We start from the raw sequence: 56,489 nt of genomic DNA on the forward strand, positions 1-56,489 counted from the left end.
GGTCGTTCGAGACCAGGACGTTGATAGGTCAGGTGTGTAAGCGCAGTAATGCGTTCAGCTAACTGATACTAATTGCCCGTAAGGCTTGATCCTATAACAAGTCTGCCTTATGGATGAGCGCCGTGCGATGCACGTGCAGCCATCCAAGAGACTGGTTGGATTCTCGTGTGTGATACACACAACCTAAATTACTGCTTCTTCCAAGATTGGTTGCGCTGCGAAGCAACGCAACAACCCCCTTTGCCTGATGACCATAGCGAGTCGGTCCCACCCCTTCCCATCCCGAACAGGACCGTGAAACGACTCTACGCCGATGATAGTGCGGATTCCCGTGTGAAAGTAGGTAATCGTCAGGCTCCCCTCAAGCCAGAAACCCCCGCCCAACAGGCGGGGGTTTTTGCATTGGCGCGGCGGAAAGGCACTTGGCCGCGCGAAGTGCCATCCGGCATGAGCTTGGGGCGTGGAAAACGTCATCAGGCCGCTAGTCGAACTGATCGAACCCCGATATGTCTCCGCCGCAATCTCACTCATCAGACCGCAATCCGCAAGATTGGAAAAAATCTGCCCGGGATGGCGCTCGATTCCTTTTCGCCAATCTTTTCAGCTTCCAGCGTCAGATAGAACGGCACAGCATTGGGATCCGCTTCGATCACGAAGCTTTTGATTCCTCTCGCAGCGGCTTCGGCTCGAACTGATTCCCACAGCGCACGGGCGACGCCCTGACCCATGTGATCGGGATGAACGAACAACCATCCGGGCGTCGGTTGATCCGAATCCAATGATGCTCGAATCCAGAACCCGATGACCGACGCGTCCGATTCCGCGACGTAACCGATCGCCCCTTCGATCGTCTCCGGCGAAATCGTGAGATCGTTTTGCCACAAGTCGAGCCATTCCTTCGGATAGCCCCAATGCGCCTTCGAAAGGCGCGCCAGTCGCGTGAGTTCGCCCGCGTCCGCGGCACGCGCAGAACGCACGGTAAATAGCTTGTGCATTTCGGCTCTCGTCATGGCCGGCACCACCTTGATCGGCGTTTTCATCAGTGCATCATCCGGACCAGCGCCTCACCGCTCAATCGATAGCCGGCCCGCTCGCAGCAGTATTGCCTGACGCGATTCATCCCGCACGCGCTCGGCGCAGCTACATGACCTGCGATGCATGTCCGGCGATGACGCGCCAGTTGGCGCCCGATCGACGCCAGAGGCGCGTATAGGCAAACGTGCCGGCGAATGCCGCGCCATCGAAATGGCCGGCGAGGGTCGCTCGCGTCGTGGTCAGGATCATCTCGTCGATCGCGTGTGCGCGCATTTCGTGGACGTCGAGTGTGTCGAGGCGCAGAAGCTTCGCGCGATGCGCGGCGAGGTCGTTCTCTTTCGAGATGATCTGGCCCGTCGGGACTGTGAATACCAGATCGTCGTCCAGCAGCGCGTCGAGCACGTCGACATCGTTGGCCAGCATCGCGGCGCGGAGCGCGGTTTCGCAGGGTTCGATGACGGTACGGATTGCATCCATGTCAGGCCTCGCAGCATTTCGGAAGGGAAGCGGTACGGCGGCGACAAACACATCCTACCGCGCGTTCGACAACGACTGACGCCGGACCAGCATCACCACGCAGATGCCGATCGACGCGATGAGGTTGACGGCCGGATAGAACGCGACCGCGACACTCCACGTGCTCAGTGCCAGCAACGCCAGCGCGTACTTGAGTACGCACAGCGCGAAATAGGCGAGGCTCTCGCTCCACGGATCGCGGATCGTCTTGCTCACGGTCGGGCCGAGGCCTGCAAGCTCGATCAGCGTAACCAGGCAGATCGACACAGTCGGATCGTCGGTCAGCATCCATAGCGGAATGGCCGACAGCGCCGCGCACAGGAACAACCAGTCGAGGCCCGTCCAGCCGCGCTCGCCGCGAAACAGGCTGGCGATCAGCGTCAGAAAGCACGTGACGGCAATCGCTGCCGTGCACCATGCGGACGGCCCCGCGCCCGCGACGAACTGGCCGGCCGCCGCGATCGCCGTAACGACCGACCACACGAGCCACGTGAACAGATGCGGGCGAACGGTGCGCCGGTAGATCGCGAGCGCGTAAGGGATCGCTGCCAGCAACGACACGGCCGTTCCGATCACGCCGAAGATCGAAGCGGCGCTCTCATCGACATTCACCATCGACGCAACCTCGTTCGGACTGGCCGACCAGTATGTGGTCAGACGGAACGGGGTGCAACGTCATGCCCGCGCTGCGGTGCGGTGCGGTGAGCATCCTGCAGATTCGCACCGGAACGTGGGAGAAACCCGATTCAAACAAACGGCACCCGGACTGCGATGCTGCCGGCAAACCCACGGCGCATCGGCGCCTGCTTGACGTCAGCAATCGAACGTCCGCAGGCGCTCGGCGTGTGCTTCGAGCCCGTCGAGCCCGAGATAGTGGCTGAGCTTGCCGGCGCGAACCTTGTGGATGTCCGCCTTCAGCTTGTCCAGTAGTTTGTCGCTCGCGGTGCGGTAGGCCGCTGGTGTATCGACGCCCTGGGCCGACAGCGCTGCGCCGATCAGCCGTGCGCTGTCGGTGCCGCCGCCCGCGACGCAACGCGCCATTGCGTCGGCATCCGGCTGCACGCCGGCGTCAAGCAGCATGCGCATCAGCTTGACCGGTACGGCGCCGGACACGGATGCCAGCGCATCGGGCACGACCCGTGCGCCCGATGCGAGCAACGCGATGGCGGCGGAAAACTTCTGGCGTCGCAGCGCGTAATCGGTCGGGATCGAACTGCCGGCGAGCGCCACGCCGAGATCGGCAACGAGCGGCGCCAGTCGCGCGATGAGTGCCGCATCGTCGTGATCGATCGCATGGCGTAATGCGTGACGTGCGAGCACCGGCTGCGCGCCGAGTGTGCCGTCGGCGAGCGGCGTGCGCCAGTCGATCACCGCTTGTCGATAGAACGCGATCAGCTTGTCGGCCAGCGATGCCGACAGGCCATGATCGTCGCGGCGCTCATCGACGTATTCGAGCAGCGTGACACCGGTGCCTGGTTCGCCGCCGGGCTCCAGCGGATCGACATGAAGCTGCAGCGCGCCGAATGCCGCGTACAGATCGGGGGCGATCGTCGCGAGACCGTCCTCGTGCATCGCGCCGCGCCACGCGGGCGGCAACCCCTGTTTCCATGCAAGCACATGGCCATGGTCGTGGGCGCCGGGCTCCGTCACGACGTAGATGCGGTCGCAATATTCGAAACCGCCGAACGGCAGCGCATCGATTTTGCCGTCCCACGTGCGCGCGTTCTCTTCCGCGGCGGCTTCGGCCAGTTCGAGTTCGTGGTCGATCCAGCCCTGCAGGTCGCGATAACCGTCGCTGCCGTTGTAGAACAGCTCGCTCCAGCTGATGGCTTCGACATTGCCGTTCATCTCCAGCGTCAGGTCGTAGTCGAGGCTGCCGCCGGCCGTGACGCGCTACAGCTCGAGCAACGGGAGCGGAATGTCGCCGTGACAGCAGGCCTGCACGGCCGCGATCTGGTCGGTCGCCATCGGCGGTTGTGCGTCGAAGATTATGCGGCCGGCAAACAGCACGATACCGTGCGCGAGCAGATCGGCCAGTTCGGTGTCGGAAAAGCGGGTGGCTTGCATCGGAGCGTGAGCGGTGATGGTTGATCGGTGTTCGCCGCGGTCCGCGGACAACGGACGGCAGCCACATGTTTGCATCGTATCAGCGGCGCGTGGCGAGACGCTCCGCGCCTGCACACCATTCACGACTCGGCCTTCGCCGCATGCACGTCGCGCCGAAAGGCACCGGGGCTCGTGCCCGTCCATTTCCGGAACGCGCGATGAAACGCGCTCGGCTCGGTGAAGCCGAGCTCGGCCGCGATCTCCGCGACGCTCAGCGTGCGCTCGCGCAGCAGCGACTGCGCGAGCGCGCCGCGCAACTCGTCCTTGATCGCAGCGAAGCTTTGCCCTTCGCTGCGCAAACGCCGCCGCAGCGTCGCGGGCGTCGTGTCGAGGCGCACGGCCAGCGCGTCGAAGTCGGGCCACTCGGCGGCCGGCAGCGCCTTCAGGTGCGCGCGCGTCTTCGCGACCCAGCCCGTGTCGTGCCGGTAGCGCACGAGCAGGTTGCCGGGCGCGCCGCGCAGGAAGGTCTTCAGCGCCTGCTCCGAACGAATCGTCGGCAGCGCGAGGTATGCGGCGTTGAACGCGAGCCGGCTGTCGGGGCGGTCGAAATGCACCGGGACGCCGAAGAACTGGTGATAGTCGCTGCGCTGACCGGGGCTCGGGCACGCGAAATCGATGCGCTGCAGCGGGATGCGCCGGCCGATCAGCCAGCACGCCACACCCAGCAGGATCAGCCAGAACGTCCGGTACGCGAACGCCGGGTACGGCGCGCCCGATTGCGTCAGCACGATCTGCGCCTGCCCGTCCGCCACGACAAGCTCGCCGTGCGGCTCGTCGAGCACCACCCGCAGGAACTTCAGCGCGCGCCGCAGCGCCTTGTCGAGCGTGCCGGCATGGAGCACCGCGTGGCACAGCAGCGTGAAGCTGCCGCGCCGCATCGGGCGCGCGGCGAGCCCGAAGAATTCGTCGTCGAGCGCGCCGGCGATCGCGAGCCACAGCCGGCCGTACTGTTGCGGCGTGACGGGCTCGTGCACGGCGGCCGGCAGCCCGGCGGTGCGCAGCACGGGCGCGGTCTGCAGGCCGTGCCGGCGCAGGCACGCGAGCGCATCGTCGACGAAATCCGGCGAAATCATCTGCGGCCCCATTTCCAGCATCCTCCCGACATGGCAAAAGCGATCACGATTCTAGATTCCGTTTGTCATTGATTGCAATGTATCGGCTGTCTACTATCGATGTATCCCCGTCGCGCCCCTGGCTCGCCGGCGGCCATAACACACAGGAGACACGCATGCCTGAAGGAGCTACCGCCCGGCCGGTGCCGGCCTACGCCGACGCCGTGGCCCGGTTCAGTATCGAGGCCGCCGCCGCGCAATTGAGCGGCGATCTGGAGCGCGGCCTGAACGCGTGTGTCGAATGCTGCGACCGGCACGCGAAGGCGGACGCGATCGCGCTCGACTGGATCGATGCCGGCGGCGAGCACCGCCGCTTCACGTTCGCGCAGATGCAGGCGTTGTCGGCCCGGGTCGCGAACCTGCTCGTCGCGCAGGGCGTGAAGCCCGGCGACGTGGTGGCCGGCCTGCTGCCGCGCACGCCGGAACTCGTCGCGACGATCCTCGGCACGTGGCGCGCGGGCGCCGTGTATCAGCCGCTGTTCACCGCGTTCGGCCCGAAGGCGATCGAGCACCGGCTGCGCATGAGCGGCGCGCGGCTCGTCGTGACCAACGTCGCGAATCGCGCGAAGCTCGACGAAGTCGCCGATTGCCCGTCGGTGGCGACGGTGTGCGAAGCGGGCGACACCTTGCCGGACGGCGACATCGATTTCCGTGCGGCGCTCGATGCGCAGGCCGATACGTTCGAGCCCGTGCTGCGCAAGGGGTCGGACCTGTTCATGATGATGTCGACGTCGGGTACGACGGGTTTGCCGAAGGGCGTGCCGGTGCCGCTGTACGCGTTGCTCGCGTTCGGTGCGTACATGCGCGAAGCGGTCGACCTGCGCACCGGCGACCGGTTCTGGAACATCGCCGATCCGGGTTGGGCGTACGGGCTCTATTACGCGATCACCGGCCCGCTGCTGCTCGGTCATGCCACGACACTGTACGAGGGCGGCTTCACGGTCGACAGCACGTACGACGTGATCGAACGGCTCGGCATCACGAGCCTCGCGGGTTCGCCGACCGCGTACCGGATGTTGATGGCTGCCGGCAAGGAAGCGGCCGCGCGGCTGAAAGGACAGCTGCGCGTGGTCAGCAGTGCCGGCGAACCGCTGAATCCCGAAGTCGTGCGCTGGTTCCACGCGGCCCTCGGCGCGCCGATCCATGACCACTACGGCCAGACCGAACTCGGGATGGTCGTGAACAATCATCACGGGCTCGCGCACGTCGTCCATGCCGGTTCGGCCGGCCTCGCGATGCCCGGCTACCGTGTCGCGGTGCTCGACGAAGCGGGCCGCGAACTCGGCCCCGGCGAACCCGGCAACCTCGCGATCGACATCGCACGCTCGCCGTTGCTGTGGTTCTCCGGCTACTGGCAGCAGGACACGCCGGCGATCGCGGGCGGCTATTACCGGACCGGCGACAACGTCGAACTGGAGCCGGACGGCACCGTGAGTTTCATCGGCCGCGCGGACGACGTGATCACGTCGTCCGGTTACCGGATCGGCCCGTTCGACGTGGAAAGCGCACTGATCGAGCATCCGGCCGTCAGCGAGGCCGCGGTGATTGGCGTGCCCGACCCGGAGCGTACGGAGATCGTGAAGGCGTTCGTCGTCCTGTCGAAAGGATTCGACGCCACGCCGGAACTGGCCGAGGAATTGAGTCTGCACGTGAAGCGGCGGTTGTCCGCTCACGCTTATCCGCGCGCGATCGATTTCGTCGACGCGCTGCCGAAAACCCCGAGTGGCAAGATCCAGCGCTTCGTGTTGCGCAAGATGGAAGCCGAGAAGGCCGCTCAACCCTGAATACGGACTACGAATGAATATCAAGGATCGCGTTTTTCTGATTACGGGCGCAGGTTCCGGCCTCGGCGCCGCGGTGGCGCGCATGGTCGTCGCGCAAGGCGGCAAGGCCGTGCTGCTGGATGTGAACGAAGAGGCGGGCGCGAGTCTCGCGAACGAACTCGGCGCGGCCGCGCGGTTCGTGAAGACCGACGTGACGAGCGAAGCCGACGGTCAGGCGGCCGTCGCGGCCGCGCGCGACGCGTTCGGGCGCGTCGATGCGCTCGTCAACTGCGCGGGCGTCGCACCGGGCGAGAAGGTCGTCGGCCGCGACGGCCCGCATTCGCTCGACCGCTTCGCGCGCGCGGTGTCGATCAACCTGGTCGGCACGTTCAACATGATCCGGCTGGCCGCCGACGCGATGTCGAAGCAGGACGCCGATGCGGAAGGCGAGCGCGGCGTGATCGTCAATACCGCGTCGGTCGCGGCGTTCGACGGGCAGATCGGACAGGCCGCGTATGCGGCGTCCAAGAGCGGTGTGGTGGGCATGACGCTGCCGATCGCACGCGAGCTCGCGCGCTTCGGCATTCGCGTCGTGACGGTCGCGCCCGGCATCTTCGCGACGCCGATGATGGCCGGCATGCCGCAGGACGTGCAGGACGCGCTCGGCAAGAGCGTGCCGTTCCCGCCGCGGCTTGGCCGCCCGGAAGAATTTGCGGCGCTGGTGCGCCACATCGCCGAGAACACGATGTTGAACGGCGAAGTCATCCGTCTCGATGGCGCGTTGCGCATGGCACCGCGCTGACACTGGAGGAAGCGAATCATGACGACTCAGGATCCGATCGTAATCGTGGGCGCGGCGCGCACGCCGATGGGTGGTTTTCAGGGCGACCTGGCGGCAGCCAGCGCGAACGACCTCGGCGCGGTGGCGATTCGCGCCGCGCTCGAGCGCGCGAACGTGCCGGCCGAACGCATCGACGAAATCGTGTTCGGCTGCGTGCTGCCGGCCGGCCAGGGCCAGGCGCCCGCGCGACAGGCCGCGTTGAAGGCCGGACTGCCGCTCGCGGCGGGCGCGACCACGGTCAACAAGATGTGCGGTTCGGGGATGAAGGCGGCGATGTTCGCGCACGACCTGCTGCTGGCGGGTTCGGCGGGCGTCGCCGTGGCGGGCGGGATGGAGAGCATGACGAATGCGCCGTACCTGCTGCCGAAGGCGCGCGCGGGCATGCGCATGGGTCATGGGCAGGTGCTCGACCACATGTTCCTCGACGGGCTCGAGGACGCATATGAAAAAGGCCGCCTGATGGGCACGTTCGCCGAGGATTGCGCGCAGGCGTACCAGTTCACGCGCGAAGCGCAGGACGCGTTCGCGATCGCGTCGCTGACGCGGGCACAGCGGGCGATCGCGGAAGGGCATTTCGTGTCGGAGATCGCGCCGGTGACCGTGAAGGCCGGCAAGACGGAAAGCGTCGTGTCGATCGACGAGCAGCCGGGCAAGGCGAAGCTCGACAAGATCCCGACGCTGAAGCCGGCGTTTCGCGACGGCGGCACGGTGACGGCCGCGAACGCATCGTCGATCTCGGACGGCGCGGCCGCGCTCGTGATGATGCGCCGCTCGGAAGCCGAGCGCCTCGGCCTCACGCCGAAGGCCGTGATCGTCGGGCATTCGACTTACGCGGACAAGCCCGGCCTGTTCGCGACCGCGCCGATCGGCGCGCTGCGCAAGCTGTCGGAGAAAACCGGCTGGAACCTGCGCGACGTCGACCTGTTCGAGATCAACGAAGCGTTCGCGGTGGTGCCGATGGCCGCGATGCGCGACCTCGACCTGCCGCACGAGAAGGTCAACGTACACGGCGGCGCGTGCGCGCTCGGGCATCCGATCGGCGCATCGGGTGCGCGCGTGATGGTGACGCTGCTGGCCGCGCTCGAAACGTACGGCCTGAAGCGCGGTATCGCATCGCTGTGCATTGGCGGCGGCGAAGCGACGGCCGTCGCGATCGAGCGTCTCGCGTAACGCATCGCACCGCTTCGTTCGCACGCAAGCAAGCGCCGACACGGGCGGCGCGTATCGCACGGTTCACTCCCGTGTGGTGCGCGCCGCCCGTTTTTATTCGACGGTTCGTCGTGCCGCGTTACGACTTCGCATTCGGCGACACCGCGCCGCACGCGCGAATCACGAGCTGCACGACCTGCTCGGTCTTTTCGTCGAATGCCTTCTTCGTGAATGCGCGCTTGCCGCTCAACGCGCGAATCTGCGCATCGAAATCGGCATAGTGCTGCGTGGTCGCCCAGATCAGGTACATCAGCGCATGCGGGTCGATCGGCGCGAGCAGACCGTGCGCGATCCAGCCTTCGATCACCTCGATGCGCGTGTCGAACCACGGCTTCACGCGTTGCGACAGGATGTCCTGCATGTGCTCCGCGCCGTGGATGATCTCGTTGGCCCAGACCTTCGAGCCGAGCGGGCGCCGCTGCGACAGCGCCATCTTCGCGCGCACGTAGCAGCCGATCGCTTCCACCGGATCGTCGCCGGCCTCGAACGAGCCGGCCGCGCGATGCCAGTCCTCGAACAGGTCGTCGAGCACGCGGCGATACAGCGCGAGCTTGGTCGGGAAGTAGTAGTGCACATTCGCCTTCGGCAGGCCGGCGCGCTCCGCGATCATCGCGGTGCTGGCGCCGGCGAGCCCGCGTTCCGCGAATACGGCCTCCGCGCACGCGAGCAGATGCGCTTCGTTGGACTCGCGAATGTGCGCCTTGCGTCGCCGCAAAGGCGCCGGCGTTTCGTCCCGGTCGGGGGCTGCGATTGCCGCCTCGTCATGTCTCATCGTCATCCTCGCGCGGCAGGCATGCCGCGTTGGGCTTCATTCTAGCCGCTGATTCGCGTCGCGCGCACGCATGGGGATGCCGCTACTCCACGGCGATGCTGCGTTGCGATGGCACGTTTCTCGCTCCGATGCGTCGCGCAAGAAAGACGTTGCGCTGGTCATTTTGATCGTCTAAAACCTGTCCAATCGGACAGGATTTAACGCGTTTCGCGAACCAGCGAGGCATGCACCGCATCCGGGCGGCGTGCCCCGAAACAGGCCTCACGTGCACCGGCACGGACCGGGCCGACGACACCACCGACCCCACAGGAGCGATACGAATGAGCGCGGTATCGGAAACAGTGAAGCGGACAGCTTTCGACACGTCGATCAAGGTCGACGGCAAGCGGTTGTGGGATAGCCTGATGGAAGTCGCGAAAATCGGCGCGACGCCGAAAGGCGGCGTGTGCCGCCTCGCGTTGACCGATCTCGACAAGGCCGGCCGCGACCTGATCGTCGGCTGGGCGAAGGCGGCCGGCTGCACGGTGACGGTCGATACGATGGGCAACGTGTTCATGCGCCGTGCGGGCCGCGTGGCCGACGCGGCGCCGGTCGTCACGGGCTCGCACGCGGATTCGCAGCCGACCGGCGGGCGCTTCGACGGCATCTACGGCGTGCTCGGCGGCCTCGAGGTGATTCGCAGTCTCAACGATCACGGCATCGAGACCGAGCATCCGGTCGAGGTCGTGATCTGGACCAACGAGGAGGGCTCGCGCTTCGCACCCGCGATGGTCGCATCGGGCGTGTTCGCGGGCGTGTTTCCGCTCGAATACGGGCTGTCGCGCAAGGACGTCGACGGCAAGACGATCGGCGAGGAACTGGCCCGCATCGGCTACGCGGGCGACGTGCCGTGCGGCGGGCGCAAGCTGCATGCGGCATTCGAACTGCATATCGAGCAGGGGCCGATTCTCGAGGCGGAATGCAAGACGATCGGCGTCGTGACCGACGCGCAGGGGCAGCGCTGGTACGAGATCACGTTCACCGGCCAGGAAGCGCACGCGGGGCCGACGCCGATGCCGCGCCGCCGCGACGCGCTGCTCGGCGCGTCGCGCGTGGTCGATCTCGTCAACCGGATCGGCCTCGATCATGCACCGTTCGGCTGCGCGACGGTCGGCATGATGCAGGTGCACCCGAACTCGCGCAACGTGATTCCGGGCCGCGTGTTCTTCACCGTCGATTTCCGCCATCCGGACGACGCGGTGCTCGCGAAGATGGATGCGGCGTTGCGCGATGGCGTTGCGCGCATCGCGGCCGACATCGGGCTCGACACCGAACTCGAGCAGATTTTTTACTACAAGCCGGTCGCGTTCGATCCCGCATGCGTGGCGGCCGTGCGTGAAGCGGCCGATCGCTTCGGCTATTCGCATCGCGACATCGTGTCGGGCGCGGGCCACGATGCGTGCTATCTGGCGCAGGTCGCGCCGACGTCGATGGTATTCGTGCCCTGCGTCGACGGCATCAGCCACAACGAGATCGAGGACGCGACGCCCGCATGGATCGAGGCCGGCGCGAACGTGCTGCTGCACGCGATGCTGTCGCGCGCATGCGAGCCGGCTTCATGACGGATCGACCGTAGCAGCCGCGACGCTGCCTGTCGTCTGAAATTTGCATGCCTAAGCATGACCGCCCCGACTGTGCATGATCAGCCGGCGGGGACGGCTTTGTCTCCACCCCGTCGAAGGAACGCGTATGACCACCCAGCCAACCGGCGATATCGCCGCGCATCGCCTGTCGTCCACGCAACTCTCGTGCGAGTTCGCCGATATCGCGCCGCTGCTCGATCCGACTGCCGCGGCGGCGGCCGCGAGCCGCTGCCATTACTGCTACGACGCGCCGTGCGTGCACGCGTGCCCGACGCAGATCGACATCCCGAGCTTCATCCGCAAGATCGGCAACGGCAACCTGAAAGGCGCGGCGATAGACATCCTGTCCGCGAATCCACTCGGCGGGATGTGCGCACGCGTGTGCCCGACGGAGATCCTGTGCGAAGGCGCGTGCGTGCGCAACCATCAGGATGCGCAGCCGGTCGCGATCGGCGCGCTGCAGCGGCATGCGACCGACTGGGCGATGCAGACCAGCGCGGTGCAGTTTCGGCGCGCGCCCGAGACGGGCCGCCACGTGGCGGTGGTCGGCGCGGGGCCGGCCGGGCTCGCGTGCGCGCACCGGCTCGCACTCGCCGGGCACCGCGTCACGCTGTTGGACGCGCGCCCGAAGGCCGGCGGCCTCAACGAATACGGGATCGCCGCCTACAAGACCGTCGACGATTTCGCGCAACGCGAGGTCGAGTGGCTGCTGTCGGTGGGCGGCATCACGCTGGAAACGGGTGTGGCGCTCGGACGCGACGTGACGCTGGACGCACTGCGCGAGCAGCACGATGCGGTATTCCTCGCGATGGGGCTCGGCGGCGTGCGTGCGCTCGCGATCGACGGCGAGCAACTGAGCGGTGTGATGAATGCGGTCGATTTCATCGAGCAGGTCCGGCAGGCCGACGTGCTCGCGAACGTGCCGGTCGGGCGACGCGTGGTCGTGATCGGCGGCGGCAATACGGCGATCGATGCGGCCGTGCAGAGCCGCAAGCTCGGCGCCGAGCGCGTGACGATGGTGTACCGGCGCGGCGTGGACGCGATGAGCGCGACGTGGGCCGAGCGCGAGTTTGCGCAGAAGAGCGGCGTCGCGCTCGTCACGCACGCGAAGCCGGTACGTATGGCGGGCACGAACGGGCAGGTGACGGGTGTCGAATTCGAGGCCACATCGGGCGAGCGTTTCACCGTCGACGCGGACATGGTGCTGAAGGCGATCGGCCAGACGCTCGTGCCGGACGGTATCGCGGCCACGTTGCTGACCGCGGACGGCACGCGTATCGCGGTGGATGCGGACGGGCGTACGGCACTGCCGGACGTATGGGCCGGCGGCGACTGCGCGGCGACCGACGGCGTCGACCTCACGGTACAGGCCGTGCAGGACGGCAAGCGCGCGGCCGCGTCGATCGACGCTGCGCTCGCCGCGCGCGCCGCGAAGGCGGCCTGAGCGCGCGGCGCACCGCCGGCACACCGAACACGACCCCCTTCTCACGGAGCCGAACATGGCCGATCTTCGCTGCACCATCGCAGGCATCACTTCGCCGAACCCTTTCTGGCTGGCGTCCGCGCCGCCCACCGACAAGGCCTACAACGTCAATCGCGCCTTCGAGGCGGGCTGGGGCGGCGTCGTCTGGAAGACGCTCGGGCTCGATCCGCACGTCGTCAACGTCAGTTCGCGCTACGGTGCGGTGCAGTGGAACGGCCAGCGCATCGCGGGGCTGAACAACATCGAGTTGATCACCGACCGTCCGCTCGACGTGAACCTGAGAGAAATCGCGCAGGTGAAGCGCGACTGGCCGGATCGCGCGCTGATCGTGTCGCTGATGGTGCCGTGCAACGAGCGCGACTGGAAATGGATCCTGCCGCTCGTCGAGGACACCGGGGCCGATGCGGTCGAGCTCAACTTCGGCTGCCCGCACGGGATGAGCGAGCGCGGGATGGGCGCGGCGGTCGGGCAGGTGCCCGAATACGTCGAGATGGTCACGCGCTGGGTGAAGGAAGGCACGAAGCTGCCCTGCCTCGTGAAACTCACGCCGAACATCAGCGACATCCGCATGGGGTCGCGCGCCGCGTACAAGGGCGGCGCGGACGGCGTGTCGCTGATCAACACGATCAACTCGATCGTCGCGGTCGATCTCGACCACATGGCGCCGATGCCGACCGTCGACGGCAAGGGCACGCACGGCGGCTATTGCGGCCCGGCGGTCAAGCCGATCGCGCTGAACATGGTCGCGGAGATCGCACGCGATCCGGAAACGCCGAACCTGCCGATCTCGGGCATCGGCGGCATCTCGTCGTGGCGCGACGCGGCCGAGTTCATGGTGCTCGGCGCCGGCAGCGTGCAGGTGTGCACCGCCGCGATGCATTACGGCTTCCGGATCGTGTCGGATCTCGCCGACGGGCTGTCGAACTGGATGGACGAGAAAGGCTACGCGACGCTCGACGACATTCGCGGCCGCGCGGTGCCGAACGTGACGGACTGGAAGTACCTGAACCTGAAGTACGACATCAAGGCGCGCATCGACCAGGACCGCTGCATCCAGTGCGGGCTGTGCCATATCGCGTGCGAGGACACGTCGCATCAGGCGATCACGGCGACGAAGGACGGCGTGCGGCATTTCGAAGTGGTCGATTCGGAGTGCGTCGGGTGCAATCTTTGCATGCATGTGTGTCCGGTCGAGCAATGCATCACGATGGAGCGCGTCGATTCGGGCGACTACGCGAACTGGACCACGCATCCGAACAATCCGGCGAGCGCGGATGCCGGTGCGAGCGGCGGCCCGGCGGCCGCGCCCGAGAAGCACGCGAAGGCGGCCTGACCGGTGTCCGGCGGCGCGGGAGGCTGCGCGCCGCCGTCTTTCGTTTCCTCGGGCCGGCATCGCACGATGCCGGCGCCGACGTTTTCGTGGAGTGCGATCGATGAAATCCGCAGCGAATCCCGCCGATCCCGACAGCGCCGCGGCGCACGGCGGCAGCCTGTACAATGACGACCTCGCGCCGACGACGCCGGCGCAGCGCACGTGGAAGTGGTACCACTTCGCGGCGCTGTGGGTCGGGATGGTGATGAACATCGCGTCGTACATGCTCGCGGCGGGGCTGATCCAGGAAGGCATGTCGCCGTGGCAGGCGGTGACGACGGTGCTGCTCGGCAACCTGATCGTGCTCGTGCCGATGCTGCTGATCGGCCATGCGGGCGCGAAGCACGGGATTCCGTACGCGGTGCTCGTGCGCGCGTCGTTCGGCACGCAGGGCGCGAAGCTGCCGGCGCTGTTGCGCGCGATCGTCGCCTGCGGCTGGTACGGCATCCAGACCTGGCTCGGCGGCAGCGCGATCTACACGCTGCTGAACATCCTGACCGGCAACGCGCTGCACGGCGCGGCGCTGCCGCTCGTCGGCATCTCGTTCGGGCAGCTCGCGTGCTTCCTCGTGTTCTGGGCGCTGCAGCTGTACTTCATCCTGCACGGCACCGATTCGATCCGCTGGCTCGAAAGCTGGTCCGCGCCGATCAAGGTCGTGATGTGCGTGGCGCTCGTCTGGTGGGCGACGTCCAAGGCGGGCGGGTTCGGTTCGATGCTGTCGGCGCCGTCCCAGTTCGCGGCGGGCGGCAAGAAAGCCGGGCTGTTCTGGCCGACCTTCTGGCCGGGCCTGACGGCAATGGTCGGCTTCTGGGCGACGCTCGCGCTGAACATCCCCGATTTCACGCGCTTCGCGCATTCGCAGCGCGACCAGATGATCGGGCAGTCGATCGGGCTGCCGCTGCCGATGGCGTTGCTGTCGGTGGTGTCGGTCGTCGTGACGTCGGCGACCGTCGTGATCTACGGCAACGCGATCTGGGATCCGATCGACCTGACGAGCCGGATGACCGGCATCGGCGTCGGCATCGCGCTCGTGATCCTCACGCTCGACACGATGTGCTGCAACCTCGCCGCGAATCTCGTCGGGCCGGCCTACGATTTCTCGAGCCTGTGGCCGAAGGGCATTTCGTACAAGGCGGGCGGGATGATCACCGCGACGATCGCGATCGTGATGATGCCGTGGAAGATCCTCGCGACGACGGACGGCTACATCTTCACCTGGCTCGTCGGCTATTCGGCGCTGCTCGGGCCGGTCGCGGGCATCCTGATGGTCGACTATTTCCTGATTCGCGGCACGCAGCTCGATACGCGCGCGTTGTTCGACGAGGGCGGCGACTTCAGCTACGCGCGCGGCTGGAACCCGGCCGCGCTGGTCGCGCTCGCGGTCGGCGTGCTGCCGAACCTGCCGGGCTTCCTGCATACGGCGTTTCCGGCGTCGTTCCCGAACGTGCCGGCGTTCTTCAACACGCTTTACACGTACGCGTGGTTCGTCGGCCTCGTGCTGGCGTCCGGCGTGTACGGCACCTGGATGAAGTGGCGCGCCGGACAGCGCGCGCAGATCGCGAGCGCATGACGCGCGAGCCGGCTGCGACTCGCGCGCGGCATGCGGCACCCGACAGTCAACGAGGAGGCAACGAAATGGCAATCCTGATTCGTGGCGGCACCGTGGTCGATGCGGACCGTTCCTATCGCGCGGACGTGCTCTGCGCGGACCCGCAGGACGGCGGCACGATCCTGCAGATCGCGGAGCGGATCGACGCGCCGGCCGGCGCAACCGTCGTCGACGCGCACGACCAGTACGTGATGCCGGGCGGCATCGATCCGCATACGCACATGGAGCTGCCGTTCATGGGCACGACCGCGAGCGACGATTTCTACTCGGGCACCGCCGCCGGGCTGTCGGGCGGCACGACGAGCATCATCGACTTCGTGATCCCGAGCCCGAAGCAGCCGCTGATGGATGCGTTCCGCGAATGGCGCGGCTGGGCCGAGAAATCGGCTTCCGACTACGGTTTTCATGTCGCCGTGACGTGGTGGGACGACAGCGTGCACCGCGACATGGGCACGCTCGTGCGCGAGCATGGCGTGTCGAGCTTCAAGCATTTCATGGCGTACAAGAACGCGATCATGGCCGACGACGAGATTCTCGTGAACAGCTTCACGCGTTCGCTCGAACTCGGTGCGCTGCCGACCGTGCATGCGGAGAACGGCGAACTCGTGTTCCAGCTGCAAAAGGCGCTGCTCGCGCGCGGCATGACGGGGCCGGAGGCGCATCCGCTGTCGCGGCCGCCGGAGGTGGAGGGCGAAGCCGCGAACCGCGCGATCCGCATCGCGCAGGTACTCGGCGTGCCCGTGTATATCGTGCACGTGTCGGCAAAGGACGCGGTGGATGTGATCACGCGCGCCCGTAGCGAAGGGCTGCGCGTATTCGGCGAAGTATTGCCGGGCCACCTCGTGATCGACGAGGCCGTCTATCGCGATCCGGACTGGACGCGCGCGGCGGCCCACGTGATGAGCCCGCCGTTTCGCTCGGCCGAGCATCGCGAGGCACTGTGGCGCGGGCTGCAGTCGGGGCAGCTGCATACGACGGCGACCGATCACTGCGTATTCTGCGCATCGCAGAAGGCGATGGGCCGCAACGATTTCACGAAGATCCCGAACGGCTGCGGCGGCGTCGAGGATCGCATGTCGGTGCTGTGGCATCACGGCGTGAATCATGGCCGCATCACGCCGAACGAGTTCGTGCGGATCACGTCGACGAACGCCGCGCAGATCTTCAACCTGTATCCGCGCAAGGGCGCCGTGCAGGTCGGCGCCGACGCCGACCTCGTCGTGTGGGATCCGGCCGCGACGAAGACGATCTCGGTGAAGACGCATCACCAGCAGGTCGACTTCAACGTGTTCGAGGGGATGACCGTGCAGGGCGTCGCGACGCACACGCTCACGCGCGGCGCACTCGCGTGGGCCGACGGCGAATTGCGCGCGGTGCGCGGCGCGGGCCGCTATCTGAAGCGCCCGCCGGCGGCAGGCTACTACGAGGCGGCGCGGATCGCGAACCGTCTGCGCGAGCCGCATCCGGTCGAGCGCGTGGGTTGAACGACGCGTGCCGTGCGGGGCGTGTCCGTTCGAACGGCACGCCCGTGCGCATTTTCGAAGGGTAGGTAGAACAACTGATCAAGTCGTCGAAGCGCGAAGATGGAAACGATCGACGCCATTGACCGCGGCGATTTTGTCGACGTTGCCGACGTGCGTATCGAGCGAGTAACATCCACCAACCCGATCACGCGGGTCGCGGGCACGGGCCGCCCGCCGGACAGTTCAAATAGTGAGAAGGGAGCACAAGGTGGATATTCTGCGCAGTCTCCTCGGTATGCTGTTTCTGTTGCTGGTCGCGTATCTGCTGTCGAACAACCGCCGCGCGGTCAGCGCGCGGACCATGATCGCCGCGCTGCTCACGCAGTTCGCGATCGGCGCGCTGGTGCTGTTCGTGCCGTCGGGCCGCGCGGCGCTGGCCGCGGCCGCGAACGGCGTCAATCGCGTGCTCGACATGGGCAATCACGGCATCGCGTTCGTGTTCGGCGGGCTGGTCGACGCGCGGATGTTCCAGTTGTTCGGCGACGGCGGGTTCGTGTTCGGCCTGCGCGTGCTGCCGATGATCATCTTCGTCACCGCGCTGATCTCGGTGCTGTACTACATCGGCGTGATGAAGTGGATCGTCGCGATCCTCGGCGCGGGGCTGGCGAAGGTGCTCGGCGTGAGCCGCATCGAGGCGTGCTCGGCCGTCGCGACGATCTTCCTCGGGCAGAGCGAGATGCCCGCGCTCGTGAAGCCGTTCGTGCGCAACATGACGAGCGCCGAGATCTTCACGGTGATGGCGAGCGGCATGGCGTCGGTCGCGGGCTCGGTGCTGGTCGGCTACGCCGGCCTCGGCGTGAAGATGGAGTACCTGCTCGCCGCGTCGTTCATGGCGGTGCCGGGCGGTCTGCTGTTCGGCAAGCTGCTGTTTCCGACCGTCGAGCCGAGCCGCGTGGTGGTCGACGGCCTCGATTTCGACGACAAGCGGGCCGCCAACGTGATCGAGGCGGCCGCATCCGGTGCATCGGTCGGCCTGCGGATCGCGATCAACGTCGGCGCGATGCTGATCGCGTTCGTGGGACTCATCGCGCTGATGAACCTGATCGTCGGCGGCGCGGCCGCGTTCGCGGGCTTTCCGCAGGTCACGCTGGTCGGCATCATCGGCCACCTGTTCGCGCCGCTCGCGTGGATCATCGGCGTGCCGTGGCACGATGCGACGCTGGCCGGCAACTTCATCGGCGAGAAATTGATCTTCAACGAATTCGTCGCGTACGGCGACCTGTCGCCGTACCTGAAGGGCGGTGCGCACGCGGCGGCGGCCGGCCTCCAGGTGCTCGACCCGAAGACGCTCGCGATCGTGTCGTTCGCGCTGTGCGGCTTCGCGAACTTCTCGTCGATCGCGATTCTCGCGGGCGGCTTCAGCGCGGTCGCGCCCGAGCGCCGCTCGGACGTCGCGCGGCTCGGCTTGCGCGCGCTGACGGCCGCGACCCTGTCGAACCTGATGAGCGCGGCGATTGCCGGCCTGTTTTTCTCGCTGCATTGAACCGTGCAGTCGACTCCGATCGAAGCGAGGCAACGATGTTTCTACCGCAGGAATTCATTCGCAGGAAGCGCGACGGGCAGCCGCTCGATCGCGACGGCATGGCCGCGTTCGTGCGCGGCGTAACCGACGGCAGCGTGACAGAGGGCCAGGTGGCCGCGTTCGCGATGGCCGTGTATTTCAACGACCTGAGCACGGACGAACGCGTCGCGCTGACGCTCGCGCAGCGCGATTCGGGCGACGTGCTCGACTGGCGTGCGCTCGATCTCGGCGGGCCGGTGATCGACAAGCATTCGACGGGCGGGGTCGGCGACGTCGTGTCGCTGATGCTCGGGCCGATGGTGGCCGCGTGCGGCGGCTACGTGCCGATGATCTCGGGGCGCGGGCTCGGCCATACCGGCGGCACGCTCGACAAGCTCAGCGCGATTCCCGGTTACGACGTGATGCCCGATACGGACGCGTTTCGCCGCACGGTGCGCGAGGTCGGCGTCGCGATCATCGGGCAGACCGCGCGGCTCGCGCCGGCCGACAAGCGCATCTATGCGATCCGCGACGTGACGGCGACCGTCGAATCGGTCGCGATGATCACCGCGTCGATCCTGTCGAAGAAACTCGCGGCGGGGCTCGACGGGCTCGTGATGGACGTCAAGGTCGGCTCCGGCGCGTTCATGCCGACCGCGGAGAAATCGGCGGAACTTGCCCGCAGCATCGTCGACGTCGGCAACGGCGCCGGCATGAAGACGACCGCGATCCTCACCGACATGAACCAGTCGCTCGCGCCGTGCGCGGGCAACGCGCTCGAGGTGGCGTGCGCGATCGACTACCTGACGGGCAAGTCGCGTCCCGCGCGGTTGCACGACGTGACGATGGCGCTGTCGGCCGAACTGCTCGTCACCGGCGGGCTGGCGCGCGATGCCGACCACGCGCGCGAGAAGCTGCGGCAGGCGCTCGATTCCGGCGCGGCGGCCGAGCGTTTCGCGCGCATGGTCGTCGCGCTCGGCGGTCCTGCCGACCTGATCGATGCCCCCGCGCGGCATCTGGCGCGGGCGGCGGTGATCGTGCCGGTTGCGGCGCCCGCGAGCGGCGTGGTGCAGCGCGTCGATTGCCGTGCGCTCGGGCTGGCGGTGGTCGCGCTCGGCGGCGGCCGCACGCGCGCGGAGGACGCGATCGACGTCAGCGTCGGCCTGTCGGGGCTCGCGGAGATCGGGCAGCGTATCGAGGGCGGCGAGCCGCTCGGCTTCGTGCATGCCCGCGACGAAGCGGCCGCGGCTCACGCGGCGGACGCCGTTCGGCGCGGCTACGTGCTCGGCGAGACGGGCGAAGCGCCGCCGACCCTTTACCAGCAGGTCGGCTGACCTGCTCCTGGAGGCCTCACCACGATGGAACGAGACGAACTGATCGAACAGGCGAAGGCGGCGCGCGACCGCGCGTATGCGCCGTATTCGCGCTTCAAGGTCGGCGCGGCGCTGCAGGCGCGCGACGGGACGGTTTTCCACGGCTGCAACGTCGAGAACGCGTCGTACGGACTGTGCAATTGCGCGGAACGCACGGCGCTGTTCGCGGCGATCGCCGCCGGTTATCGGCCGGGAGATTTCGCGCGGCTCGCGGTCGTCGGCGACACGGACGGCCCGATCGCGCCGTGCGGCGCATGTCGTCAGGTGATCATCGAGATCGGCAAGCCCGACATCGAAGTGATTCTCGCCAACCTGAAAGGGGCCGTCGAGATCACGACGGCCCGCGCATTGCTGCCGGGCGCGTTCACCCTGTAACGGCGCGCGCCGCGGCGCGCCGCATGCGTTGCCTCATGCGCCGTCGCGCGCGTCGCGGATCGGGATCACGGTGCGTGCGCCGCACTGGCGCAGCAGGTCGCGCAGCTCGTTGATGACCGGAAACACCTCGTGGTTCCAGTCGGCGCCCTGGCGATCGTGTGCTTCCTGCTCGCGCTCGACGATCCAGCGATCCTCGCGGAAGATGCGCTCGGTGAACCACACGAGCAGCGGCCATGCGAGATCGAGTGCGAACGGGATGCCCGGCTTGTGGATCGACAGCAGCCCGAACGTGCGGTTGGTGCGCTGCTCGGCGTCGAGCGGCACGTAGACGATCCACAGATCCATCACGAGCGTGCCTTCGCTCGAGCGAATCTGCAGCGTCTGGTATGGATAGCCGGTGCGCACCGTCATCACGCTCTTGTCGGACTGATCGGCCGGCTTCTTGCTCGCGCCGAACACGAGCGCCTCGCCGACGGGCTGCTTGCCTTCCATCCGCGCGAACGTGTAATCGACCTCGACCCAGTCGTCGCCGCGGCGGCGGCCCAAGGAGCGCGCGCGCATCTGTCCCATCTGCTTGCGATGCAGGAACTGATGGTTCATGTCCATCAGGTTCTCGTGCATGAACGAGTAGTGGCACTTGACCTCGCGGCCGAAGCGGCGCGTCTTGTACGCGCGGTCGTCCGCGGATTCGAGCGCGGGGAACGGCCGTTCCTCGGCGAGCGTGGCGTCGCCCGGAAACACGAAGATCAGCCCGTGCGCTTCGCGACAGGGATACGCGCGCACGCCGTTGGGCAAGCGCTCGCGGCCCAGGTAGGGCACGTCGACGCAGCGGCCGCTGTCGCACGCGTAGGTCCAGCCGTGATAGCAGCAGCGCAGCGTCTCGCCGCTCACGACGCCCGCATGCAGCGGCACCTGGCGGTGCGCGCAACGATCTTCGAGCGCATACACGGCGCCCGATTCGGTGCGCACGAGCACGATCGGGTCGCCGGCGAAGCGCACGCCGAGCGTCTTGCCGCGCTTGAGCTCACGCGACCACGCGAGCGGGTACCAGTGATCCGGATGAATGGGCACGCGGCGCAGGTCGCGCACGGCCGCGCCGGTGGACGGTTCTTCGAGGGTATTGCCGTCAGGCAAAGGCACTGCGCGCATGCGTGACGCCTCCTGGCTGGACTGGAATGTCGAACGCCGCAAGAAGCGGCGGGAATCCAGAGAGTCTACGCGAAGTTGCCGGCCGCGGCGGCCGCGATGCGGGTTTGCCCCGGCGTCGCGCCGGCCGATTCGTTGATGTGGCGCAAACGGGCCGCCGCCGGTGCGTGGCGGCCGCGGCGCGGCTGTGCGGCGGGCGGCATCCCGTCACGCAGCCCCGGCGGCGGTCACGAGCGGCTCACAGGCGGGCTCACAAGCGGCTCACGAGCGCGCTTCGCGCCACAGCACCGCGTCGGCACGGTACAGCGCCGGGAAGTGTTGTTTCAACCCGGCGACCTTCGGCATGTCGTTGAACGCGATATACGGCGCATCCGGATGCAGTTCGAGGTAGTTCTGATGATAGGCCTCGGCCGGATAGAACCCCTTGTAGGCCTCGACGCGCGTGACCACGGGCGCCGGAAACACGTGCGCGCTGCCGAGTTGCGCGACGTACGCGGTCGCGACCGCGCGCTGCTGCGCGGTGGTCGGGAAGATCGCGGACCGGTACTGCGAGCCTTCGTCGGGGCCTTGCCGGTTCAGTTCGGTCGGATCGTGCGCGACCGAGAAGAACACCTGCAGCAGCCGGCCGTACGTGATCTGGGTCGGATCGTAGACGATGCGCACCGATTCCGCGTGCCCCGTCAGCCCCGATCCGACCAGCGCGTAGTGCGCGGTTTCGGACGCCCCGCCCGCATAACCTGCGGTGACCTGCTTCACGCCCTTCACGTGCTCGAACACGCCCTGTACACCCCAGAAGCAGCCGCCGGCGAGCACGGCCGTCTCGTCGTGCGACGCGCCGGGCGTTTCGTCGAGCGTTGGCGCGGGCACGGTGCGCATCGGCTCGGCGGAATTGACGATGCGCTGGTAGCCGAACACGGCGGCCGCCGCGACGGCGATGGCGCCGATGCGGCGCAGCATGGCCGCGCGCCGTCGTGCGGCGGCATCGCGGATAGGGATCGGGTTCATCAGTTGCTCCTTCGACATGCGTTGAGAAAAGCGGCGCCCGGATGGCGGCGGCGCGCGCGATCAACCGAAAGTGAATGCGTACGCATCGACACCCGGATCGAGGAATTCGATCGCGAACGTGCGATCGGCGATCGCGCCGGGCTGCCGGACGAGCTGGTACAGGCGCTGGCCGGTGACGGTGCCGTAGCCCTGCGCGTCGACGTCGGCGCCATGCGCGGCGCCGGGCGCCGCGCCGTCGAGCGTCACGCGAAAGCGCACGGGGCCGCCGTTCGTGCCGGGGCCGAGCACGAGATGCAGGTCGCGCGCATGGAAGCGGTACACGATCCGGCCATCCGGTGCGGCGAGCGACGCGCGTTCGGCGCCGACGTTCCACGTGCCCGCGAGGCCCCAGCCGTTGAGATCCGGCTGGGCCGGCACGTCGTAGCGGTGTGCTGCATCGCGCACGACGCCGCCCGGCGACGCGAAGCTTTCCGCGCGCGCATAGCCGACATAGGTTTCGGGCGAACGGACGTCCGCGCTGTCGGCGGCCGCGAGCGCACCCTTCGCGGGCGCACCGGCGAGCCCGAGCGGCACGTTCAGCGCGTCCGGATGGCCGGCTTCGGCGAGCAGCGACTGGATCGCGCGTTCCGATTGTGCGTATTCGCCTTCGCCGAAGTGGTGATGACGGATCCGCCCTTGCGCGTCGATGAAGTAGTGCGCGGGCCAGTATTCGTTGTTGAACGCGCGCCAGATCGAATAGCCGTTGTCGATCGCGACCGGGTAGTCGATGCCGAGGTCGTGCACGGCCTTCTTCACGTTGCCGATGTCGCGCTCGAACGCGAACTCCGGCGCGTGCACGCCGATCACGACGAGTCCGTACGGCGCGTACTTGCGTGCCCAGGCATTCGTGTACGGCAGCGTGCGCAGGCAGTTGATGCACGAATACGTCCAGAAATCGACCAGCACGACCTTGCCGCGCAGCCCGGCCGCCGTCAGCGGCGGCGAGTTCAGCCACTGCACCGCGCCGTCGAGCGACGGCAGCGTGCCTTCGACCGGCAGCGCGGCCGCGGGGGCGCCGGCCGCACGCATCATCGCGCCGCCTGCCTGCGCGCCGTCGGCCGCGGCGACGGTCATCGCGCCGCCCGTCGCGTTGTCGGTGGCACCGGTCGCGGCCGTTGCCGCCGGCGCGCGGTTCGAGCGCCCGCCGAGGCGGTCGACCAGCTTCGTTTCGAGCCCGCCCGTGGTGACGGTCGACAGTTGCGCGAGGGCGCCCGTGTCGAGGCCGAGCGCGATCGCGCCGACGCCGGCCAGGAGCGCCGCGCCGATCCCGCGCTTGATCCATTCGCCGGCGCCGAGCGAGCGCTTCATCGCGGCGAATACCTTGCCGCCGATCACGAGCGCGACGCCGAGCGACGTTGCCGCTCCGGCCGCATACGCGACGAGCAGCAGCGTCGTGCCGACGCTCGCGCCGCGCAGCGCGGCGCCGGTCAGCACGAGGCCGAGGATCGGGCCCGCGCACGGCGCCCACAGCAGGCCCGTCGCGACGCCGAGCAGCAGCGACGACGCCGGGCCGGCCGGGCGGCCGTCGCGTTGCGCGAACCCGGTGAGCCGGTTGCCGGCGGCGACGAGCGGGCGCGTCAGATGTTCCGCGAAGCGCGGCATCAGCAGCGTCAGGCCGAACACCGCGAGCAGCACGATCGCGAGCCAGCGGCCGGCCTGGTTGGCCTGCGCGACCCAGCCGCCGCCGACGGCGGCGAGCGTCGCGACGACGGCGAACGTGAGCGCCATGCCGGCGAGCAGCGGCAGGCCGCTGCGCACGAACGGCTGGTCGGCGCGCGCGAACACGAACGGCAGCACGGGCAGGATGCACGGGCTCAGGATCGTGAGCACGCCGCCGAGATAGGCAAGGACGATGAGCAGCATGGTGCGTTCTCCAGTCGGACGGGAGTGGGGCCGGGTCAGGCGGCGGACGGGTGGAAGGCGAGCGCGAGGCCGTTCATGCAGTAGCGCAGGCCGGTGGGCGCCGGGCCGTCGTCGAACACGTGGCCGAGATGGCCGCCGCAGCGGCGGCAGTGCACTTCGGTGCGGACCATCCCGAACGACGCGTCGGTGTCGGTGCCGACCGCGTGGTCGAGCGGCTTCCAGAAGCTCGGCCAGCCCGTATGACTGTCGAACTTGGTGGCCGACGAGAACAGCGCGAGGTTGCAGCCGGCGCACGCGAACGTGCCGTGCCGGTGCTCGTCGTTCAGCGGGCTGCTGAACGGCCGTTCGGTGCCGGCTTCGCGCAGGACCGTGTATTGGGCGGGCGTGAGCCGGCGATGCCATTCGGCGTCGCTGAGCGTGATCTCGAAAGGAGCGGCTTTGGGTGCGCCAGCCGGCGGCGCGGCGAACGCACGGCCGACCAGCGCGCGGCGGCCGGCGGACGACAGCGCCGCGAGCGCGGCGAGGCCGGTGGCGCCGGCGAACAGCAGGTGTCTGCGGGTGGGCATGATGGGCTCCTGGAAGCAGGTCCTGAAAACATGCGCCCATCGTAGGCGGCGGCCGGTGTCGAAGTCCTCACGGAAAGTTAAATGAATCGTGATTATTTACTCGGCGTTCCGGCCAGGGCCGCTGAAATCCGTCCGATCCAGGTCTGGCAAGGGTTTGCGGGGAGTTGATGGTCCGCCCACTTCCTCTGAAATCCTGCACGAGCCACAACTTTTTAGTGTCTTTTTAGTGTTCGTGGTCTGGAGTAGGCTCTGCTTAGGATGCGCGCGCCGATCGGATCACGATATCGGTGGAGGGCGATCATGGGTGCATTGACGGTCAGGCATAATTTTAATCGGCTTACGGTTGTCCGGCAGGTTACTCCGCCACCTTGAACAGGCGGTTCTTGTTGATCACGCCGGCTTTCGTCTGTTTGCCGTCGTCGTCAGCGGCGGGCCGCAGATGCCGATCGTCGAGCGTCGGCCCCGTATAGCGGCTGCGCGGCCGGATCACCTTGCCGACGCGCAGCTGCTCGATGCAGTGTGCGAGCAGTCCGACGCTGCGCGCGATCGAGAACAGCCCGAACGCCGCATCGCGCGGCAACTGAAGCTGCACCGACAGCATCGCCAGCGCGACATCGATGGTCGGCCGCTGGCCGGTGAGCGTCGTGACCTTGTCGACGAAGTGCGCGAGTTCCGCCGGCGGATCGAGCCGCGCAAGCAGCGCGGCCGCGCGCGGATCGCCGTCGGGGTAAAGATGATGGCCGAAACCGGGAATCGGGATCGCGGACTTCAGGTGATGATCGACGACGCGCTCGGCACCCAATCGTTGCACGTCGTCGAACACCGCACGCACGCGTCCCGACGCGTCGCCGTGCAGCGGCCCCGACAACGTCGCGAGCCCCGTCAGCAGGCAGCCTGCCAGCGACGCGCCGGTCGATGCGGTGATGCGCGCTGCGAATGCCGAACTCGTGATCTCGTGATCGGCGACCAGCACCATCGCGCGGCGCAACAGGTCTGCGCCATGGCTGTCGAGGCCCCATCCGGCCGCGAGCCGCTGATGGGTGTGAAGCGGGCTTGCGCCGGCATCGTCGTGCGCGCCGAACGCGCGCGACACGATCGCGACGAGCTGCCCGGCCTCGATGTGCAGCGCGCTGTCGAGCCGGCCGAGCGTCGAATGGCCAAACGCGGCCAGCGTCGCGAGCATCGTGAACGCACATTGCCGGTCGCGCTCGCCTGGCGGCAGCACGATCACCGGCGCGTCGAACCACACCGGCGCGGCGGCCTGCCAGAGCAGCGCAGCCGTTTCCTCGAGCGTCGCGGTATCCGCGAGTTCAATGCTGTCGCGGCCGCGATACCATGCGCGGCCCTTCGAGAACGTGGTGATGCCGCTGTAGATGCACGGCTCGGCACCGAAGATCGTGCTGGCCGCGAGCGCCGCTCGCTTGCGGCCGACCTGTTTCTTGCGGCAAAGCGCGACCACGTCCTCGGCGCGATACAGGCTCTTGCGCGGATCGTCGGGATCCTGCATCACGGCAATGCTGCCGCGGCTCGCGTACGCATAGACGGTCTGCGCCCGCACGCCGAGCCGCCGCGCCGCTTCCGTCAGGGTGATCCAGTTCTGCATGGGGAGTCGTGATGAGGATGCGGCCGGTGCGCGGCCGCTTGCGCCGACTATAGACCGGGTTCAGTTCAATGTCATCTCGGCCGGGCGCCGCTCGAGCACCTCGACGAGGATGTCGCCGGGCGCGCGCACGAAACAGCCACGTACACCGGCGCGGATCCGCGTGACGGGCTGGACGATCTCGGCGCCGTTGTCGACGAGATGCGCGTAAGCCGCATCCAGATCCTCGACGAGCACGCCGAAGTGGTCGATCCCTTGCATGCGCGCGCCGTCCGGCACGATCCCCGGACGCGCGTCCGGCAGCGCCGTGATGAAGAGGTCGATCGCCCCGATCCGCAGGTCGATGCGGCCGGGGCGCCGCACGATTTCGGCGTTCAGACAGCGCGCAAACCACGCGGCGGTGGCCTCGGCATCAGCCGAGCAGAGTTGAAGGTGATCCCATTTGAATTCGATCATGATCGTGCTCGGTACGTGTAGGAGTGGCCGGGATGGCGGGTAAAGGGGCGGACGGGGTCAGAGCCCGATACGCGACAGCTTGCCGAGCAGCACCGAGTACGACAGCGTGCCGACGAGGCAAATCGCACCCATCAGGTTCAGCGCCCAGAAAAAGTTTCCGGTGTGCTGCGTCACGTAGCCGATCATCAGCGGCGTGGTGACGGCCGCGATGTTTGCGGCAAGGCTCGTGATGCTGCTGGTGAGTCCGACATAGCGTTTCGGCGCGATCTCGGACACGGCCGCCCACGACATCGAGCCGATTCCCTGTGCGAAGAACGCGACGGTCAGTATCGCGATCACCAGCGCGTTCGACTGCACGAAGTTGACGAGCACGATCGATGCGCCGAGGAAGGTGCCGATCACGAGCGGCGCCTTGCGCGACGACGACATCGATACGCCGCGCCGGATGCAGAGATCGGACAGATAGCCCGCGATCAGGATCCCGAGCGTAGCGCCGATGAACGGCATCGCCTGGAAGAAACCGACCTTGATCATCGACATGTGCCGTTCCTCGACCAGGTAGGTCATGAACCAGGTCGTGAAGAACACCAGCAGCGTGTTGTTGCAGAATTTGCCGAGACAGATCGCGAGGATCTGCCGATAGCCCAGCAGGCGCAGCGCCATGCGCCAGTCGAAACGGTCGCGCGCCGTCACTACCGGCTGCCCTTCGGTGATGTACTGCAGCTCGGCGGCGCTGACGCGTGGATGGCGCGACGGATCGCGATAGAGCCGGTACCAGACGACGCTGAACAGAATGCCGAACGCGCCGGTTGCGAAGAACACGGTACGCCAGCCGAACGCGGATGAGATCCACAGCAGCAGCCCGGTGAAGAGCGGCGTGCCGATGTACTGACCCATCACGTACACGCTCGTCGCGAAGCCGCGCTCCTGGACCGGGAACCACATCGTCACCGCGCGCGCGTTCGACGGAAACGCGGGCGCTTCGAGCGCGCCCATCGCCAGCCGCGAACCGAGCAGCATGTGATAGCCGTGCGCGAGCCCTTGCGTGAGCGTCGCCAGCGACCAGCCGACGAGCGACAGCGCATACGCGACGCGCGAGCCCAGCATATCGGCGAGCACGCCTGCCGGCAGCAGCGCGATCGAGTACGCGAGGCCGAACACAGCGAACAGCTCCCCCATCTGCACGCGGGTGAGCGCGAGGTCCTTCGACAGCGCGGGCGCGACGATGCCGAGCGCCGAGCGGTCGACGTAGTTGAGGATGGTGGCCACCAGCAGCATCGACAGCACGCCGTAGCGCACTCGCGATCGTGTTGCGATGCCTGCGTGCGCGTCGAACTCGCGCATGACCGAAACCTGCTCTTCTGCGGTTTTCAATGTCGTCTCCTGTCTCCTGATTGCACGGCCGGCGTGCGGTGGTGCTGCACGCCGGCGCTCGCCCGGTCAGCCGCGCCCGACGAACGGCATCGCGCTCGCCATGATCGTCATGTTCAGAATGTTCGCTTCGAGCGGCAGGCTCGCCATCTGCACGATCGCGTTCGCGACGTGCGTGACGTCGACGCGCGGCTCGGGCGCGATGCGGCCGTCGGCCTGCAGCACGCCGTTGTTCATCCGCTCGGTCAGCGACGTGGCGGCGTTGCCAATGTCGATCTGACCGCACGCGATGTTGAATCGCCGCCCGTCGAGCGCGAGCGAACGCGTGATGCCGAGGACCGCGTGCTTCGTGGCCGTGTACGCGATCGTGTTCGGGCGCGGCGTGTGCGCGGAAATCGAACCGTTGTTGATGATGCGGCCGCCTTGCGGCGTCTGGCGCTTCATCTGGCGCCACGCGGCGCGGGCGCACAGGAACACGCCCGTCAGGTTGGTGGCGACCACGTCGTTCCAGAACTCAAGCGAATAATCGTCGAGCGGAACGGCGCCTGCGTTGCGGCCCGCGTTGTTGAACAGCACGTCGAGGCGACCGAAGTCATGCGCAATCCGCGTGAAGCTCGCATCGACCGATGCCTCGTCGGAAACGTCGGTCGGAATGGCCGCGGCCACGCCGCCGGCCCGCTCGACGATCTCCTGCGTCGCGAGCAGCGGATCGATACGCCTGCCGAGCAGCGCGACGGTGAAGCCTGCTCGCGCCAGCGCAACCGCCGCTGCCTGCCCGATTCCGGTGCCGGCGCCCGTCACTGCCGCGATTTTTTTCTCTGCCTGCATTTTCACGATCTCATCTTCAGTCCGTTGAACATGCAAAAAGCATTGCGCGGCGACGACTTCGCAGCAATCTTGATTCTTTCAATCAATATCAACCGCCCCGTCCAGACGGGCTGGCGTCAGGGTTTTCCTGAGTTCGCGGCTGCGCCGTTCGCGCGCCGGCACGGCATCGCGCATGGCATAGGACATGATCGGAATCGGTCGATCATCCGGTCGCTCAATGCCGCGCGGACATGTTGATCGAACCAATCAATATTGACCCGCGCCGACTGCACTTCGTAGGCTGTGTTCCGTTTTCCGACCCAAGGACGAGACCATGCCTGACAACAATCGCACCCGCCTGTTGGTTGCGCGACGCGTTCCCGCCGCAGTCGCCGCACGCGCAGAATCCGAATTCAACGCGTATGTAACGGACGCCGACATGGACGCGCCGTCCGTCGTCGAGTTCTGCAATCGCTACGAGACGCCGGCGGTGCTGATCGGCAAGAAATCGGGGCTGCAGGCCGAGCACATCGCGGCATTGCCGCCGAGCGTGAAGATCATCGCGAACGCGAGCGCCGGGTACGACCACATGGATGTCGCCGCCGCACGCGCACGCGGAATCGCGGTCAGCAACGCCCCCGATGCGCTGACCGACTGCACGGCCGATTTCACGATGCTGCTGGTGCTGGCCGCGTGCCGGCGTGCATCGGAGTACGAGCGTATCGTGCGCGCGGGGTGGGGAAAGTCGTTCGGCATGACCGACATGCTCGGCACGCGCGTGAACGGCAAGACGCTCGGAATCGTCGGTTTCGGGCGGATCGGCCGGGCGGTCGCGCAGCGCGCGCGCGGCTTCGGGATGAAGATCGTCTATACCGATCGGCGTCCCGCACCGCCCGAGATCGAGGCCGGTGCACGCTATTGCGCGGATCTCGACACGCTGCTCCCGCAGTGCGACATCCTCACGCTGCACGTGCCCGGCGGCGGCACGCCGTTGATGACCCGCCGCGAATTCGGCTTGCTGCGCGGCGGTGCGGTATTCGTGAATGCGGCACGCGGCAGTCTCGTCGACGAGGATGCGCTTTACGATGCGTTGACGTCGTATCGGCTGTTCGCCGCGGGGCTCGACGTTTACCGGAACGAACCCAACATCGATCCGCGCTTTGCCGCGCTCGACAATGTGTTTCTGTCGCCGCACATGGCGAGCGCGACCATCGAGACGCGCGACCAGATGGGGTTTACCGCGCTCGACAACGTCGCGGCGGTGCTTGACGGGAAGGGGGCGCCGAACGCGCTGTGATGACGGCGGGCGAGAGCGCTCGCTCATGCCGGGGTGTCCGATGACGGAACCCCGGCTCCAACCGCGTCGTTACTTCAGCACCCCCTGCGCCACCAGCACCTCATGCGCGGCCTTGAACGCGCTGAGACGATGCGGAATACCCGAATAAGCGGTCGCATGCAGCAGCGTTGCTTTCATTTCGTCCAGCGGAGTGGTGACGGACGCCCTAATGTCGAATAGCGATAGAGCTTCCGCCTTAGTCTCGCCTGATGCGCCAGACCATGCCGCCGCTCTTAGTTTTGCGAAACATCAGGTGCCATTTTCCTCTCGCCACTGGTCATAAGATGTCACATCTTACGACCGTGCGCGATCCCTGAGAATATATGGATGTGTCAAGAGATGGCTTGCGAGAAGATGGCTTTAGTTATACGATGACTGATCAATTAGGGGCCGACGCCGCCCAATGAACGATCTCGCACGAGCGCGGTCGTCCGTCAAATCGCACTTTCGGCCGTCGGCCGCATAGTTTGCCCCGACTCGCCGCACCGGGAATACATTCGTGAAAATCGTCGCCATCGAAGTCATTCGTCTCTCGCTTGCATTCGACGCGGGCCGCCGTCCCGTTGCCGCAGTTGAACCGGCCGCTGCGGACACGTATAACGCCGCAGACCGCTCGCTGCGCCGAATGGAGTCGCTGCTGGTCAGGCTTACCGATGACGCAGGGCGGGTGGGTTGGGGTGAAGCATTCGGTCATCTGATCAATCCCGTCACGTTCGCCGCGCTCGAAGGCCCGGTCGGCCGCTGGTTCAAGGGCGCCGAATTCGAGCCGACGCGGCACGGGATCGCCGCGTTGCGTTTCGCGGCCGATCGCGCGCTGCATGCGTTCGGGCGCACCGGACCGGTGCTGTATGCATTGTCCGCGATCGACACGGCGCTGCACGACCTCGCCGCGCAGGCGGCCAGCGTGCCGCTGTATCGCTGGCTCGGCGGTCATCGCGACGAGATCGACGTGTATGCGAGCCTGGTCAGCTACGATAACGACCCCGACGAAGTCGCGCGCCACGTGCGGCGTGCGTCGGACGAACAGTTCCGGCGCATCAAGCTGCACGAGACGCAACATGCGGCCATCGCGGCCGCGCGTGCGGCGTTGCCGGCCGGCAGTGAGCTGATGGTCGACGTGAACTGCCCGTGGACGGCGAACGACGCGCTGCGGCACGTGAGCGAACTTGCCGACCTGCGGCTTGGCTGGATCGAGGAACCGGTGTGGCCGTGCGACGACGCGGACGGCATCGCGCGTGTGCGTGGTGCCGGCGTGCCGATCGCGGCGGGCGAGAACGCGTCGGGCGTCGCGGGCTTTCGCGACCTGTTCGAACACGGCGCGATCGACGTCGCGCAGCCAAGCATCGCGAAGATCGGTGGACCGACCGGCATCGCGGAAGTGATCGCGCTCGCGGCGGAGCACGGCGTGCGGGTCGTGCCGCACTGTTTCTATTACGGAGCGGGGCTGCTGGCGACCGCGCACGTGGTCGCGACGCTACCGGACGATGTCGCGCTCGAAATTCCCTATCTCGACTGGCCCGAGCGCCTGCATGACGCGCAGCGGCCCGGCGCGCGGCTGCGCTTGCCCGATGTGCCCGGGCTTGGCTTCGTGCCGGACGAAGCGGTGCTGGCACGCAACACGATTGCGCACGCGACGATCGGTTGAACGCAGGAACGGTGCGCTCGGCGCAAACGGAAATCAGGAAGCCGGGCGGATGCGCAGGCACGTTCCCGGCTCGACAGGAGACAACATGAAAACGCGTTACCGCTGGTGGATCGGCGCGCTGCTGTTCGGCGCCGGCATGCTGAACTATCTCGATCGCGCGGCGCTGTCCGTCGTCGCGCCGATCATCAAGCGCGAACTCGGCATTGACGACGCGCAGATGGGTATTCTATTCAGCAGCTTCTTTATCGGCTACTGCGTGTTCTGCTTCGTCGGCGGCTGGGCCGCTGACCGGTTCGGGCCGCGTCGCGTGTTCGCGTGCGCGGCCGGCGTGTGGTCGCTGTTCTGCGGGGCGACCGCGCTGGCCGGATCGTTCGCACACCTCCTGATCGTGCGCGTCGCGTTCGGGATCGGCGAAGGGCCGATGGGGACGACCACCAACAAGGCGATCTCGAACTGGTTCCCGCGCCGCGAAGCGGGGCGCGCGGTCGGCTGGACCAACGCGGGGCAGCCGCTCGGCGCGGCGATCGCGGCGCCGATCGTCGGTCTGGTCGCGCTGCAGTTCGGCTGGCGCGTGTCGTTCGTCGTGATCGCTGCGCTCGGCTTCGTGTGGCTCGCCGCGTGGTGGGCGTTGTTCCGCGACGATCCGGCGAGCCACCCGCGCGTGTCGCCGGAAGAGGCGCGCGAGATCGCATCCGACCGGACGATCGACGTCGCACCGGATGCGCATGCGGACGATCGCGCCGCGCGTCCGCTGCGGCGCGATCTGTTGTCGCGGCCGGTGCTCGGCGTCGCACTCGCGTTCTTCAGCTTCAACTACGTGCTGTATTTTTTCCTGTCATGGCTGCCGAGCTACCTGACCGACTACCAGCATCTGAACATCAAGCAGATGAGCGTCGTCGGGATCCTGCCGTGGCTCGGCGCGACCATCGGATTCGTGGCCGGCGGCACCGTGTCGGATCGCATCTACCGCCGCACCGGCGACGTGCTGTTCGCGCGCAAGATCGTGATCGTCGTCGGGCTCGCGGTCGCGGCGGCCTGCGTGCTGCTAGCGTCGCGCGTGAGCTCGCTCGGCGCGGCCGTCACGCTGATCGCGATCGCGAGCCTGTTCGCGTTCATGGCGCCGCAGGCTTGCTGGTCGCTGCTGCAGGAAATCGTGCCGCGCGAACGTGTCGGCTCGGCGGGCGGGTTCGTTCACCTGCTTGCAAATCTTGCGGGCATCCTCTCGCCGAGCGTGACCGGTTGGCTCGTTCAGTATGGCGGTGGGTATGCGAGCGCGTTCGTGCTCGCGGGGGCATCGGCGCTGGCCGGTGCACTGATTCTGACGTTCACGGTGCGCGCGCGGGCCGTTGTGCAGATGCGTGGGGCTGCCTGACGAAGTAATCCGTTGAACTAGCAACGCGGGAGTGGGTGTGACCTGATTTAATCATCGTCGGTTGATGAAACCCGCTCAGCTATACCCAGCCCGCCGAAGCCGAGACAAACTGCCATCGGCAACTTGGAACAGCCACCGCTGAGTCGGCATCAAGTTAAACCGACCAGCCTCCCCGATTTGACCCTGAACCAGAATTAGTCGCGGTCGGAAGTAGAGATTCCCGGCTTGGTTGAGTTGTCACGCGAGGTGGACTCCCTTGCCTGACGGGCGAATTCGACGGGCGTCATCCACTGCAATGCAGAGTGGGGACGAACCTCGTTATAGTACGTGGAACGTTGTCTCGTCGCCGTAGATCAGGTTCGATTCGAGCAGCGCGTCGTACATCAGATTAATCACCGGTTGCGTGGCGGGTCGCACCGCGACCACGGCTGGCGGCCGACGTGTTCGATGAGATATCGCCGCCGAAGCGACGCAGGAGCGTGGCTTGGCGTAACCGCGGCGCGCCAAGCTTTTTTAACATACCAACACAGCGCGCCGGGATGGGAATCCATCAAAGCACTGTAGTGACAACCTTCTTGCGGAGAAAGGCAAGCAGCGAAGTCTTCGAGAGATCGTGCCCTGAGCCGCTATTCTTGAATCCTCCCCATGGCAGCCGCGCATCCAGCGGACTCCAGCCATTGATCGCAACCGATCCTACGTTACGCGCGCCGCGATACGATGTGCATTCGTCAGATCTCGCGTCCAGATCGTCGTGGACAACGCAAATTCCGAGTCATTGGCAATCTGTACGGCTTCGTCGATAGAGTCGAAGGGTATGATCATCCCGACGGGGCCGAAGATCTCCTCCTGGGCAATCCGCATGTCGTTTCTGACATCGACGAAGATGGTAGGCCGCACGAAGTAGCCACGCTCAGGTAGCGGTTCATCGCCTGCGATGAGACGCGCGCCTTCTTCCTGTCCGATGCGAACGTAATCAAGTACCCGGCGCCTGTGCCCTGCGTTGATGAGCGCACCCATGGACGCACCTTCAGTCAGCGGATCACCGATGGAAACGGATTTTGCTGCTGCGGCGAGCTTTTGCGCAAATTGATCGGCGAGTGAACGATGCACGAGCACGCGAGAGCCGGCCGCGCATGTCTGCCCTGGTTGATGAAAAGACCCATCGCCACACCTTGCACGGCCGATTCCAGGTCGGCATCGGGAAGCACTATCTGAGGTGCTTTGCCGCCCAGCTCGAGCGTAAGCTTCTTGAAGTTGCCCGCGACATCCGCCGCGATGGTTTTTCCAACCGCCGTGCTACGGTGAAGCTTATTTTATCGACGTCCGCGTGATTGACCAGAGCACGCCCCACGCTGGGTCCGCCGCCGTTGACGATGTTGACCACGCCATTGGGGAAGCCCGCCTCCTCGATCAATGAAGCAAGCGCAGAAACGGCGAGCGGCGCTTCCTCGGACGGTTTGATGACCACGGTGCATCCTGCCGCGACAGTTCCGGAAATCGGGCGAGATAGGCCGTGTCCTCCCCACCGTGCCGCACGCCGAGGTGGCTGCTTTTATGGATGCCGTCCTGGCCGAGGCGCACCGTGCGGATTGGCATTGCCGCATCTCTTCGATAGCTAGCCAGTCGGGCAGCACGACCACCCTACGTTGCGCAGAGACGTGCAGCAGCATCCGCCCGGTCTGCTCGGCGGTGCGGTGAGAATTGGGCGTGCAGTGGGCAGGAACCTGCGTATAGAACGACGTGCGTTTCAACACTCGAGGCTCATCTCGATGGTCTGTAGTATTTCGCCACAAATCGAGCCTCTGCGAGGGTATTTCCATGCAGTTGATAGGCGACGAGCGCTGGACCTGACGTCGGCTTTGCGTCGATTTCCGGAACGGAAAGCGCGAATACCGTGACGACATACCGATGAGATTCCCCTTGAGGCGGACAAGGTCCGCCGTACTTCGACTCACCGAAATCCGTCAGCGTTTCCAACGCACCCGCCGGCATCAGTCTCGCGTTCCCCGAAGCGCCCATCTCGATCGAAGACACCGATGGCGGGATATTGACGACCGACCAGTGTGTCCATCCAAGCCCGCGCGTCGGCGCATCAGGATCGAACATAGTCACGACGATGCTTTTCGTCCTGGACGGAACGTGGGACCACGAGATGTGAGGAGAAACGTTTTCGCCACGACATCCGAATCCGTTGTAAACCTGGCCGGTCGCGAATCGTCCATCACGGCCGAGGCCGTCAACCTTGACCGAAAACGTCTCAGAACAAGCGATCGCCGGCATGACTGCAAGAAGCGTAGTGCCGATGCCTTTTCGAAGAAGAGTCAAGATTTCCATGGGGCGCCTCATCAAAGAGTTCAGTGCGCCGTCTCGTATAAACAGGGCGACGCTGGATGTATCGGATATGCGACTATCGTGGAAGCGGATTTTGGGTCATGGTCGAGAGGATGAGTAGAGCGGGAAGTGCACTCACCGTGTTGTCACGACAACAACAATCGGAAGACAGCGGGAAAACAGAGACGTCCTCAATCCAGCATCTGCCGCACACAGTCCACGCTTAGTCCGATCGGATATGAATAACGACACGCTGATCTTCGACGCGCCGCGCCACCGCTTACAGAAGATTGCGTACCAGATGTTTCGTCGCGGATGCCGAGGACATCGTGCAGGACGTATGGCTGCGCTGGCACGACGCGGCGCGCGACAGCATCGAGAATGCCGAGGCGTGGCTCGTCGCGATCACGACGCGGACGTCGATCGATCGCCTGCGCGCGGCGAAGCTCCGGCGCGAGCACTATGCGGGTATCTGGCTGCCCGAACCGGAGCTCGGCGAATCGCCCGCGACGCCCGAGGAAATGACGGAGCGCGCGAACGACGTGTCGGTTGCGTACCTGCTGTTGCTCGAACGACTGATCGGCGACGGCGGCGGTCATATCCAGAGCTTCCCGAAACCGATGGTCGGCGGCCGGCGGATCGCTCAACTGTTCTATGCGACGTGGTTGCGCTGCGGCAGCGGTGTCGAGATGCGGCCGGTCGTGCTGAACGGCCAGTGGGCGATGCTGCGCTTCATCGGCGGACAACTCGAAGCGGCGATGTCGTTCGAGACCGACGGTACGCGCATCGGCCGGATTCTCGTGCAGCGCAACCCCGACAAGCTCGCCCGAATCGCAACTGCCTGCGCGGCCGGCTGACCCGCGCAGCGCACGCCGGCGCCGGCCGCGGCCGCGGTCGAGCGCGGATTGGTGCAGCGCACGCAACACGATGCGTCCCTGTGCGTGGCTACCGCGCACCGGCGCACACTCCTAAGATGATTTCGCGCGACGTCATGGCGCCGCGTATCAACTACATTCAACAGTCGCCCGAGCTGTTCCGGAAATTCCTCGAACTCAGCACCAGCTGCGTAGCAGCGCGATCGAGGAATCGATCCGCGATCTCGTGTCGCTCCGGGCGTCCCAGATCAACGGCTGCGCGTTCTACGTCGACATGCACGTGAAGGAAGCGCGCATCCACGGCGAGCGCGAGCTGCGCCCTCCCAGCAAAAGGAAAGCCCAATGAATCAGAATGCGGATGGCATTGCAGATCTCCGGCGTCTTGTGATTTTGTTGAGCGACAGACTGGAAACGGTTTCTGAGGAGGTGGTCAGGCTGATGTGTCGTCTCGACGCGTATCAAATGGTAATGGAGGGGTTGATCTTGGCGCCCCCTGATTGGCAAACTGTTTTTGCGTGAGGTCTACCTTCAGGTTGAGCAAGTTGTTCAGATTCCTGTGGCTGATTCAGACGCGCGAGAGCGGTACCTTGATCAGATCATGGAGCAATTAGGTCCGTTGCTGGTTGACCTCGTTCGGCGACGTCCGCAAGCGAATTGAGCTAGCCTCGCGATACGGCAGGACAGGCTGCGGTGAAATCCCCTCTCCAACAGCGGGGGATTTATTCGTTATTTTCTCGTGTTTGCTTCAACACCGTCAGCGAAGAGGTTTGTTCACGGATGGCGGTCCGCCGTCGGTAGTAGCGCGGCGAAACGGTCGGCGAGCGTCGGGCGCGACCGTGCGGGCCAGATAGCGCTCAGCTCGAAATTCGGCAGCGCGGCGCCGTCGCGAATCGGGCTGTATGCGACCCCGTCGAACGCGAACGCGTGGATCGACGTCGGCAGCAGCGACACGCCGCAGCCGGCGGCGACGCATGCGACGACGGTCAGCGTGCGGTTCACGTCGAGCACGATGTCGACCGGATGCCCGGCCTGGCGGAACGCACTGAGGATGCCCGCGCGGATCAGCGGCAATTGATCGTGCGGAAACCACACGAGGCCGGCCGCGGCCAGATCGGCCAGCGTCACCGTGCCGTCTGGCTGGCGTGGGAACGCCTTCGGCAGCACCGCGACGAGCGGATCGCGCCGGATCATCTGCTCGCGCATCCGGCCGTTCACCGCGACCGGCGTATGCAGCAGCCCGATGTCTATCTCGCCGCGCTCCAGCGCGATCGCCTGCTCGGCATTGCTCATTTCGCGCATCACGAGTTCGACGTCGGGCGTGCTTTCGCGCAGCGCACGTATAGCGCGCGGCAGCGTGTCGAACAACGCGGCGCTGACGAAGCCGATGGTCAGACGCCCAGCGCGCTGCGCACCGATTTCGCCCGCCCGATGCGCGGCCGCGTCGAGCCGCGCGACGCTCAGGCGCAGGTCGTCGACCATCGCGAGCCCGGCCGGCGTGAGCGTCGCGCCGCGCCGCGACCGCTCGAACAGCCGGACCCCCAACTCATTTTCCATCCGGTTCAGCGCCTGGCTGAGCGCCGGCTGCGCAATGCCGAGTTCGCTGGCGGCGCGCGTAAAGCTGCCGGAATCCGCGATCGCGAGAAAGTAGCGGACGTGCCTGATTTCCATAAGCGTGTGTTATGAATAATTATCCGAAACATAGTAGCGAATTATCCAAATGATTCATAGGATGCACATCGGGCGTCGTCGAACCCGGCCGCGCCTCCGATAGCGGCGCGATCAGGCGGCGCACGGCGACGACACGAGGAGACCTCCGTTGACCTGGATGCGCGAACTCTCGACGACCGAACGGCGCACGTTGCGCGGCTGTTTTGCCGGCTGGGCGCTCGATGGCCTCGACACGCAGATGTTCAGCCTGGTGATCCCGGCGCTGCTCGCGACCTGGAGCATCGGCAAGGGGCAGGCCGGGCTGATCGGCGGCGCGACCCTCGTGTCGGGCGCGCTCGGCGGCCTGCTGGCCGGCGTGATCGCGGATCGCTACGGGCGCGTGCGGGCGCTGCAGATCACCGTGTGCTGGTTCTCCGCCTTCACGTTCCTGAGCGCATTCGCGCAGAACTTCGAGCAGTTGCTGGTGCTGAAGGCGTTGCAAGGGCTCGGCTTCGGCGGCGAATGGACCGCCGGCGCGGTGCTGCTCGCGGAGACGGTCGGCGCGCGCCATCGCGGCAAGGCGATGGGCGTCGTGCAGAGCGCGTGGGGATTCGGCTGGGGCGCGGCGGTGCTGCTGTACATGATCGTGTTCGCGTGGCTACCGCCCGAATGGGCGTGGCGCGTGCTGTTCGCGATCGGCGCGCTGCCCGCGCTGCTGGTGCTGTATATCCGCCGCGCGATTCCGGAGCCGCCGCGCGCGACGCCTGCGCCCGCGAACGTAGACGATGCGCCGACGGTGGGCATCTTCGACCGCTCGGTGCTGCGCACGACGGTGGTCGGCGGCCTGATCGGCGTCGGCGCGCACGGCGGCTATCACGCGATCACGATCTGGCTGCCGACCTACCTGAAGACCGAGCGGCACCTGTCGGTGCTCGGCACCGGCGCGTATCTCGCGGTCGTGATCGTCGCGTTCATCTGCGGCTGTTTCCTGAGCGCGTATTTGCAGGACCGGATCGGCCGGCGTCGCAACGTGATGCTGTTCGCCGCGTGTTGCGCGGTGATGGTGAACCTGTACGTGTTCCTGCCGCTGAACGACGTCGCGATGCTGCTGCTCGGGTTTCCGCTCGGCCTGTGCTCGGCCGGCATTCCGGCGACGCTCGGCACGCTGTTCAACGAACTGTATCCGCAAAACGTGCGCGGCCGCGGCGTCGGGTTCTGCTACAACTTCGGCCGTATCGTGTCGGCGGGCTTTCCGGTGCTGGTCGGGCGGATGGGCGAATCGCTGCCGCTCGGCACGGCGCTCGGCATCGATGCGGGCATCGCGTACGGGCTCGTCGTGATCGCGGTGTGGTTCCTGCCGGAAACGCGCGGGCGCCGTCTGCCCGACGCGGCTGCCGGTCCGGGCGCGGACGGCGACACCCGCGCCGGCGCATCGCTGTAGTTTTCGTCCTTCGTTCATTCCGTCGCCTGTCGCCCGCTGCCGGGCCGGGCACCTCTTGCAGGCAAGTCGTCATGGATCGAGCAGTCAATCCGCCGGTCGAACCGGTTTCAGCGGCGCCGGATACGGCCGCGTGGTACGCGTCATCGACGGCCGTCGCGGCGGTCGACGCCCATGCGCACGTGTTTGCCCGCGGCCTGCCGCTCGCGCCGGTCGTGCGCCATGCGCCCGACTACGATGCGTCGCTCGACGCGTACGTCGCGCATCTCGCCGCGCACGACATCACGCACGCGGTGCTGGTGCAGCCGAGCTTTCTCGGCACCGACAATACGTTCTTCGTCGACGTGCTGCGGCGCTACCCGAGCCGCTTTCGCGGCGTCGCGGTGGTCGATCCGGTGCTCGACGACGACGCGCTCGCCGCGCTGGACCGCGCGGGCGTCGTGGGCATGCGGCTCAATCTGGTCGGCCTGCCGATTCCGGATTTCGGGACGCGGGTGTGGCGCGCGCTGTTCGCACGCATCAACGCGCTCGGTTGGCACGTCGAGATTCATCGCGACGCGGCCGACCTGCATGCGATAGCCGCGAGCCTGCTCGGGCAGGCGTGCACGCTCGTGATTGACCATTTCGGCCGCCCGTCGCCGGCGCTCGGCGAACGCGATCCCGGCTTCCGTCACCTGCTGTCGCTCGCCGATACCGGCCGCGTGTGGGTGAAGCTGTCGGCCGCGTACCGGAACAGCCTGACCGGCGACGGCACCGACACCGCGCTCGGCGCGGCGCTGGCGCTGCGCGGCGCGTTCACGCCGGAGCGGCTCGTGTGGGGCAGCGACTGGCCGCATACGCAGCATCGCGAACGTGTCGATTTCGGCGCGACCTGCGCGGCGCTCGAACGCTGGCTGCCCGATGCCGGCGAACGCGCGCGCGTGCTGCGCGACTCGCCGCGCACCCTGTTTCGTTTCGACCAATGAGGCCTCGCATGACCGATTCCACCGCCCTTCGTCGCGCCGCTTTCCGGCGCAGCATCGCCGCCCGCCAGGGGCTGCTCGTCGCCGGCACGTTCAATGCGCTTAGCGCGCGGGTCGCCGCCGATCTGGGCTTCGGCGCGCTGTACCTGAGCGGCGCCGGCGTCACCAACATGTCGCTCGGCTTGCCGGATCTCGGCTTCGTCGGGCTCGGCGAACTGGCCGAGCACACCGCGCGCGTGCGCGACGCCGTCGATCTGCCGCTGATGGTCGATGCCGATACCGGTTTCGGCAACGCGCTGAACGTGCTGCATACGGTGCGCACCCTCGAGCGCAGCGGCGCCGATGCGATCCAGCTCGAGGATCAGGTGCTGCCGAAGAAATGCGGCCACTTCGCGGGCAAGGAAGTGATTCCGGCCGCGGAAATGGTCGGCAAGCTGAAGGCGGCCGTCGACGCGCGCGTCGATCCGAACCTGCTGATCGTCGCACGCACCGATGCGGCCGCCGTGCACGGCATCGACGACGCGATCGAGCGCGCGCACCGCTATGCGCAAGCGGGCGCCGACGTGCTGTTCATCGAGGCGATGGACACGCCGGAGGACGTCGAACGACTGCCCGCGCTGTTCGATACGCCGCAACTCATCAACATCGTGATCGGCGGCAAGACGCCGACCCGCTCGCGCGACGAACTGGCGCGCCTCGGTTACGGCGTCGTGCTGTACGCGAACGCGGCGTTGCAGGGCGCGGTGCATGGGATGCAGGCCGCGCTGACCGAATTGCGCGACACGGGCCGGCTCGACGAAAACCCCGCGCTCGTCGCGCCGTTCGCGGAACGGCAGCGGCTCGTCGACAAGGCGCGCTTCGACGCGCTCGACGCACGCTACGCGGGCGAGCAGCCGTAAGGCCGGCATGCGGCACGGGCGCTCGCCTGCCGGCCGCCCGAAACAGAACGAACAGGAGACAACCGTGACAACTTCCCCAACCGGGGCGGCCGACGCGCCGCCGCGCATCGGCTCGATCGTCGGCGGGCTCGCCGGCAACCTGATCGAGTGGTACGACTTCCTCGCATACAGCATCTTCTCGATCTATTTCGCGCCGTCGTTCTTTCCCGCCGACCGGCCGACCGTGCAACTGATGAATACCGCGGCGATCGCGGCGGTCGGCTACGTCGCGCGGCCGGCGGGAAGCTGGCTCGTCGGCCTGTACGCGGACCGGCACGGGCGCAAGGCCGCGCTGACGAAATCGGTGCTCGCGATGTGCGCGGGCTCGATGCTGATCGCCGTCACGCCCGGCTACGCGACGATCGGCATGCTCGCGCCGGCGCTGCTCGTCGCCGCGCGGCTATTGCAGGGCCTCAGCATGGGCGGCGAGTACGGCACCAGCGCGACCTACCTGAGCGAGATCGCACCGCCGAACCGGCGCGGCTTCTACGTCGGCTTCCTGCAGGTGAGCGTGGTCGCGGGCCAGCTCGTCGCGCTCGGCCTGATGCTGGCGATGCAGCGGATCTTCGCCGGCACGCACGACATCGAGCGCTGGGCCTGGCGGATTCCGTTCTTCGTCGGCGGCGTGCTCGCATTGTTCGCGCTGTACATGCGCCGCAACGTCGTCGAGAGCGATGCATTCGTCGCAAGCCGGGCGCGCGCGGCGAAGACGCGCGTGACGGCCGATCTCGCGGCGCACTGGCGCGAACTGCTGCTCGCGATCGGCATCACGATCGGCGGCACCGTCGCGTTCTATACGTACACCGTCTATATGCAGAAGTACCTGGTCAACTCGGTCGGCCTGCATAAGGAAACGGCGACCTGGATCTGCACGCTCGCGCTGTTGCTGTACATGCCGCTGCAGCCGCTGTTCGGCCTCGTATCGGATCGCGTCGGGCGCCGGCCGGTGCTGCTGTGGTTCGGGCTCGGCGGCACGCTGCTGTCCGTGCCGATCTTCACGACGCTCGGGCATGTGCACGAGCCGCTTGCCGCGTTCGCGCTGGTGTTCGCGGGGCTCGTCGTGCTGAGCGGCTTCACGTCGGTACACATGCTGGTCAAGGCCGAGCTATTCCCGCCGCAAATCCGCGCGCTGGCGGTCGGGCTGCCTTATGCGCTGACGACGGCGATCCTCGGCGGCACGACGGAGTTCGTCGCGCTGCGGCTGAAGGCGGGCGGCAACGAGACGATGTTCTTCTGGTACGTGGCGGCGTGCGCGGCGATTTCGCTGATCGTGTACTGGCGGATGCCGGAAACCCGTCCGGCACCGCGCGCGCCGGCGGCGCGGCCGGCGGTGGGCGCCGCCGCACCGCGTTGAATTGGTGCGAAGCCGCATGCGAAACGCTTATGGATAAATAACACCGGCGTAATGCTTCGCCGCGGCGATTGCTTCTAGTATCTGCAGAACGCCGGCGGGCTGCCTGGCCGCCGGCGGCGAGCAGACGAGACACACGACCTACATTAGTACATCTAAAAGAATGGAGTCGAGTCAATGATCCAACTATCCGAGGGCCAACGGATATCCACGCACGACGGCGTACCGGGCGGCGCGCCGCCACGTCCGCCGATCCCGGTGCATCCCGTGTTCAAGGCGTACAACCGGTCGAAGCTGGACGACCTCCCGCAGCTCGCGAGGTTGCCGCCGCGAATGCGCGAGCAGATCGGACTGGTCGCGCGCGTGCTGCCGTTCAAGGTCAACCGTTATGTCGTCGAGCAACTGATCGACTGGACCAACGTCCCGGACGATCCGCTGTTCCGGCTGACGTTTCCGCAGCCCGACATGCTTGCACCCGACGATCTCGGCGAGCTGGCCATGCTGTCGCGCGACGCGGCGCGCGGTGCCGACCTGGACGCGCTGATCGGGCGCCTGCGCGCCCGGATGAACCCGCATCCGGCGGACCAGCGGCTCAACGAGCCGGAGCTCGACGGCGAGCCGTGCCCGGGCATCCAGCACAAGTACGCGCAGACGGTGCTGTACTTCCCGAGCCACGGGCAAACCTGCCATGCGTACTGCACGTTCTGCTTCCGCTGGCCGCAATTCGTGGGCGATGCGTCGCTGAAATTCGCGTCGAGCGAAGCCGCGCGGCTGCACGCGTACCTGCGCGCGCACGGCGAAGTGACCGACCTGCTGATGACGGGCGGCGATCCGATGGTGATGAGCGCGGCGCGCCTGCGCGAGTACCTGATGCCGCTGCTGGAGCCCGGGCTCGAGCACGTCGGCAACATCCGGATCGGCACGAAGGCGCTGACCTACTGGCCGTACCGTTTCGTCAGCGATCCGGATACGCCCGAGCTGCTCGCGCTGCTGCGTACGCTGATCGATGCCGGGCGCAACGTGACGGTCATGGCGCACCTGAACCACTGGCGCGAACTGTCGACGGAGATCGCCGAGCAGGCCGTGACGAACCTGCGCCGCATCGGCGTCGTGATCCGCTCGCAGGGGCCGGTGCTGCGCCACATCAACGACGACGCGGAAGTCTGGCGGCGCAACTGGGTCGGGCAGGTGCGGCTCGGCATCGTGCCGTACTACATGTTCGTCGAGCGCGATACGGGGCCGCGCGGCTATTTCGAGCTGCCGCTCGCGCGGGCGCTCGATATCTACAACACCGCGATCGCGTCGGTGTCGGGGCTCGCGCGCAGCGCGCGCGGCCCGTCGATGAGCGCAGGCCCCGGCAAGGTCGAGGTCGCGGGCACGCTCGAGCTGCAGGAGCAGCGCTACTTCCTGTTGAATTTCCTGCAGGCGCGCGATCCGCGCTGGCTGCGCCGGCCGTTTCTCGCGAAGTATTCGGCGACGGCCTGCTGGCTCGACCAGCTCGAACCGCCGGATGGCGAGCCCGCGTTCTTCTTCGACGCGCCGTACCGTGCATTCGTCGACGCTCGTCAACGCCAACTGGAGCACGCATGAGGACGCCCGGAACACGAACCGCCGATGTCGCGATCGTCGGCGGCGGCTACACGGGGCTGTCCGCCGCGATCCACCTGGCGGAGCAGGGCGCGACGGTCGACGTTTGCGACGCTGATCCGCCGGGCGACGTGCCGAGCGCATTCAACTTCGGCTCGGTCGCGAGCGTCGCGCCGGCGCTGCCGCGCGGCCCGGTTTCGGCCGCGCACGCGCAGGCCGCCGAGCGCACGGCGGCGCAGGCCATCGTCTACCTGAAGCGCTTCGTCGACAGCCGCAACCTCGCATGCGGCTGGACGTATCCCGGCCACATCACGCTCGCGTGCGACGACGCGTCGGCGGTGCAACTGGCGCACCGGTTCGCGTATTACGCGGCGCAGCCGGATGCGTGCGTCGCGTGGCTCGACGCGCAGGCGGTCACGCAGGAAACCGGCGCGGCGCACGCGATCGGCGGGCTGCTGAACCTGCGCTTCGCGCTGATCCGGCCGCGCGTGCTCCGCGATGCGATGCGGGTACGGGCCGCGACGCTCGGCGTGCGGATCCGGCGCGGCGCGCGCGTGCATGCCGTGGAGCTCGCGTCCGGTGCGGCCGTGCTCGATCTCGGTGACGCGACGGTCGACGCCGGCGCCGTGCTGGTGTGCGCGGAGGACGCATGGTCGCTGCTGCCGGCCGACGTGCGCCCGCCGCTCGAGCGCTACGGCACGCACCTGCTGGCGACCCGCATCCTCGACGACGCGACGCAGCGCCGTATTTCGCGGCAGCCGCGCGTGTACGGCACGGTGTCCGCCGACAAGGACTATTTCCGGCTCGACGAGCGCGGCCGGCTGCTGTTCGGCAGCCGGCTCGGCCTGTCGGCCGACGTGCCGCCCGCGGGCGTCGAGGCCGCGTTGCGCGCGCGGCTGGCCGCGTATTTCCCGGCGCTCGAACACGCGCACGTCGAGCACGTATGGTCCGCGCCGCTCGGCTTCACCGCGTCCGGCGTGCCGCACGTCGGCATGGCCGGGCGGCTGGGCTGGTGCGGCGGCTATTGCGGCAGCGGGATCGCCACGGCCGTTCACGGCGGCGCGGCGCTGGCCGCGCGCGTGCTCGGCCACACCGACGACGTTGCTTTTCACGATTCGATCACCGGTGTCGGGGAGGCGCGATGAACACTTTCGAATTCCAGACGCTCGACGGCGCGAAGCCGCGGGCATTCGCCGGCGAAGAAGTCGACGTGCTCGGCATCGGCGTCGGCCCGTTCAACCTGAGCCTGGCGGCGCTGCTGGCGCCGCTGGACGGCCTGCGTTCGCTGTTCGTCGAGCGCCGGCCCGAGTTCCGCTGGCATCCCGGGTTGATGCTCGCGGATTCGTCGCTGACGACCAGCTTCCTGAAGGATCTCGTGACGCTGGCCGATCCGTGCAGCCGCTACTCGTTCATTGCGTTCCTGCAACGCACCGAACGACTGTATTCGTTCGCGAACGCGCGTTTTCCGACCGTGCGCCGCCGCGAGTTCGAACAGTACATGCGGTGGGTGTGCGCGTCGCTCGACAACCTGCGGTTCGACTGCGAAGTCGAAAGCGTCGTGCGCGATGGGCGCGCGCTGCGCGTCACGACCTCGCACGGCGTCGTGCGCACCGCGAACCTGGTGGTCGGCGTCGGCCTGCGCCCGACCGTGCCTGCCTGCGCGCGGCCGCACCTGGGCGCCGACGTGCTGCATTCGTCGCAGTTCTGCACCGTGCGGCCGGCGCTTGCCGGCCGGCGCGTCGCGATCGTCGGCGGCGGCCAGAGCGGCGCCGAGCTCGCGCTGCATCTGCTCGGCCTGACGGGTGACGACGCGCCTGCGCACATCGCCTGGCTGACACGGCGCGAGAACTTCCTGCCGATGGACGACTCGCCGTTCGTCAACGAATGGTTCGTGCCGCAATACAACGAACATTTCTCGCGGCTGTCGCCGCAGCGCAAGCGCGACGCGCTGGAGACGCAGCGCCTCGCGAGCGACGGCGTCACGTTGCCGCTGCTGACGGCAATCTACCAGCGGCTCTACGAGATCACGCACATCGAGGGGCGTCCCGGCCATTGCGCGCTGATGCCGGGCCGCAGCATGGCGAACCTGCACCGCGCGGACGGCGGTTTCGTACTAAGCGTCGACGACGGCACCGGCGTGCATGCGCCGCTGCATGCGGACGTCGTGCTGCTCGCGACGGGCAGCGAATTCCAGATGCCCGGTGCGCTCGAATCGCTGCGCTTCGAGATGCACACGCGCGACGGGGCACCGGAACTTGACGACGACTACGCGGTGCGCTGGAACCGGCCGAGCGCCGCGCGAATTTTCTTCCAGAACGCCGCGCGCACGACGCGCGGCATCGCCGACCCGAACCTGAGCCTTGCCGCGTGGCGCAGCGGCCGGATCGCCAACGCGATCGCGGGCGCGTCCATCTACGAGGTCGGCACGCCGCCGGGATTCGTCGACTGGCCGCACGGCGACGCGCCGCAGGCCGCCACCCAACAACTCGTGAACTGACAGGAGCACACCGCCATGACCCATGCACCGGCCATGCTGTATCTCGACACACGCGCGCTTCCGGGCGAGCGGATCGCCGAAATCGACGCGGCGCGCAGTCTCGGTCTCGACCTCTATGTGGCGACGCCGACGCCGGACGCATTCCGCTCGTTCGGCTGCGCGGGCATCATCCCGACGCGCCTCGGCGATTACGACGCGGCCGAACGGACGATTCTCGACTACCTGCACGAACATCGCGTCGAGTTGTCCGGCGTCGTCGCGTGGAAGGATCTCGAAGTCGTGCTCGCGAGCCGGCTGTCGCATCGGCTCGGCTTGCGCGGCACGGCGCCGGATGCAGCGCTCAACGTGCGCGACAAGGCCGCGACCCGCCGCGTGCTCGACGCGGTGCCGAATGCGAACCCGCGCTATGCGGTGGTCAGCAGCGAAGCCGAATTCACCGCCGCGCTGAAGCGGATCGGCGCGCCCGCGCTGCTCAAGCCGGCCGGTAACTCGGGCAGCCGCGGCATCTTTCCGGTCGATGCGCTCGCCGATCCCGTCGAGGTCTATCGTGCGTTTCGGGCGTACAACTCGCCGGAGAAGGGCGAGATGTTCAGCCTGTACGGCGATCACGCGCTGCTCGAGGAACAGCTGACGGGCAGCGAGCATTCGGTGTCCGGCGTCGTCGCGCAAGGCCGCGTGGCGATCAACGCGATCATCGACAAGACCTTCGACCGGTCGATCCCGATCCAGTACGAGAACGTGACGCCGTCGCTGCTGCCGGCCGACACGCAGGCGGCGATCCGCGACATGGTGCGTGCGGGTGTCGCGGCGACCGGCATCGACTGGTGCGGCTTCCACGCCGACGTGATGGTGACGCGCGACGGCCCGAAGATTCTCGAGATCGGCGGGCGGCTCGGCGGTGAGTTCATCAACTCGCATCTGATCCCGTACAGCGTCGCGGGCTTCTCGCCGTACCGCACCGTGCTGGATCTCGCGCGCGGCGCGATCGACGGCCCGCTCGACGATCGCCTCGGCACCGCGTCGACGCGCGCGGGCCAGCGCATCGTGATGCCGCCGGGGCTCGGGCGCATCGCCCGCGTCGAGGGCTTCGAGCGGCTGTGGCGGCGGCCGGAACTGCGCTTTCTGCAGGTCGTCGCCGGCAAGGGCGCGCAGATGGCGTTGCCGAAGGACGTGTTCAAGGCGTACGAGATCGCGTACCTGATCGCGCAGTGCGAGCTCGATCGCGACATCGTGGCGCTGCTGCGCGAGCTCGCGGCCGACGTGACCGTCACACTGGACTGACCCGGAGGCCATCATGCCGATCGACACGATCCGCGACCCGCGCCATTATCTGCTCGTCCCCGCGATGCCGGCGCCGAACGGGCGCCTGCACCTCGGTCATATCGCGGGCCCGTACCTGCGGCTCGACATGCTTGCGCGCCATCTGCGCAGCCGCGGCGAGGTCGCGCGCATCGCATGCGCGAGCGACCCGTACGATTCCTACATCCCGCTGCGCGCCGGGCAGGCCGGCATCAACGCGGCGGCGCTCGCGCGGCAGAGCTGCGCTGGCATCGTCGACGATCTCGCCAACATGAACATCGACGTCGACCTGTTCGTCGATCCGCTCGGCGATGCGCATCACGACGCGTACCTCACCGCGCATGACGGGCTCGTCGCACGGCTGGCCGCGCAACGGCGCGTGTCGACGGTGCGCGAACGCATGCCGTATTCGGCCGCGCGCGACGCATACGTGACCGGCAGTTTTCTGCTGGGCCATTGCCCGCAGTGCGCGCGCGACGTGTCGGGATTCTTCTGCGAGGACTGCGGCGCGCATTTCCAGCCGGAAGACGTGCGCGAACCGTCGGCACGCTGGGGCGAGCCGCTCGCGATGCGCGAGCAGGACAACCTGTTCTTCGACATCGCGGACCCGGCCGCGCTGGTCGCGCAACTGGTGGGCACCGAGACCGCGCCGGTGTTCGTCGATATCGCGCGCCGCCATCTGGCGCGCGACGGCGCGCGTTTCCGCCTGACGAGCCATGCCGGCTGGGGGTTGCCGTATGTGCTGGACGGCGACCCGCGTACGCTGTTCGGGCACGGGCTGCTGTTCGGCGCGATCCGCTTCGTCGGCGATCTCTACGCGCGCAGGCACGGGCTGCGCGCCAACCCGTTCGATCGCGATTCGGACGTGATCACCGTCAACGGCTTCGGGATCGACAACTGCGTGTCGCATCTGGTCGGCATCCAGGCGATGGCGATGGCCGACGGCGTGTCGAAGCCGTTCGACCGTTTCGTGATCAATCATTTCTACACGCTGGAAGGGCGCAAGTTCTCGACGAGCCTGCGTTGGGCGATCTGGGTCGAGGATCTCGCGGCGCGCACGCGCGTGCCGGCCGATGCGGTGCGGGGCTTCGTCGCGTCGACCAATCCGGTTGCCGGGCGCACGGACTTCGACCGCGATGCGTTCTGCCGGTTCGTGAACGGGCCGTACGCGACGGTGCGGCGGCATGTGGCCGAGGCAATCGGCGGACCGCTTGCCGCGCGGGTGCCGACCGACGAGACGGTACGGGCAGCGGAGGCGGCATGGCGCGACGCGCGGCGAGCGATGGAGTTCGCGACGTTCGACCCGACGGCGATGGCCGGCATCGTCGAGCGCTGGAGCGCGCGCTTCGACGGCGCGCGCGCGGCCGGCGACCTGTACGGCTGGACCAAGGGTTTCGCGCTGCTCGCCTGGCCGCTGATGCCGGCGCTCGCGCAGACCGCGTGGCGGGCGCTCGGGTTGCGCGGCGAGCCGAACGCGGGCGACTTCGCACGATTGTCGTCGCCGGTCGTCACGCCGCTGGCGAACTTCGACCCGATTACGCCGGGAGATCTGGCGGCGGTCCTGCCGCCCGGCATGCGGGAGGTCGCATGATGGAAGGCGCACTCGAAGGATTGCTGATCGTCGACCTGACGCGCGTGCTGGCCGGCCCGTTCTGCACGATGTTGCTGGCTGATCACGGCGCGCGCGTGATCAAGGTCGAACGGCCGTCGACCGGCGATGATGCACGCGCGTACGGCCCGTGGTACGGCGGCAAGTCCGCGTATTTCGCGTCGCTCAACCGCGGCAAGGAGAGCATCGCGCTCGATCTGAAGGATCCGTCCGATCGCCGCGTGCTCGACGCGCTGCTCGAAAAGGCCGACGTCGTCACCGAGAATTTCCGGCCCGGTACGATGGCGCGCATCGGCTACGACTGGGACACGCTGCACGCGCGTTTCCCGCGCCTGATCTACGGCAGCGCGTCGGGCTTCGGCCATACCGGCCCGTTTCGCGATCACCGTGCGTACGACATGATCGTCCAGGGGCTCGGCGGGATCATGAGCGTGACGGGCGAGCCCGGGCGTATGCCCGTGCGGGTCGGGCCGTCGATCGGCGACCTGGCGGCCGGCCTGTTCCTGACGACCGGGCTGCTGATGGCGCTCGTGCGGCGCGGGCGCACCGGGCTGGGCTCGAAGGTCGACATCGGCATGTTCGACTGCCAGCTCGCGCTGATGGAATATTTCATCGGCCGTTACTTCGCGACCGGCGAGGTCACGGGGCCGGTCGGCAGCTATCGGCCGGCGATCGCCCCGCCGTTCGGCGTCTACCGCGCGGCGGACGGCCCGCTCATCATCGCGGCCGGCAACGACAAGCTGTTCCGGCTGCTGTGCGACGCGCTCGGCGTGCCGGCGCTCGCGGCCGACCCGCGCTTCGCGGGCAGCGAGGCGCGCAAGGATCACGAGGCCGAACTCGAACGCACGCTCAACGGGCTGCTGGCGGCGCACGGAGTCGCGGCCTGGTGCGAACGGTTCGCGCGCGCGGGCCTGCCGGCCGGCCCGATCAACCGGGTCGACCAGGCTGTCGTTCATCCGCAGACGGCCGCGCGCAACATGCTGATCGACGTCGACGATCCCGACGTCGGTCCGTACCGGCTCGTCGGGACGCCGATCAAGATTTCGGGCTGCCCCGACCCGGCCACGCGCCGGGCGGCGCCGGCGCTCGATCGCGACCGCGACGCGATTCTCGCGGAACTGGGCCTCGTCGGCGCGGAGGTGCACGATGAACGCGCGTAAGTTTCCGCACGTCGACGCGTTGGCGCCGGAGTCGCATGTGCCGGGCGTCGTGTTGCGCCAGGCCGATTTCGCCGGGCTCGGCGATGGCGAGATTCCGTTTCGCGGCGGCCTGTTTACGGTCGAGCCGAACTGCACGTCGCGGCTGGATGTTCACGCGGTACGCGAATGCTGGATGATCGCGCAGGGCAGCGGCCGGCTGACCTACGACGGCGAACCCGTGCGCGTGCGGGCCGGCGACGTGTTGTATTTCGAATCGCACCGCTCGCACCAGGTGCAGAACGACGGCGCGACGCCGCTCGTGATCAGCACCGTCTGGTGGCAGGCCGATGCGGTTTGATCTCGCGATCATCGGCGCAGGCGTGACGGGGGCGACGATCGCGCACGTCGCGGCCCGGCATGCGGGCGCGCTGCGCATCGCCGTTTTCGATGCGCGGCCGGCCGTGCAGACGGCCACGGCGCTGTCGGCCGGCGTGGTTACGCCGTTCTGCGGCAGCGGCGAGCGTCGCGCGCGATCGCTGGTCGCGCACGCGTACTACGGTGCATGGGCGCAGGCCGGATGCTGCGTGCGTGCCGCGCCGTTCGCCTTCGTCGCGTCCGCACCCGACGCGGGCGGCCCGTTGCTCGTGCCGCCGGTAGCCGATGATCGGCCGGACCCCGGCGCCACACCGCTCGGCGCGCTGCCGGCCGGCGCGCGCCTGTGGCGCGGCGGCCGCGCGTGGCTGGTCGACGTGCCGCGGCTGGTCGCGCACTACCTGACGGGCGCACACGCGGTCGAGCGCTTCGATGTGCCGGTCACGCACGTGACGCACGATCCCGGCGGCTGGACCGTCGTCGCCCACGGCGTGACGCTGCGCGCCGACCGGCTGATCCGCGCCAGCGGCCCGTGGCCCGCCATCGACGGCGAAGCCGGCGTCGACGCGGGAATCGACATCGTCACGAAGAAGATCGTCGCGTTCGATGTCGACGGCCGCGGCTGGCCGCCGCCGGCGGATGCGCCGGTCGTCTACCTGCCCGACGCGCAGGCCTTTCTCGCCCCGGTACATGCGCGGCGCGGCTGGCTGTTGAGCATCACGTCGCACGCGTGGGGCTGCGCCGCCGGCGCGCGCGTCGCGCCGAGCGCCGATGAGCGCGCGCACGCGCACGCGCTACTCGACCGTCATTTCCCGGGCCTGCGCGATGCGCATCTCGCCGCGCGTACGGCGGTCGACGGGTACACGGCCGACCGCAATCCGCGCGTCGCGCCGATCGGCCCCGATGGCTGCGCGGTGGCCGGCGCGTCGGGCTCCGGCGTGCGCTTCGCGCCGGCCCTCGCGTACGAGGCGCTCGCCGCCGTCGGGCTGCCGTTCGAACCCGATGCCGCGACGACCGCACCCGAGCCACCGCTTTGCAGCGGGGCAGATAAACCTGCTGCTTCCCTCACCGAATCCTTCCAGCCATGCATACCGAACTCGCCTGGGTCGCCGTCGCACCCGCCTTTGCCCTGATCTGCATCGGCATCGCCGTGCGCCGCCTCGCGCTGGTCGATGCGGCATTCTGGCCGTCCGCCGAAAAGCTCACCCACTACGTGCTGTTTCCCGCCTTCCTCGTGCATTCAATCGGTCTGGCCGGCCCGCTCGACGCGTCGTCGAAATCGACGATCGTGCTGCTGACGGGGCTCACGCTCGCGGTGCTGGCCGCCGTCGTGCTCGGCTGCCGATGGTGTGCGGTGCCGCACGCGTCGTTCACGTCGATCGTCCAGGGCTCGATCCGCTTCAACAGCTACATCTTCCTGTCGGTCGCGTCGGGGCTACTGAGCCGCGCGGACTACGGGATCGCGGCGGTCGTCGTCGCGTACATGGTCGCGATCTCGAATACGCTCGTGCTGTTGTCGTTCGAGCATGGCCAGACCGGCGGCCGCGGGCTCGTGCGGATCGTCGGCAAGGTGGCGGCGAATCCGCTGATCGTCGCGAGCGCGTTCGGGATCGTGCTGAACCTGACCGGCTGGCGTCTGCCCGCCGCCGTGGACCAGACCGTCGACGTGCTCGGCGGCGCCGCGCTGCCGTTGAGCCTGATCTGCGTGGGTGCCGCGCTGCGACTGCCGCTGCCGCGCAAGGAGGCGGCACTCGTGCGCGCGGGGCTCGTGACCACCGCGATCCGGCTGGTCGGCTTTCCGCTGCTCGCGCTGACCGCGACCAAGGCATTCGCCGTGACGCCGTTGTCCGGGAACCTGATCCTGCTCTATTCGGTGCTGCCGTGCGCGAGCAACTCGTACGTGCTGTCCACGCAGTACGGCGGCAACCATCGGCTGATGGCGTTCGTTGTCGCGCTGTCGACGGTGCTGTCGTTCGTCCCGATATTCCTCGTCGCGCGCACGATGTAGGCTGATGTGCCGCCTCGCGACCGGCGGGGCCGCGCCGTTCACCCTCAATCGAAAAAAAACCAGGAGACACCCATGATTTCGAGGCGGTCGTTCAACCGCGCACTCGCCGGCATCGCAATGGCCGAAGTGCTGGGCGGATGCGCCGGCACGACGCCGGATCGGCGGACGGTTACCGGTGTCGACGCGCACGCGCACGTGTTCCTGAAGTCGCTGCCGCTCGTGCCGGGCCATCGCTACACGATCACGTACGACGCGTCGCTCGACCAGTACCTCGCGATGCTCGACCGGCACGGCATGTCGAATGGCGTGCTGATCCAGCCGAGCTTTCTGGGCACCGACAACCGCTATCTGCTTGCCGCGCTGCGCGCGCAACCCGCCCGTTTGCGCGGCATCGTCGTGATCGATCCCGCGCGCGATGCGGAGCAGGTTGCCGCATGGACGCCGCTCGGCGTGCGCGGCATCCGGCTGAACCTGATCGGCGAACGCGATCCGGATTTCGCGGGTGCGGCGTGGCGCGCGCTGTTTCCGCTGCTGCGCGCGCATGGCTGGCAAGTCGAGCTGCATGCGGAGGCCGCTCGATTGCCGGGGCTGATGCCGCCGCTACTCGATGCGGGCGTCGACGTCTCGCTCGACCATTTCGGCCGGCCCGATCCGCGGCTCGGGATCGACGATCCCGGCTTCCGCTATCTGTTGACGACGGCGGCAAGCAAGCGCGTCTGGGTCAAGGTGTCGGGCGCCTACCGGAACGACCGCCCCGACCGCTGGCAGGCGTCCGGGCTGACGGCGATGCGCGCGCTGCGCGACGCGTTCGGTACGCAGCGGCTCGTGTGGGGCAGCGACTGGCCGCATGTCGGATACGAGAAGGCCGTCGACGATACGCTCGCGTACCGGTATCTGGCGACGCTGCTGCCGGACGAGGCCGGCTTCCGGCAGGTGATGGTAGATACGCCTGCGGCTTTGTATCGATTTAACGTGGAACTGTGATTTTCCTCGGGAGCGCTTTCCTTAGCGGCAGGCGGTACTAGGCAACGCCGACGACTCCCAAATGCGTCGGGTAGGCGCAGCCCAAGTAATAGATCTGCCGATCCGAATGAAGCGCGACGCGATATTACGTCGTCTCCGCTTTCATAAAATCGGATACACGGGCGAGCCCTCGTCCTCGTTGAAGCGCCGTTCGCTTGTTTGCATATCCGATGCGCTTGCACCCCTATGTTGAGTGTGCTTCGATGCGGAAACGTTATGTCGTTGACCGTGGCCGGCCGTTGCCGCACCGTGACCAGACCGCATGCACGCGCGAGTTGCCCGCTCCACAGGGTCGCGAGCTACTCAGCTGACTGCAGACGATCGAGCGCCAGGCGATCGCCCAGTAGCGCCAGCGGGTGCCGGCCGAGCGTGAAGCCAATCGCGTTGTAGTCGGTCACGATCTCTTTGCCTTCGGAAGCCTGCGGCAGCGCCGGCACCGCGTCGTCGCGCTCGGCGCCGCGCAGCAGATCCCGATCGGGCACTGCGGCGGCCGCCAGCCAGAGCGCGGCACGCCGATTGCCACTGGCGAGCGAGCGTAGCGCGTTAGCGCGCGCATGCACCTGCAGGTCGTGCCGGTCGGGCTGGGCTCGGCGCGCGAGATCTGCGACGTCGACGAACGGTCGCGCGGCGTGTGCGGGCCACGGCTTCGCGCATGCCCAGCAGCAGCGAGAAGCTAAGCCGCACTGGCTCCGATACGGTCAGCCCTTCGATCGTGGGGCCCCCTTGGTCACGTTCACGTCGACGGACAGCACCTGGACGCCATGACGTCGCGCGTCCTGCAGCAGCTTAGAGGGTTTGAAAAAACTCAATCGATCGCATGGGCCACACGGCGACGCGGAACTTGCACGCTCCTCGCATGGCTATAGGAATTGATATCGATCGAGGTCTTCAATTGGGCGCGCGTATACCCTAGGTATCGGGGAACGCAATGCTTTGATATGTTTATTTCAAAATGTTTCAGAATAAGAGCTTGTGAGAGCCGAAGTGCAAAATAGGCGTAGGGAAACTGTCATTTTTTTGCCTTGTGCACTTTGTGACCTATCAGTACGACAGGTGCATCCGGGGGCAACATGCGTCATCCGAAATTCCAGCTTGGCCGTCGCCAGGGCAGGGGAGTAGCGCACTCTTTCATCCGAGGAGCTATGGCTCTGGCGCTGATTGGTGTCAGCGCTGTCGCAACCTCCGGTTCCATCAGCTACACATATGATCCACTGGGCCGATTGACAAAGGCCGTTTTCAATAACGGGTCCAGTACCACAACAGTTATCTACAACTACGACGCAGCGGGTAACCGTACGTCTGTCTCCACCACATCCCCATAGCGTCCTATTGCGTCGTCGCGCAGCGCACGAATCGCATGCGTCGAATCTATCTATTTCGTAATCCGAAGTGATGGTTTTTGTCGAGGGGATGCAATGTCCAGGTTGCTGCGCGTCGTTTTCCGTACTTCGGTCGGTGTCGTCCTTCTGAGCGGTCTAATGGTGACGGGACCTCATAGCCTCGCTGCCCCAATGCAATCTGCCTTGCCACCGGTCGCCAAAAAGACGCCAGCCGAGAGGATGTTGGGCGTGCAACCAACTGCGAAGGCCGGAAAGCACTACGTTGGAAAAGAACCATCTTCCACCGGGGTGGGGCAACCGGTGACCTTCTCGAGCGGGAAGCCCGCGATCGCGTATTCGGCAGAACGCCTTTCGGCTCTCGCCAACATGAAGGGACCTGGGAGAAATGCCGCTAACTTGTTCCCGATTTCGGGCGAGGATTGGGAGCAATCTCGCAGGCGAGTCGTACTTTCACCCACAGTCAATCAAGGCGCAGCGATAGAAACGAAGACCGTTTCTCCCTCAACACGCGACACCAAGACGCATGCCTTGAGCGCCGGTGGAAACGCGAGTCCTCAAGGTCCGGCGTCGATCGCTGAGCTGGCGCGTGCTCTGAATTACAACCCGGACGTCATCTATCAGTACGTCCACAACAATGCCGAGGTCTATCCGATCT

General features: G+C 67.3%; 52 protein-coding genes, 2 rRNA genes and 6 pseudogenes (1 of these 60 running past the window's edge). 34 read left to right on the top strand and 26 right to left on the bottom strand.

Annotated features, from left to right (window positions below):
- Together HWX09_RS21440 and rrf are read left to right on the top strand one after the other, a co-directional pair.
- A 23S ribosomal RNA gene (locus HWX09_RS21440) occupies window positions 1–93 on the top strand; the annotation flags it as partial.
- A gap of 150 nt (window positions 94–243) precedes the next feature.
- A 5S ribosomal RNA gene (rrf, locus tag HWX09_RS21445) occupies window positions 244–356 on the top strand.
- Window positions 357–530: 174 nt separating this feature from the next.
- On the opposite strand, the gene HWX09_RS21450 is transcribed toward rrf, so the two are convergent.
- The 6 genes from HWX09_RS21450 to HWX09_RS21470 form a co-directional block, all read right to left on the bottom strand.
- Window positions 531–995: a GNAT family N-acetyltransferase gene (locus HWX09_RS21450; RefSeq protein WP_027786247.1), complete on the bottom strand. Its 465-nt coding sequence runs from the start codon at window positions 993–995 to the stop codon at window positions 531–533.
- Window positions 996–1,140: 145 nt separating this feature from the next.
- Window positions 1,141–1,512, bottom strand: a complete 372-nt coding sequence (locus HWX09_RS21455) for a nuclear transport factor 2 family protein (protein ID WP_027786246.1) — start codon at window positions 1,510–1,512, stop codon at window positions 1,141–1,143.
- A 54-nt stretch (window positions 1,513–1,566) separates the two neighbouring features.
- Window positions 1,567–2,166, bottom strand: coding sequence for a hypothetical protein (locus HWX09_RS21460; RefSeq protein WP_027786245.1), 600 nt, complete (start codon window positions 2,164–2,166; stop codon window positions 1,567–1,569).
- 198 nt (window positions 2,167–2,364) lie between these two features.
- Window positions 2,365–3,399, bottom strand: a complete 1,035-nt coding sequence (locus HWX09_RS21465) for an SMI1/KNR4 family protein (protein ID WP_306427330.1) — start codon at window positions 3,397–3,399, stop codon at window positions 2,365–2,367.
- A 45-nt stretch (window positions 3,400–3,444) separates the two neighbouring features.
- Window positions 3,445–3,618, bottom strand: coding sequence for a hypothetical protein (locus HWX09_RS33970; protein WP_306427329.1), 174 nt, complete (start codon window positions 3,616–3,618; stop codon window positions 3,445–3,447).
- Window positions 3,619–3,737: 119 nt separating this feature from the next.
- Window positions 3,738–4,742: an AraC family transcriptional regulator gene (locus HWX09_RS21470; RefSeq protein WP_027786244.1), complete on the bottom strand. Its 1,005-nt coding sequence runs from the start codon at window positions 4,740–4,742 to the stop codon at window positions 3,738–3,740.
- A 143-nt stretch (window positions 4,743–4,885) separates the two neighbouring features.
- On the opposite strand from HWX09_RS21470, the gene HWX09_RS21475 reads away from it, so the two are divergent.
- The 3 genes from HWX09_RS21475 to HWX09_RS21485 are packed head-to-tail and all read left to right on the top strand — an operon-like array spanning window position 4,886 to window position 8,543.
- A complete protein-coding gene (locus HWX09_RS21475) occupies window positions 4,886–6,553 on the top strand; it encodes an acyl-CoA synthetase (RefSeq protein WP_027786243.1) in 1,668 nt (555 codons plus the stop codon).
- Window positions 6,554–6,566: 13 nt separating this feature from the next.
- Entirely contained in the window at window positions 6,567–7,334 is a 768-nt protein-coding gene (locus HWX09_RS21480) for a 3-hydroxyacyl-CoA dehydrogenase (RefSeq protein WP_027786242.1), read from the top strand.
- Window positions 7,335–7,352: 18 nt separating this feature from the next.
- On the top strand, window positions 7,353–8,543 hold the full coding sequence (locus tag HWX09_RS21485; protein WP_027786241.1) for an acetyl-CoA C-acetyltransferase: 1,191 nt from the start codon (window positions 7,353–7,355) through the stop codon (window positions 8,541–8,543).
- 118 nt (window positions 8,544–8,661) lie between these two features.
- Here HWX09_RS21485 and HWX09_RS21490 read toward each other — a convergent pair whose 3' ends face one another.
- On the bottom strand, window positions 8,662–9,354 hold the full coding sequence (locus HWX09_RS21490) for a TetR/AcrR family transcriptional regulator (RefSeq protein ID WP_027786240.1): 693 nt from the start codon (window positions 9,352–9,354) through the stop codon (window positions 8,662–8,664).
- A 320-nt stretch (window positions 9,355–9,674) separates the two neighbouring features.
- On the opposite strand from HWX09_RS21490, the gene HWX09_RS21495 reads away from it, so the two are divergent.
- The 8 genes from HWX09_RS21495 to HWX09_RS21530 all read left to right on the top strand — a co-directional run bounded on the left by HWX09_RS21495 (window position 9,675) and on the right by HWX09_RS21530 (window position 20,212).
- Complete coding sequence (locus tag HWX09_RS21495; RefSeq protein WP_027786239.1) at window positions 9,675–10,955, top strand: Zn-dependent hydrolase; 1,281 nt, start codon at window positions 9,675–9,677, stop codon at window positions 10,953–10,955.
- A 127-nt stretch (window positions 10,956–11,082) separates the two neighbouring features.
- Window positions 11,083–12,420 (top strand): NAD(P)-dependent oxidoreductase, encoded by a 1,338-nt coding sequence (locus HWX09_RS21500; protein ID WP_027786238.1) that lies wholly within the window; start codon window positions 11,083–11,085, stop codon window positions 12,418–12,420.
- Between the two features lie 55 nt (window positions 12,421–12,475).
- Complete coding sequence (gene preA, locus HWX09_RS21505) at window positions 12,476–13,792, top strand: NAD-dependent dihydropyrimidine dehydrogenase subunit PreA (protein WP_027786237.1); 1,317 nt, start codon at window positions 12,476–12,478, stop codon at window positions 13,790–13,792.
- A gap of 100 nt (window positions 13,793–13,892) precedes the next feature.
- Window positions 13,893–15,401, top strand: a complete 1,509-nt coding sequence (locus tag HWX09_RS21510; RefSeq protein WP_027786236.1) for an NCS1 family nucleobase:cation symporter-1 — start codon at window positions 13,893–13,895, stop codon at window positions 15,399–15,401.
- 65 nt (window positions 15,402–15,466) lie between these two features.
- Window positions 15,467–16,924, top strand: coding sequence for a dihydropyrimidinase (hydA, locus tag HWX09_RS21515; RefSeq protein WP_027786235.1), 1,458 nt, complete (start codon window positions 15,467–15,469; stop codon window positions 16,922–16,924).
- Window positions 16,925–17,171: 247 nt separating this feature from the next.
- Window positions 17,172–18,446 carry a NupC/NupG family nucleoside CNT transporter gene (locus HWX09_RS21520; RefSeq protein ID WP_027786234.1) on the top strand — a complete coding sequence of 425 codons (1,275 nt, stop codon included), beginning with the start codon at window positions 17,172–17,174 and terminating at the stop codon, window positions 18,444–18,446.
- 35 nt (window positions 18,447–18,481) lie between these two features.
- Window positions 18,482–19,798 carry a thymidine phosphorylase gene (gene deoA / locus HWX09_RS21525; RefSeq protein WP_027786233.1) on the top strand — a complete coding sequence of 439 codons (1,317 nt, stop codon included), beginning with the start codon at window positions 18,482–18,484 and terminating at the stop codon, window positions 19,796–19,798.
- 24 nt (window positions 19,799–19,822) lie between these two features.
- A complete protein-coding gene (locus tag HWX09_RS21530; protein WP_027786232.1) occupies window positions 19,823–20,212 on the top strand; it encodes a cytidine deaminase in 390 nt (129 codons plus the stop codon).
- A 33-nt stretch (window positions 20,213–20,245) separates the two neighbouring features.
- On the opposite strand, the gene HWX09_RS21535 is transcribed toward HWX09_RS21530, so the two are convergent.
- The 8 genes from HWX09_RS21535 to HWX09_RS21570 all read right to left on the bottom strand — a co-directional run bounded on the left by HWX09_RS21535 (window position 20,246) and on the right by HWX09_RS21570 (window position 29,086).
- The gene (locus HWX09_RS21535; protein ID WP_027786231.1) at window positions 20,246–21,361 is read right to left on the bottom strand and encodes an aromatic ring-hydroxylating dioxygenase subunit alpha; all 1,116 of its coding nucleotides are present in this window, start codon (window positions 21,359–21,361) and stop codon (window positions 20,246–20,248) included.
- 258 nt (window positions 21,362–21,619) lie between these two features.
- On the bottom strand, window positions 21,620–22,363 hold the full coding sequence (gene msrA, locus HWX09_RS21540; protein ID WP_027786230.1) for a peptide-methionine (S)-S-oxide reductase MsrA: 744 nt from the start codon (window positions 22,361–22,363) through the stop codon (window positions 21,620–21,622).
- Between the two features lie 60 nt (window positions 22,364–22,423).
- Window positions 22,424–24,265, bottom strand: a complete 1,842-nt coding sequence (locus tag HWX09_RS21545; protein ID WP_027786229.1) for a cytochrome c biogenesis protein DipZ — start codon at window positions 24,263–24,265, stop codon at window positions 22,424–22,426.
- Between the two features lie 35 nt (window positions 24,266–24,300).
- Window positions 24,301–24,831, bottom strand: a complete 531-nt coding sequence (msrB, locus tag HWX09_RS21550; RefSeq protein WP_027786228.1) for a peptide-methionine (R)-S-oxide reductase MsrB — start codon at window positions 24,829–24,831, stop codon at window positions 24,301–24,303.
- A gap of 355 nt (window positions 24,832–25,186) precedes the next feature.
- Window positions 25,187–26,434: a citrate/2-methylcitrate synthase gene (locus HWX09_RS21555; RefSeq protein WP_027786227.1), complete on the bottom strand. Its 1,248-nt coding sequence runs from the start codon at window positions 26,432–26,434 to the stop codon at window positions 25,187–25,189.
- Window positions 26,435–26,494: 60 nt separating this feature from the next.
- On the bottom strand, window positions 26,495–26,887 hold the full coding sequence (locus HWX09_RS21560; protein WP_027786226.1) for a VOC family protein: 393 nt from the start codon (window positions 26,885–26,887) through the stop codon (window positions 26,495–26,497).
- 57 nt (window positions 26,888–26,944) lie between these two features.
- Window positions 26,945–28,231, bottom strand: a complete 1,287-nt coding sequence (locus HWX09_RS21565; RefSeq protein ID WP_027786225.1) for an MFS transporter — start codon at window positions 28,229–28,231, stop codon at window positions 26,945–26,947.
- 96 nt (window positions 28,232–28,327) lie between these two features.
- Window positions 28,328–29,086, bottom strand: a complete 759-nt coding sequence (locus tag HWX09_RS21570; protein WP_027786224.1) for an SDR family oxidoreductase — start codon at window positions 29,084–29,086, stop codon at window positions 28,328–28,330.
- Window positions 29,087–29,399: 313 nt separating this feature from the next.
- Here HWX09_RS21570 and HWX09_RS21575 point away from each other — a divergent pair, with 313 nt between their 5' ends.
- Window positions 29,400–30,362: a D-glycerate dehydrogenase gene (locus HWX09_RS21575; RefSeq protein ID WP_027786223.1), complete on the top strand. Its 963-nt coding sequence runs from the start codon at window positions 29,400–29,402 to the stop codon at window positions 30,360–30,362.
- A gap of 69 nt (window positions 30,363–30,431) precedes the next feature.
- Here HWX09_RS21575 and HWX09_RS33975 read toward each other — a convergent pair.
- A pseudogene (locus tag HWX09_RS33975) lies at window positions 30,432–30,545 on the bottom strand (gamma carboxymuconolactone decarboxylase); the annotation flags it as partial.
- Window positions 30,546–30,900: 355 nt separating this feature from the next.
- On the opposite strand from HWX09_RS33975, the gene HWX09_RS21585 reads away from it, so the two are divergent.
- Together HWX09_RS21585 and HWX09_RS21590 are read left to right on the top strand one after the other, a co-directional pair.
- Window positions 30,901–32,046, top strand: a complete 1,146-nt coding sequence (locus HWX09_RS21585) for a mandelate racemase/muconate lactonizing enzyme family protein (protein WP_027786222.1) — start codon at window positions 30,901–30,903, stop codon at window positions 32,044–32,046.
- A gap of 85 nt (window positions 32,047–32,131) precedes the next feature.
- Window positions 32,132–33,418, top strand: a complete 1,287-nt coding sequence (locus HWX09_RS21590; RefSeq protein ID WP_027786221.1) for an MFS transporter — start codon at window positions 32,132–32,134, stop codon at window positions 33,416–33,418.
- Between the two features lie 194 nt (window positions 33,419–33,612).
- Here HWX09_RS21590 and HWX09_RS33980 read toward each other — a convergent pair.
- The 8 genes and pseudogenes from HWX09_RS33980 to HWX09_RS21610 form a co-directional block, all read right to left on the bottom strand.
- Window positions 33,613–33,744 (bottom strand): annotated as a pseudogene (locus HWX09_RS33980) (hypothetical protein); the annotation flags it as partial.
- Window positions 33,740–33,908: pseudogene (locus HWX09_RS33655) on the bottom strand (transposase); the annotation flags it as partial. The pseudogenes HWX09_RS33980 and HWX09_RS33655, both read right to left, overlap by 5 nt.
- A gap of 60 nt (window positions 33,909–33,968) precedes the next feature.
- Window positions 33,969–34,184 carry an aldehyde dehydrogenase family protein gene (locus tag HWX09_RS33985; RefSeq protein WP_321575641.1) on the bottom strand — a complete coding sequence of 72 codons (216 nt, stop codon included), beginning with the start codon at window positions 34,182–34,184 and terminating at the stop codon, window positions 33,969–33,971.
- Window positions 34,112–34,528, bottom strand: coding sequence for an aldehyde dehydrogenase family protein (locus tag HWX09_RS33870; RefSeq protein WP_230469155.1), 417 nt, complete (start codon window positions 34,526–34,528; stop codon window positions 34,112–34,114). The genes HWX09_RS33985 and HWX09_RS33870 overlap by 73 nt, the downstream gene beginning before the upstream one ends.
- A complete protein-coding gene (locus HWX09_RS33875; protein ID WP_267896673.1) occupies window positions 34,450–34,695 on the bottom strand; it encodes an aldehyde dehydrogenase family protein in 246 nt (81 codons plus the stop codon). The genes HWX09_RS33870 and HWX09_RS33875 overlap by 79 nt, the downstream gene beginning before the upstream one ends.
- The gene (locus HWX09_RS33880) at window positions 34,626–34,886 is read right to left on the bottom strand and encodes an aldehyde dehydrogenase family protein (protein ID WP_256980730.1); all 261 of its coding nucleotides are present in this window, start codon (window positions 34,884–34,886) and stop codon (window positions 34,626–34,628) included. The genes HWX09_RS33875 and HWX09_RS33880 overlap by 70 nt, the downstream gene beginning before the upstream one ends.
- Window positions 34,829–35,014, bottom strand: coding sequence for a hypothetical protein (locus tag HWX09_RS21605; protein WP_175888594.1), 186 nt, complete (start codon window positions 35,012–35,014; stop codon window positions 34,829–34,831). The genes HWX09_RS33880 and HWX09_RS21605 overlap by 58 nt, the downstream gene beginning before the upstream one ends.
- A 165-nt stretch (window positions 35,015–35,179) precedes the next feature.
- On the bottom strand, window positions 35,180–35,752 hold the full coding sequence (locus tag HWX09_RS21610) for a YbhB/YbcL family Raf kinase inhibitor-like protein (RefSeq protein WP_080681410.1): 573 nt from the start codon (window positions 35,750–35,752) through the stop codon (window positions 35,180–35,182).
- Window positions 35,753–35,987: 235 nt separating this feature from the next.
- Here HWX09_RS21610 and HWX09_RS21615 point away from each other — a divergent pair.
- From HWX09_RS21615 to HWX09_RS21625, 3 genes and pseudogenes are all read left to right on the top strand, one after another.
- Window positions 35,988–36,606: pseudogene (locus HWX09_RS21615) on the top strand (sigma factor).
- Window positions 36,607–36,740: 134 nt separating this feature from the next.
- A pseudogene (locus HWX09_RS21620) lies at window positions 36,741–36,943 on the top strand (carboxymuconolactone decarboxylase family protein); the annotation flags it as partial.
- Window positions 36,944–36,966: 23 nt separating this feature from the next.
- Window positions 36,967–37,143, top strand: coding sequence for a hypothetical protein (locus HWX09_RS21625; RefSeq protein WP_155257383.1), 177 nt, complete (start codon window positions 36,967–36,969; stop codon window positions 37,141–37,143).
- 252 nt (window positions 37,144–37,395) lie between these two features.
- On the opposite strand, the gene HWX09_RS21630 is transcribed toward HWX09_RS21625, so the two are convergent.
- Window positions 37,396–38,292, bottom strand: coding sequence for a LysR family transcriptional regulator (locus HWX09_RS21630; RefSeq protein WP_027786218.1), 897 nt, complete (start codon window positions 38,290–38,292; stop codon window positions 37,396–37,398).
- A gap of 157 nt (window positions 38,293–38,449) precedes the next feature.
- Between HWX09_RS21630 and HWX09_RS21635 the strand changes: the two genes are divergently transcribed.
- From HWX09_RS21635 to HWX09_RS21700, 14 genes are all read left to right on the top strand, one after another.
- Entirely contained in the window at window positions 38,450–39,712 is a 1,263-nt protein-coding gene (locus tag HWX09_RS21635; RefSeq protein WP_227789574.1) for an MFS transporter, read from the top strand.
- Window positions 39,713–39,783: 71 nt separating this feature from the next.
- Entirely contained in the window at window positions 39,784–40,674 is an 891-nt protein-coding gene (locus HWX09_RS21640; protein ID WP_027786216.1) for an amidohydrolase family protein, read from the top strand.
- 8 nt (window positions 40,675–40,682) lie between these two features.
- Window positions 40,683–41,570, top strand: a complete 888-nt coding sequence (locus HWX09_RS21645; protein ID WP_027786215.1) for an oxaloacetate decarboxylase — start codon at window positions 40,683–40,685, stop codon at window positions 41,568–41,570.
- A 64-nt stretch (window positions 41,571–41,634) separates the two neighbouring features.
- Window positions 41,635–42,963 (top strand): MFS transporter, encoded by a 1,329-nt coding sequence (locus HWX09_RS21650; RefSeq protein ID WP_027786214.1) that lies wholly within the window; start codon window positions 41,635–41,637, stop codon window positions 42,961–42,963.
- A gap of 174 nt (window positions 42,964–43,137) precedes the next feature.
- Window positions 43,138–44,550: a lysine 2,3-aminomutase gene (locus HWX09_RS21655; protein WP_027786213.1), complete on the top strand. Its 1,413-nt coding sequence runs from the start codon at window positions 43,138–43,140 to the stop codon at window positions 44,548–44,550.
- Entirely contained in the window at window positions 44,547–45,692 is a 1,146-nt protein-coding gene (locus tag HWX09_RS21660; RefSeq protein ID WP_027786212.1) for an FAD-binding oxidoreductase, read from the top strand. The genes HWX09_RS21655 and HWX09_RS21660 overlap by 4 nt, the downstream gene beginning before the upstream one ends.
- Window positions 45,689–47,044, top strand: a complete 1,356-nt coding sequence (locus HWX09_RS21665) for a SidA/IucD/PvdA family monooxygenase (protein WP_027786211.1) — start codon at window positions 45,689–45,691, stop codon at window positions 47,042–47,044. The genes HWX09_RS21660 and HWX09_RS21665 overlap by 4 nt, the downstream gene beginning before the upstream one ends.
- A gap of 15 nt (window positions 47,045–47,059) precedes the next feature.
- Window positions 47,060–48,325: an ATP-grasp domain-containing protein gene (locus tag HWX09_RS21670; RefSeq protein ID WP_027786210.1), complete on the top strand. Its 1,266-nt coding sequence runs from the start codon at window positions 47,060–47,062 to the stop codon at window positions 48,323–48,325.
- Window positions 48,326–48,338: 13 nt separating this feature from the next.
- Entirely contained in the window at window positions 48,339–49,934 is a 1,596-nt protein-coding gene (locus HWX09_RS21675; protein ID WP_027786209.1) for a methionine--tRNA ligase, read from the top strand.
- On the top strand, window positions 49,931–51,112 hold the full coding sequence (locus HWX09_RS21680) for a CoA transferase (RefSeq protein ID WP_027786208.1): 1,182 nt from the start codon (window positions 49,931–49,933) through the stop codon (window positions 51,110–51,112). The genes HWX09_RS21675 and HWX09_RS21680 overlap by 4 nt, the downstream gene beginning before the upstream one ends.
- Window positions 51,099–51,449 carry a cupin domain-containing protein gene (locus HWX09_RS21685; RefSeq protein WP_051421435.1) on the top strand — a complete coding sequence of 117 codons (351 nt, stop codon included), beginning with the start codon at window positions 51,099–51,101 and terminating at the stop codon, window positions 51,447–51,449. Before HWX09_RS21680 ends, HWX09_RS21685 begins: the two co-directional genes overlap by 14 nt.
- Entirely contained in the window at window positions 51,439–52,596 is a 1,158-nt protein-coding gene (locus HWX09_RS21690) for an FAD-dependent oxidoreductase (RefSeq protein ID WP_027786207.1), read from the top strand. Before HWX09_RS21685 ends, HWX09_RS21690 begins: the two co-directional genes overlap by 11 nt.
- A complete protein-coding gene (locus tag HWX09_RS21695; RefSeq protein WP_027786206.1) occupies window positions 52,548–53,471 on the top strand; it encodes an AEC family transporter in 924 nt (307 codons plus the stop codon). Before HWX09_RS21690 ends, HWX09_RS21695 begins: the two co-directional genes overlap by 49 nt.
- 72 nt (window positions 53,472–53,543) lie before the next feature.
- Complete coding sequence (locus HWX09_RS21700) at window positions 53,544–54,455, top strand: amidohydrolase family protein (protein ID WP_027786205.1); 912 nt, start codon at window positions 53,544–53,546, stop codon at window positions 54,453–54,455.
- A 272-nt stretch (window positions 54,456–54,727) separates the two neighbouring features.
- On the opposite strand, the pseudogene HWX09_RS33990 reads toward HWX09_RS21700, so the two are convergent.
- Window positions 54,728–55,297: pseudogene (locus tag HWX09_RS33990) on the bottom strand (error-prone DNA polymerase); the annotation flags it as partial.
- A gap of 612 nt (window positions 55,298–55,909) precedes the next feature.
- Here HWX09_RS33990 and HWX09_RS21715 point away from each other — a divergent pair.
- Window positions 55,910–56,489, top strand: partial view of an RHS repeat-associated core domain-containing protein gene (locus HWX09_RS21715; RefSeq protein ID WP_051421434.1) — the beginning only. It continues 5,441 nt past the right edge of the window; only the first 580 of its 6,021 coding nucleotides appear in the window; it begins with the start codon at window positions 55,910–55,912; its stop codon lies beyond the right edge, outside the window.

Source organism: Burkholderia sp. BCC1208 (assembly GCF_902833095.1).
Lineage (GTDB): Bacteria > Pseudomonadota > Gammaproteobacteria > Burkholderiales > Burkholderiaceae > Burkholderia.

Excerpts from the sequence above, each read along its gene's own strand:
- hydA (WP_027786235.1), top strand. The coding sequence starts at position 15,467 with ATGGCAATCCTGATTCGTGGCGGCACCGTGGTCGATGCGGACCGTTCC.
- msrA (WP_027786230.1), bottom strand. The coding sequence starts at position 22,363 with ATGAACCCGATCCCTATCCGCGATGCCGCCGCACGACGGCGCGCGGCC.
- HWX09_RS21455 (WP_027786246.1), bottom strand. The coding sequence starts at position 1,512 with ATGGATGCAATCCGTACCGTCATCGAACCCTGCGAAACCGCGCTCCGC.
- HWX09_RS21610 (WP_080681410.1), bottom strand. The coding sequence starts at position 35,752 with ATGGAAATCTTGACTCTTCTTCGAAAAGGCATCGGCACTACGCTTCTT.
- HWX09_RS21485 (WP_027786241.1), top strand. The coding sequence starts at position 7,353 with ATGACGACTCAGGATCCGATCGTAATCGTGGGCGCGGCGCGCACGCCG.
- HWX09_RS33970 (WP_306427329.1), bottom strand. The coding sequence starts at position 3,618 with ATGCAAGCCACCCGCTTTTCCGACACCGAACTGGCCGATCTGCTCGCG.
- HWX09_RS21635 (WP_227789574.1), top strand. The coding sequence starts at position 38,450 with ATGCGCGAACTCTCGACGACCGAACGGCGCACGTTGCGCGGCTGTTTT.
- deoA (WP_027786233.1), top strand. The coding sequence starts at position 18,482 with ATGTTTCTACCGCAGGAATTCATTCGCAGGAAGCGCGACGGGCAGCCG.
- HWX09_RS21700 (WP_027786205.1), top strand. The coding sequence starts at position 53,544 with ATGATTTCGAGGCGGTCGTTCAACCGCGCACTCGCCGGCATCGCAATG.
- HWX09_RS21475 (WP_027786243.1), top strand. The coding sequence starts at position 4,886 with ATGCCTGAAGGAGCTACCGCCCGGCCGGTGCCGGCCTACGCCGACGCC.
- HWX09_RS21645 (WP_027786215.1), top strand. The coding sequence starts at position 40,683 with ATGACCGATTCCACCGCCCTTCGTCGCGCCGCTTTCCGGCGCAGCATC.
- HWX09_RS21560 (WP_027786226.1), bottom strand. The coding sequence starts at position 26,887 with ATGATCGAATTCAAATGGGATCACCTTCAACTCTGCTCGGCTGATGCC.
- HWX09_RS21665 (WP_027786211.1), top strand. The coding sequence starts at position 45,689 with ATGAACACTTTCGAATTCCAGACGCTCGACGGCGCGAAGCCGCGGGCA.
- HWX09_RS21680 (WP_027786208.1), top strand. The coding sequence starts at position 49,931 with ATGATGGAAGGCGCACTCGAAGGATTGCTGATCGTCGACCTGACGCGC.
- HWX09_RS21685 (WP_051421435.1), top strand. The coding sequence starts at position 51,099 with ATGAACGCGCGTAAGTTTCCGCACGTCGACGCGTTGGCGCCGGAGTCG.
- HWX09_RS21675 (WP_027786209.1), top strand. The coding sequence starts at position 48,339 with ATGCCGATCGACACGATCCGCGACCCGCGCCATTATCTGCTCGTCCCC.
- HWX09_RS21590 (WP_027786221.1), top strand. The coding sequence starts at position 32,132 with ATGAAAACGCGTTACCGCTGGTGGATCGGCGCGCTGCTGTTCGGCGCC.
- preA (WP_027786237.1), top strand. The coding sequence starts at position 12,476 with ATGGCCGATCTTCGCTGCACCATCGCAGGCATCACTTCGCCGAACCCT.
- HWX09_RS21510 (WP_027786236.1), top strand. The coding sequence starts at position 13,893 with ATGAAATCCGCAGCGAATCCCGCCGATCCCGACAGCGCCGCGGCGCAC.
- HWX09_RS21605 (WP_175888594.1), bottom strand. The coding sequence starts at position 35,014 with ATGCCAATCCGCACGGTGCGCCTCGGCCAGGACGGCATCCATAAAAGC.
- HWX09_RS21670 (WP_027786210.1), top strand. The coding sequence starts at position 47,060 with ATGACCCATGCACCGGCCATGCTGTATCTCGACACACGCGCGCTTCCG.
- HWX09_RS21530 (WP_027786232.1), top strand. The coding sequence starts at position 19,823 with ATGGAACGAGACGAACTGATCGAACAGGCGAAGGCGGCGCGCGACCGC.
- HWX09_RS21490 (WP_027786240.1), bottom strand. The coding sequence starts at position 9,354 with ATGAGACATGACGAGGCGGCAATCGCAGCCCCCGACCGGGACGAAACG.
- HWX09_RS21460 (WP_027786245.1), bottom strand. The coding sequence starts at position 2,166 with ATGGTGAATGTCGATGAGAGCGCCGCTTCGATCTTCGGCGTGATCGGA.
- msrB (WP_027786228.1), bottom strand. The coding sequence starts at position 24,831 with ATGCCCACCCGCAGACACCTGCTGTTCGCCGGCGCCACCGGCCTCGCC.
- HWX09_RS21500 (WP_027786238.1), top strand. The coding sequence starts at position 11,083 with ATGACCACCCAGCCAACCGGCGATATCGCCGCGCATCGCCTGTCGTCC.
- HWX09_RS21545 (WP_027786229.1), bottom strand. The coding sequence starts at position 24,265 with ATGCTGCTCATCGTCCTTGCCTATCTCGGCGGCGTGCTCACGATCCTG.
- HWX09_RS21480 (WP_027786242.1), top strand. The coding sequence starts at position 6,567 with ATGAATATCAAGGATCGCGTTTTTCTGATTACGGGCGCAGGTTCCGGC.
- HWX09_RS21575 (WP_027786223.1), top strand. The coding sequence starts at position 29,400 with ATGCCTGACAACAATCGCACCCGCCTGTTGGTTGCGCGACGCGTTCCC.
- HWX09_RS21565 (WP_027786225.1), bottom strand. The coding sequence starts at position 28,231 with ATGCGCGAGTTCGACGCGCACGCAGGCATCGCAACACGATCGCGAGTG.
- HWX09_RS21495 (WP_027786239.1), top strand. The coding sequence starts at position 9,675 with ATGAGCGCGGTATCGGAAACAGTGAAGCGGACAGCTTTCGACACGTCG.
- HWX09_RS21660 (WP_027786212.1), top strand. The coding sequence starts at position 44,547 with ATGAGGACGCCCGGAACACGAACCGCCGATGTCGCGATCGTCGGCGGC.
- HWX09_RS21630 (WP_027786218.1), bottom strand. The coding sequence starts at position 38,292 with ATGGAAATCAGGCACGTCCGCTACTTTCTCGCGATCGCGGATTCCGGC.
- HWX09_RS21555 (WP_027786227.1), bottom strand. The coding sequence starts at position 26,434 with ATGCAGAACTGGATCACCCTGACGGAAGCGGCGCGGCGGCTCGGCGTG.
- HWX09_RS21625 (WP_155257383.1), top strand. The coding sequence starts at position 36,967 with ATGAATCAGAATGCGGATGGCATTGCAGATCTCCGGCGTCTTGTGATT.
- HWX09_RS21655 (WP_027786213.1), top strand. The coding sequence starts at position 43,138 with ATGATCCAACTATCCGAGGGCCAACGGATATCCACGCACGACGGCGTA.
- HWX09_RS21690 (WP_027786207.1), top strand. The coding sequence starts at position 51,439 with ATGCGGTTTGATCTCGCGATCATCGGCGCAGGCGTGACGGGGGCGACG.
- HWX09_RS21640 (WP_027786216.1), top strand. The coding sequence starts at position 39,784 with ATGGATCGAGCAGTCAATCCGCCGGTCGAACCGGTTTCAGCGGCGCCG.
- HWX09_RS21695 (WP_027786206.1), top strand. The coding sequence starts at position 52,548 with ATGCATACCGAACTCGCCTGGGTCGCCGTCGCACCCGCCTTTGCCCTG.
- HWX09_RS21465 (WP_306427330.1), bottom strand. The coding sequence starts at position 3,399 with ATGAACGGCAATGTCGAAGCCATCAGCTGGAGCGAGCTGTTCTACAAC.
- HWX09_RS21470 (WP_027786244.1), bottom strand. The coding sequence starts at position 4,742 with ATGGGGCCGCAGATGATTTCGCCGGATTTCGTCGACGATGCGCTCGCG.
- HWX09_RS21570 (WP_027786224.1), bottom strand. The coding sequence starts at position 29,086 with ATGCAGGCAGAGAAAAAAATCGCGGCAGTGACGGGCGCCGGCACCGGA.
- HWX09_RS21535 (WP_027786231.1), bottom strand. The coding sequence starts at position 21,361 with ATGCGCGCAGTGCCTTTGCCTGACGGCAATACCCTCGAAGAACCGTCC.
- HWX09_RS21450 (WP_027786247.1), bottom strand. The coding sequence starts at position 995 with ATGCACAAGCTATTTACCGTGCGTTCTGCGCGTGCCGCGGACGCGGGC.